This window comes from uncultured Mailhella sp. (assembly GCF_905187505.1).
In the GTDB taxonomy this organism is placed as follows: Bacteria; Desulfobacterota; Desulfovibrionia; order Desulfovibrionales; family Desulfovibrionaceae; genus Mailhella.
Genome location: NZ_CAJJIC010000005.1, coordinates 1 through 51,711, shown reverse-complemented (window position 1 = coordinate 51,711; position 51,711 = coordinate 1). Strand labels below are relative to the sequence as shown.

The 51,711-nt window shown below is 60.8% G+C and carries 40 protein-coding genes and 1 tRNA gene; 18 read left to right on the top strand and 23 right to left on the bottom strand.

What is annotated here, in order from left to right:
- Nucleotides 1-269: 269 nt before the first annotated feature.
- The 5 genes from QZZ60_RS01450 to QZZ60_RS01430 are packed head-to-tail and all read right to left on the bottom strand — an operon-like array spanning nt 270 to nt 7,929.
- A complete protein-coding gene (locus QZZ60_RS01450) occupies nt 270-1,460 on the bottom strand; it encodes a VWA domain-containing protein (protein WP_295636806.1) in 1,191 nt (396 codons plus the stop codon).
- Nucleotides 1,453-3,861, bottom strand: a complete 2,409-nt coding sequence (locus tag QZZ60_RS01445) for a DUF5682 family protein (RefSeq protein ID WP_295636803.1) — start codon at nt 3,859-3,861, stop codon at nt 1,453-1,455. Before QZZ60_RS01445 ends, QZZ60_RS01450 begins: the two co-directional genes overlap by 8 nt.
- Nucleotides 3,862-3,864: 3 nt before the next feature.
- A complete protein-coding gene (locus QZZ60_RS01440; RefSeq protein ID WP_295636800.1) occupies nt 3,865-4,968 on the bottom strand; it encodes an AAA family ATPase in 1,104 nt (367 codons plus the stop codon).
- A gap of 24 nt (nt 4,969-4,992) precedes the next feature.
- The gene (locus tag QZZ60_RS01435) at nt 4,993-6,621 is read right to left on the bottom strand and encodes a DUF5691 domain-containing protein (RefSeq protein WP_295636797.1); all 1,629 of its coding nucleotides are present in this window, start codon (nt 6,619-6,621) and stop codon (nt 4,993-4,995) included.
- Between the two features lie 15 nt (nt 6,622-6,636).
- Nucleotides 6,637-7,929: an SWIM zinc finger family protein gene (locus QZZ60_RS01430; protein ID WP_295636795.1), complete on the bottom strand. Its 1,293-nt coding sequence runs from the start codon at nt 7,927-7,929 to the stop codon at nt 6,637-6,639.
- A gap of 370 nt (nt 7,930-8,299) precedes the next feature.
- Here QZZ60_RS01430 and QZZ60_RS01425 point away from each other — a divergent pair, with 370 nt between their 5' ends.
- Together QZZ60_RS01425 and QZZ60_RS01420 are read left to right on the top strand one after the other, a co-directional pair.
- Nucleotides 8,300-8,791 (top strand): NADH-ubiquinone oxidoreductase-F iron-sulfur binding region domain-containing protein, encoded by a 492-nt coding sequence (locus QZZ60_RS01425; protein WP_295636792.1) that lies wholly within the window; start codon nt 8,300-8,302, stop codon nt 8,789-8,791.
- Nucleotides 8,792-8,796: 5 nt separating this feature from the next.
- Nucleotides 8,797-10,491 carry a [FeFe] hydrogenase, group A gene (locus tag QZZ60_RS01420; RefSeq protein ID WP_295636789.1) on the top strand — a complete coding sequence of 565 codons (1,695 nt, stop codon included), beginning with the start codon at nt 8,797-8,799 and terminating at the stop codon, nt 10,489-10,491.
- A gap of 237 nt (nt 10,492-10,728) precedes the next feature.
- Here QZZ60_RS01420 and QZZ60_RS01415 read toward each other — a convergent pair whose 3' ends face one another.
- The 5 genes from QZZ60_RS01415 to QZZ60_RS01395 all read right to left on the bottom strand — a co-directional run bounded on the left by QZZ60_RS01415 (nt 10,729) and on the right by QZZ60_RS01395 (nt 17,532).
- Nucleotides 10,729-12,294, bottom strand: a complete 1,566-nt coding sequence (locus tag QZZ60_RS01415) for a Ppx/GppA phosphatase family protein (RefSeq protein WP_295636786.1) — start codon at nt 12,292-12,294, stop codon at nt 10,729-10,731.
- Nucleotides 12,284-13,318, bottom strand: a complete 1,035-nt coding sequence (locus QZZ60_RS01410) for an HD domain-containing protein (RefSeq protein WP_295636783.1) — start codon at nt 13,316-13,318, stop codon at nt 12,284-12,286. Before QZZ60_RS01410 ends, QZZ60_RS01415 begins: the two co-directional genes overlap by 11 nt.
- Nucleotides 13,319-13,340: 22 nt before the next feature.
- The gene (gene ppk1, locus QZZ60_RS01405; protein ID WP_295636779.1) at nt 13,341-15,470 is read right to left on the bottom strand and encodes a polyphosphate kinase 1; all 2,130 of its coding nucleotides are present in this window, start codon (nt 15,468-15,470) and stop codon (nt 13,341-13,343) included.
- Between the two features lie 3 nt (nt 15,471-15,473).
- Entirely contained in the window at nt 15,474-17,090 is a 1,617-nt protein-coding gene (locus tag QZZ60_RS01400) for a Na/Pi cotransporter family protein (RefSeq protein ID WP_295636775.1), read from the bottom strand.
- A 97-nt stretch (nt 17,091-17,187) separates the two neighbouring features.
- Nucleotides 17,188-17,532 carry a TraR/DksA C4-type zinc finger protein gene (locus QZZ60_RS01395; protein WP_294445946.1) on the bottom strand — a complete coding sequence of 115 codons (345 nt, stop codon included), beginning with the start codon at nt 17,530-17,532 and terminating at the stop codon, nt 17,188-17,190.
- Between the two features lie 383 nt (nt 17,533-17,915).
- Between QZZ60_RS01395 and QZZ60_RS01390 the strand changes: the two genes are divergently transcribed.
- Nucleotides 17,916-19,316 (top strand): sodium-dependent transporter, encoded by a 1,401-nt coding sequence (locus QZZ60_RS01390; RefSeq protein ID WP_295636771.1) that lies wholly within the window; start codon nt 17,916-17,918, stop codon nt 19,314-19,316.
- 125 nt (nt 19,317-19,441) lie between these two features.
- Here QZZ60_RS01390 and QZZ60_RS01385 read toward each other — a convergent pair whose 3' ends face one another.
- Together QZZ60_RS01385 and QZZ60_RS01380 are read right to left on the bottom strand one after the other, a co-directional pair.
- Complete coding sequence (locus QZZ60_RS01385) at nt 19,442-20,227, bottom strand: carbon-nitrogen family hydrolase (protein ID WP_295636768.1); 786 nt, start codon at nt 20,225-20,227, stop codon at nt 19,442-19,444.
- Nucleotides 20,228-20,287: 60 nt separating this feature from the next.
- Complete coding sequence (locus tag QZZ60_RS01380) at nt 20,288-21,265, bottom strand: symporter (RefSeq protein ID WP_295636764.1); 978 nt, start codon at nt 21,263-21,265, stop codon at nt 20,288-20,290.
- Between the two features lie 447 nt (nt 21,266-21,712).
- Here QZZ60_RS01380 and QZZ60_RS01375 point away from each other — a divergent pair, with 447 nt between their 5' ends.
- Both QZZ60_RS01375 and QZZ60_RS01370 read left to right on the top strand, forming a co-directional pair.
- The gene (locus tag QZZ60_RS01375; protein WP_295636761.1) at nt 21,713-23,038 is read left to right on the top strand and encodes a hemolysin family protein; all 1,326 of its coding nucleotides are present in this window, start codon (nt 21,713-21,715) and stop codon (nt 23,036-23,038) included.
- A 418-nt stretch (nt 23,039-23,456) separates the two neighbouring features.
- The gene (locus tag QZZ60_RS01370) at nt 23,457-23,792 is read left to right on the top strand and encodes a CGGC domain-containing protein (protein ID WP_295636758.1); all 336 of its coding nucleotides are present in this window, start codon (nt 23,457-23,459) and stop codon (nt 23,790-23,792) included.
- A gap of 134 nt (nt 23,793-23,926) precedes the next feature.
- Here QZZ60_RS01370 and QZZ60_RS01365 read toward each other — a convergent pair whose 3' ends face one another.
- The 8 genes from QZZ60_RS01365 to QZZ60_RS01330 all read right to left on the bottom strand — a co-directional run bounded on the left by QZZ60_RS01365 (nt 23,927) and on the right by QZZ60_RS01330 (nt 34,235).
- Entirely contained in the window at nt 23,927-26,575 is a 2,649-nt protein-coding gene (locus QZZ60_RS01365; RefSeq protein WP_295636755.1) for a pitrilysin family protein, read from the bottom strand.
- A gap of 346 nt (nt 26,576-26,921) precedes the next feature.
- A complete protein-coding gene (gene pheT, locus QZZ60_RS01360; RefSeq protein WP_295636752.1) occupies nt 26,922-29,336 on the bottom strand; it encodes a phenylalanine--tRNA ligase subunit beta in 2,415 nt (804 codons plus the stop codon).
- A 158-nt stretch (nt 29,337-29,494) separates the two neighbouring features.
- The gene (gene pheS, locus QZZ60_RS01355) at nt 29,495-30,535 is read right to left on the bottom strand and encodes a phenylalanine--tRNA ligase subunit alpha (protein ID WP_295636749.1); all 1,041 of its coding nucleotides are present in this window, start codon (nt 30,533-30,535) and stop codon (nt 29,495-29,497) included.
- Nucleotides 30,536-30,696: 161 nt separating this feature from the next.
- Nucleotides 30,697-31,050, bottom strand: coding sequence for a 50S ribosomal protein L20 (rplT, locus tag QZZ60_RS01350; RefSeq protein ID WP_294445933.1), 354 nt, complete (start codon nt 31,048-31,050; stop codon nt 30,697-30,699).
- Between the two features lie 106 nt (nt 31,051-31,156).
- Nucleotides 31,157-31,354: a 50S ribosomal protein L35 gene (gene rpmI, locus QZZ60_RS01345; protein WP_077071977.1), complete on the bottom strand. Its 198-nt coding sequence runs from the start codon at nt 31,352-31,354 to the stop codon at nt 31,157-31,159.
- 242 nt (nt 31,355-31,596) lie between these two features.
- Nucleotides 31,597-32,133, bottom strand: a complete 537-nt coding sequence (gene infC, locus QZZ60_RS01340; RefSeq protein WP_294445932.1) for a translation initiation factor IF-3 — start codon at nt 32,131-32,133, stop codon at nt 31,597-31,599.
- A gap of 1 nt (nt 32,134) precedes the next feature.
- Entirely contained in the window at nt 32,135-34,081 is a 1,947-nt protein-coding gene (gene thrS / locus QZZ60_RS01335) for a threonine--tRNA ligase (protein ID WP_295636742.1), read from the bottom strand.
- A 78-nt stretch (nt 34,082-34,159) separates the two neighbouring features.
- A tRNA-Val gene (locus tag QZZ60_RS01330) sits at nt 34,160-34,235 on the bottom strand.
- Nucleotides 34,236-34,547: 312 nt separating this feature from the next.
- Between QZZ60_RS01330 and QZZ60_RS01325 the strand changes: the two genes are divergently transcribed.
- From QZZ60_RS01325 to leuB, 5 genes are all read left to right on the top strand, one after another.
- Nucleotides 34,548-35,768 (top strand): dicarboxylate/amino acid:cation symporter, encoded by a 1,221-nt coding sequence (locus QZZ60_RS01325; protein ID WP_295636739.1) that lies wholly within the window; start codon nt 34,548-34,550, stop codon nt 35,766-35,768.
- 5 nt (nt 35,769-35,773) lie between these two features.
- Complete coding sequence (locus QZZ60_RS01320) at nt 35,774-37,063, top strand: serine dehydratase subunit alpha family protein (RefSeq protein ID WP_295636736.1); 1,290 nt, start codon at nt 35,774-35,776, stop codon at nt 37,061-37,063.
- A gap of 379 nt (nt 37,064-37,442) precedes the next feature.
- Nucleotides 37,443-38,723: a 3-isopropylmalate dehydratase large subunit gene (gene leuC / locus QZZ60_RS01315; protein WP_295636733.1), complete on the top strand. Its 1,281-nt coding sequence runs from the start codon at nt 37,443-37,445 to the stop codon at nt 38,721-38,723.
- The gene (locus QZZ60_RS01310; protein WP_295636731.1) at nt 38,723-39,235 is read left to right on the top strand and encodes a 3-isopropylmalate dehydratase small subunit; all 513 of its coding nucleotides are present in this window, start codon (nt 38,723-38,725) and stop codon (nt 39,233-39,235) included. Before leuC ends, QZZ60_RS01310 begins: the two co-directional genes overlap by 1 nt.
- Before the next feature lie 118 nt (nt 39,236-39,353).
- Nucleotides 39,354-40,427 carry a 3-isopropylmalate dehydrogenase gene (leuB, locus tag QZZ60_RS01305; RefSeq protein ID WP_295636728.1) on the top strand — a complete coding sequence of 358 codons (1,074 nt, stop codon included), beginning with the start codon at nt 39,354-39,356 and terminating at the stop codon, nt 40,425-40,427.
- 95 nt (nt 40,428-40,522) lie between these two features.
- Here the strand turns inward: leuB and QZZ60_RS01300 are convergent, their stop codons facing one another.
- Together QZZ60_RS01300 and QZZ60_RS01295 are read right to left on the bottom strand one after the other, a co-directional pair.
- Entirely contained in the window at nt 40,523-41,506 is a 984-nt protein-coding gene (locus tag QZZ60_RS01300; RefSeq protein WP_295636725.1) for a glycosyltransferase family 9 protein, read from the bottom strand.
- Nucleotides 41,507-41,549: 43 nt separating this feature from the next.
- Entirely contained in the window at nt 41,550-41,897 is a 348-nt protein-coding gene (locus tag QZZ60_RS01295; RefSeq protein WP_295636722.1) for a helix-turn-helix transcriptional regulator, read from the bottom strand.
- Nucleotides 41,898-42,053: 156 nt separating this feature from the next.
- On the opposite strand from QZZ60_RS01295, the gene QZZ60_RS01290 reads away from it, so the two are divergent.
- The 5 genes from QZZ60_RS01290 (at nt 42,054) to QZZ60_RS01270 (ending at nt 47,495) form a co-directional block, all read left to right on the top strand.
- Complete coding sequence (locus QZZ60_RS01290; protein WP_295636717.1) at nt 42,054-43,724, top strand: phosphoethanolamine transferase; 1,671 nt, start codon at nt 42,054-42,056, stop codon at nt 43,722-43,724.
- Nucleotides 43,725-44,028: 304 nt separating this feature from the next.
- Entirely contained in the window at nt 44,029-44,325 is a 297-nt protein-coding gene (locus QZZ60_RS01285) for a hypothetical protein (RefSeq protein WP_295636714.1), read from the top strand.
- Nucleotides 44,326-44,333: 8 nt separating this feature from the next.
- Nucleotides 44,334-45,254, top strand: a complete 921-nt coding sequence (locus QZZ60_RS01280; protein ID WP_295636711.1) for a PLP-dependent cysteine synthase family protein — start codon at nt 44,334-44,336, stop codon at nt 45,252-45,254.
- Between the two features lie 5 nt (nt 45,255-45,259).
- Entirely contained in the window at nt 45,260-46,243 is a 984-nt protein-coding gene (epsC, locus tag QZZ60_RS01275) for a serine O-acetyltransferase EpsC (protein ID WP_295636708.1), read from the top strand.
- Nucleotides 46,244-46,487: 244 nt separating this feature from the next.
- Nucleotides 46,488-47,495 (top strand): NAD(P)H-dependent glycerol-3-phosphate dehydrogenase, encoded by a 1,008-nt coding sequence (locus tag QZZ60_RS01270; protein ID WP_295636706.1) that lies wholly within the window; start codon nt 46,488-46,490, stop codon nt 47,493-47,495.
- A 164-nt stretch (nt 47,496-47,659) separates the two neighbouring features.
- On the opposite strand, the gene QZZ60_RS01265 is transcribed toward QZZ60_RS01270, so the two are convergent.
- On the bottom strand, nt 47,660-48,568 hold the full coding sequence (locus QZZ60_RS01265) for an AraC family transcriptional regulator (RefSeq protein WP_295636703.1): 909 nt from the start codon (nt 48,566-48,568) through the stop codon (nt 47,660-47,662).
- A 218-nt stretch (nt 48,569-48,786) separates the two neighbouring features.
- Here QZZ60_RS01265 and QZZ60_RS01260 point away from each other — a divergent pair, with 218 nt between their 5' ends.
- From QZZ60_RS01260 to QZZ60_RS01250, 3 genes are all read left to right on the top strand, one after another.
- Nucleotides 48,787-49,551 carry a TSUP family transporter gene (locus QZZ60_RS01260; RefSeq protein WP_295636700.1) on the top strand — a complete coding sequence of 255 codons (765 nt, stop codon included), beginning with the start codon at nt 48,787-48,789 and terminating at the stop codon, nt 49,549-49,551.
- Nucleotides 49,552-49,651: 100 nt separating this feature from the next.
- A complete protein-coding gene (locus tag QZZ60_RS01255) occupies nt 49,652-51,106 on the top strand; it encodes a DUF1538 domain-containing protein (RefSeq protein WP_295636697.1) in 1,455 nt (484 codons plus the stop codon).
- On the top strand, nt 51,103-51,711 hold a 609-nt coding region (locus tag QZZ60_RS01250; protein ID WP_295636694.1), incomplete at its 3' end, for a P-II family nitrogen regulator. The genes QZZ60_RS01255 and QZZ60_RS01250, both read left to right, overlap by 4 nt.

Below are 51,711 nucleotides of genomic sequence, written 5' to 3'. Positions count from 1 at the left end.
CCCCGTCTTGTCAAACACTTTTTTCCACTTTTTTCGATCTTTTTTGATTTTTATAGATAACTCTTTGATAATTCTTCATAAAAAAATCGACCGGGGATGACTCCCCGGTCGATTTTTCGGCCGTTTCCGCTCCTTTTCCCGTTTTTTGCCCCTTTTCCAGCCCTCCGGCCCGTCAAAAGACCTCGGGAAAAGCCCCTGACGATGCAAACGTGCTGCGGAAAGACGTTTTCCTCCGCAGCCGCTGTCCCGCCTTTCCTTGCTCCCGCGCCTCAGACGCTCCCTCCCCGTGCAGGCGGAGTGGTGACGACCCCCTGCCCCGCGGCCCAGAGAGCCACATCTTCCTTCCTTATGGCGGCGGCCATCATGCCCGGAAAGATATCCGGCGTACAGGCGAAGCAGGGAACGCCCAGAGCCGCAAGTTTCCCGGCAAGCTCTCTGTCGTAGAAGGGGCTGCCCTCATTGCTGAGCGCCAGCAGCGTTATGAACTGGACGCCGGACTGCACGAGCTCGCCGGCTCTCTGAAGAAGATTGCGCTCCACGCCCCCCTCATACAGATCGGAAATCAGCACCATGATGGTGTTGCGAGGATCGGTGATGAGAGACTGGCAGTAGCCCACGGCCCGGTTGATGTCGGTACCGCCGCCGAGCTGCACCCCGAAAAGCACGTCCACCGGATCGTGCATCTCCTCGGTAAGGTCGACCACCGACGTGTCGAAAACCACAAGACGGGTCTTCACCGCGGGCAGCGAGGCCATGACCGCACCGAATATGCTGGAATAGACGATGGAACTTGCCATGGAGCCGCTCTGGTCGATGCAGAGAACGACTTCCCGCTGCGGCCGGTGTGCCTTGCGGCCGTAGCCGATGAGCGTTTCCGGCACCAGGGTCCGGTATTCCTTCTGCCAGTGGCGCAGGTTTGCCCGAATGGTACGGTTCCAGTCTATTTCGGAAGCCCGAGGACGGCGATTCCGCACCGCCCGGTTGAGCGCGCCGCTCACGGCCGTGCGCATGGGCTCCTCAAGCTGCTTCAAAAGTCCGTCCACCACCTTGCGGACCACGATTCGCGCAGTCTCCCTCGTCTCCGGAGGAATGACGCCGTTCAGACTCATGAGCGTGGACACCAGATTCACGTCCGGCTGCACCGAGTCCAGCATTTCCGGCTGAAGCAGCATATCTTTAAGAGAAAGGCGGTCGAAGGCGTCCTTCTGCATGGCCCTCACCACGGTGGATGGAAAATATTTGCGGATGTCTCCGAGCCAGCGCGCCACGCGGGGAGAAGACGCCCCGCTGCCGCCGCGCAGCCCCTTGCCTCCGCTGCCGTTGTCGTAGAGCATGGAAAGCGCGTCGCTCATGCCCATATCTTCCGCGCTCAGCGAGACATCGGGACAGCAGCTTCTTGCCTCGTCTCCGAGCGCGAGCACCCAGCGCCGCATCCGTTCCTTGTCCAGTCCGTTATCCATGGGCATCCCGCTCCCGTGCGTCCGTGCCGTCGACGGCAAGACCGAGTATCGTTCTCAAAAAAGGCACAACAAGCGACGCGCGCTCTTCATCCCGCGCGCTCCTGCTTCCCGTCCCAGCCTGCCGGACGACGGGCGCACGGCGGGCCCTTTCCGCAAGCTGCCGACGCTCCGGTGCGGAAAAAGCCGTAAACGTCCGACGCAGCATGGGAAGCACGTTGACGAAGCGCTCGGCTGGAAGCGAAAGCAGCCACTCGTCCACCAGGCGCCACAAGACATCGTCGTGCAGCAGCACCATGGCGCTCTCCCCCAGAAAAGACGAAAGCCATGCCGCAGCGTTTTCCGGTTCGGATGCCGGAGACAGGGCAAGGCCCATAAGCGTCTCGACCTCCCCTGCGGAAAGAGACTCGTCGTCAAACAGAAGTCGAGCGCAAAGTCCGCGGATGACGGCGTGCACGCCGCTCTCTTCCGCCAGGAGTCTGGAGAGCGCCTGACGCCACATGAACGCAAGAGCCTCCCGGCCGATGAGACGCATGGCATCGTTTGCCGCACGCAGAGGAGCAAGAAGCTCCGCCGAACTTTCTTCGTTGAGACCGGAAAGCGCCGCGTGCAGCCCCACGGCCACGCGCGGGACCATGCCCTCCACCAGCGCGAGGACCATGCCCGCATCCGTGCCGCGCACGTCGCCGTATCTGGCCACGCGCACGAGCTCGGGAAGCGTGCGGACGAGCTGCAGCGTGTCCGTGGTAAGCGCCGCCTTTTCCGAAAGCGTGCGCACAAGACCTTCCACCGCCGGACCGAGATCGGCAAGAAGCGCCGCGTCCATGAGCCTTGCCAGCTCAGGGAGTCCGGCACGGGAAGCCAGATCCAGCACGCGGCGCACGGCGGCATCCTGTAGCGTGCTGCCCCACGAGCCTGCGTTGATGATGTCGACGATGAGCTTCGGCTCCCACTGCAGAAGCCACAATTCATGAAAGGTGCCCTTGCCTGCGCCTTCGCGCCTGTCCGTTCCCCAGGGAATGTCCAGAATGTTCATGCGGTGCAGCATGCGGCTGCGCTCAAGGTCCACGTCCCTGCGAAGATCGAGATCCAGCGTCTTCTGAGAAGCTTCCGGCTTAAGCCTGAGCTTTTTCTGAAGCCGCTCGATGTCCCTCTGAAGAGGCACGGCAGGCGCGCCTTCCGGTACCTGCCCCAGCCTTTCACCGGTAATGAGACGGCGCTCGACAAGACGCATGGGAGCTTCCTCGCCCATGCACACCACGGTCCGAAGGGCTTCGCGAAGCTCCGGCAGACCGGCCCCCGGGCGTTGTCTGAGCGCTGCAAGCGTTTCGGCGAGTCTTGCCGATTCAATGACGTGCGCAGGGGAGCAGTCCAACCCCTCTTCCCGGAACAGGCGCGCGGCCCGGGTAAGCCAGCTCACCACGCGGGACTCTTCGCCGCCCGCACGCCACAGGTGCTCATACCAGGCCGGAGACTCCACGCCCGCGCCGTAGCCGCTCCGCACACTGAGCCCCGCGTAGGTCCACGGCGCCCAGGTGGCGGCAACCTTCATTTTGGGCAGCCCCTTCAAAAGTGCGTTGTCGTCCCTGGCGGCGACCTTCGCTTCCAGGGCCGGCACATGCCAGGCGCCGCATACCACGGCGATGCGGGCAAATCCTTCCTTCTTCGTCCTGCGCAGACACGAACGCATATGAGCCTCGCGCAGCGCCTCCAGGCCTTCCGGACCGCCATGCTTTGCTTCACGTTCCTGCCGCACGGCAACCATGGCTTCGCGTATGGCTTCAAAAAGTTCCAGCCCGTCCAGCCTCTCCTCGACCATGTGATTCCACCAGTCCTCACCGCTCTCGTATCCTGCGGCGCGCCCCAGCCAGTCCAGAGGATCAGAGGCGTCGAACGGCTGCTCTTTCTCCGTTTCTTCCGCCTCTAAATCGCTTTCCTCCACGTCTCCGGACAAGGCTGACGCTTCTTCCGAAACCGCCGCGTCTGCAGGCGTCCCGCCTTCTCCGGCGCTCCGCTTCTCCTCGGCTTCGACCTTCTCTTCCGTCTGCGTCCCGGACTCGTCTTCCACCTTTTCCAGCGCGAAGCGCACGGCCATGGGAAGATCCATGAAGATCGCCGGAACGTTCCGTCCGAGCGCATGGCGCAGCGCCTGCCATTCCGGCGAAAATTCCGCAAAGGGATAGAAGGCCGCCCGTCTCGCGTCGTCTTCCGCATAGACGAGCAGCGCCACGGGAGGAATCATGGCCGAGTCGGCGGCAAGGGACAGCACGCTCCCGCCTTCGGGCGGGCCCTCAATGAGCAGCGCGTCCGGCTGCCACTCTTCAAGCGCACGAACAAGACTGCGGGCGCAGCCCGGCCCGTGATGCCGTATGCCGAATATGCGTATCTGCTTTGTGTCGTCCATGGGTCATTCCACGTCGCGACAGGCGCGGTACAGATCCTTCCAGTCGCCCCGTTCCTTCATGACGGTTTCAAGATACTCATGCCATATGACGCGATCCTGCACGGGATCCTTGACGACGGCGCCCACAAGACTGGCAGCCACGTCGGCGGCACGCAGGCTTCCGTCGCCGAAATGCGCCGCAAGGGCCATGCCGCTGTTGATGACGGATATGGCTTCCGCCGTGCTCAGCGTACCGGACGGCGTCTTCACCTTGAGCTTGCCGTCCTCGGTCTTTCCGTTGCGAAGTTCCCGGAAAATGCGCACCACGCGGCGCACTTCGGCAAGGGCGGGCGGCTCGGCGGGCAGTTCCAGGCTGCGGCCCATTTCCCGAACTCGCTTCTCCACGATGGCCACTTCCTCGTCTTCGCTCGCGGGAACCGGCAGCACCACGGTGTTGAAACGGCGTTTGAGCGCGGAGGAAAGTTCGTTCACGCCCTTGTCCCTGTTGTTGGCCGTAGCTATGACGTTGAAGCCGCGCACCGCCTGCACCTCTTCACCGAGCTCGGGAACGGGCAGAGACTTTTCCGAAAGAATGGTGATGAGCGTATCCTGCACGTCCGCGGGAATGCGGGTAAGCTCCTCCACGCGGGCGATGCGGCCTTCGGCCATGGCGCGCATGAGCGGGCTTTCCACGAGAGCCTGCCGGGAAGGGCCCTTGGCAAGAAGCTCGGCATAGTTCCAGCCGTAGCGCATCTGTTCCTCGCTCGTGCCGGCGGTGCCCTGAATGATGCGCGTGGAATCGCCGCTTATGGCTGCGGCCAGATGTTCCGAAACCCACGACTTGGCCGTGCCGGGCACGCCGTACAGAAGCAGCGCGCGATCGGTGGCCAGCGTGGCCACGGCGATTTCCATGAGTCGGCGGCTGCCTATGTATTTGGCCGACACCTCAAAGCCGTTGTCGAGCCTGCCGCCCATAAGATAGGTGCACACGGCAAAAGGGGACATCTGCCAGTTGGCGGGACGCGGATGCGTGTCGGCCTTCTTGAGTTCGTCCAGTTCCTCGGCAAACTGCTGCTCGGCGTGCTGCCGCAGAACGCGCGCGGCGTTTTTGCTCTCTTCGGTATTCATGGAATGTCCTCTGATGGTTGACGGTCAGGAAAAATACGCGCCGAGCGCCAGGCGCTGACGGGCAACGGCGGAAAAACGGTCGTAAACGTCCCGGTTCTGGTTGATGTCGGGCAGCGATTCCAGCATCTGCCGCGCCTTCTCAAGTTCCTCCACAGGCAGCACCATGGCCAGCTCGTCCACCACGTAGGCAAGAGCATAATCACGGCTTTTGGCCGACAGCATCCGGCTTTTCAGCACGGCGACGGCCTTTGCCCCCAGCGGGGAAGACATGCGGTACCCGAGTTCCCGCCTCGCGCGGATGTCCTGAAGAAGCTCCGTGAGCGATCCGGAGGAAAGCAGTCTTTCCCATTCCTCCTCGCGCTCCTCCCCTCCCAGCATGGAAGCAAGCGCGAAGACGTCGAGACTTCCGCCGGAAGAAGACGGCCACACGCCTCCGTTCTTCATGCCTTTCAGCATGACTCGCGCAAACGAGGCGTCGGCCGTGCGCAGCACGGCATCCCCCAGCGCCGTCTGAAGAGGTTCCCTCCATTCCGAACGATCAAAGAGCTCAAGCACCTTCTCCGCGCTTCTTCCCGTGCTCTGCGTCCACCACGAAGGCGGTACGGCCGCAGCCATCTGGTACAGCCATCCGGCACGCGGACCGAACCGAGAAAACGGCGACTTCTCGCTGATGAGGTCCGCCGCCCAGCTCTTGTCGTAGGTTTCGGGAGGCGTGATGAAGTCCGTCTTGTGCCCCATGCCCACGGCGGCGGCCGCCGCGCGGAACATTCCGGAAAGCGCCGACGGCGCAGGCTCGGACAAAAACGCCGCCATGCAGGCGCAAAGCCTTTCGCCCATGCGTTTCACGTAACGGCTTTCGGGCAGACGGGAAAGCAGGGATGCGGCCGTTCTTCTCACTTCACGGCTGCGATCTTTAAAAAGCAGTTTCTCCAGCAGGTCCTCGTCGTCCCCGCAGAGTCCGTGAACAAAAAGACCGAGCAGCGCATTGCGTTCGGATGCGTCCATGGACGAAAGGTCCTGCTCGAAGAGTTCTCTGGCCCATGCGGGCCTTGCCTTCCGCGCGGCAAGAAAAAAGGACTGACGCTGCATGGGACGACCGTGCTCCCAGGCCTCCATGTCCGGCCCCGCGTCGGAAGAGGAGGAGGCGAACATGCACCAGTCGGGATTCAGAGAGGCAAGCCACAGTCCGCGCGCACCCGCCGTACGGGCAAGAAGAGGACGGAGGACAGGATTGCTCCTGCCCATGACGAGCGCCGGAACAAGAAGCGAATGCGGCAGCACCATGTTCTTCCGCTCAAGGAGCGAGAGCGCCTCCCACTGAAGACGAAGCCGACTGCCGCGGAAAATCTCTCCGCACAGCTCCGTGACCGGCGCATCTTCCGGCAGCATTTCACGCGTTTCTTCGGGAGAGATCCCGGGAACCGTCAGATTATCTCCGGCCTTCTCGGGCAGATATCCCGCGCTCCCTCCGAGAAGAAGCACGCCCGCCCCGCGCAGAAGCGTGCGCGCGCAGGAGTCCGGCGAGGAGTCCGAGGCGTCGGCAAGTTCCCGAATGATCGACCCCGGGGGAAAATCCGCTTCGGAAAACGACGGCGGACGCCGGGCCGTGCCGAGCAGAGCGCAGGAACCGAACACACGAAGTCTGGAATCCATGACTTTCCTCCTCCGTCAGGATGGCGTCTGCGGGAAGAAGCCCACAGGAAAAAGCTCGCTGCCGTCCCATTCTCCGCAGATGATGAACGGATGCCCTCCGCCTGCGGCAAGCATTTTCCACCCCGCGTCATCGTCCACGGCAAGGGGAACAATACCGCCCCCTTCCGAAAGAAGCTGCCAGCGCTCACCCCCGCGAACAAGACGCGCGCCGCCGAAAAACAGCGGAAGCGGCGTCTGCCACGGACTGCCCGCCAGCCGCCGCGCCAGATCATGAAGCGCCTCTTCCAGAGAGAATGAGGGCAGCGGGCCGAACGGCTCGGGAACGGGAACATCGGCAACGACGGCCCGAAGCGGAGAGTCTCCGGGATAAAAGGAGAGCGTCATGCGAGCGCTGCCGCCGGGCAGGAACACAGGCTCAAAAGAACGGGTGCCGTGAGAAAAATCGAGAAGAAGCGCCATGCGTCCGCTTTCCCTTCCGAAGAGCCACACGCGACGCCGCCAGAGCCTGTCCTCTTCGGCCACGCTCACGCCGACGACGGCCCATACGTCAGAAACGCGGTCTTCCCCGGCCAGAACGGCATCCTTGTCGGGAAGATACCCCAGCGCGGAGCGCACATCCGCCTGCTGCCCGGGAGAAAGACTTGCCATGCGGGAAAACGCATCCGCAAGAAGCTGGATCATGCCCATTCTGCCGAGCAGCACGGCCGGCCAGTCCTCGCCGCCGTCCACGAGAGAGCCCATGCTCCGCAATCTTGCGGCCAGAGCGGGCATCTGCGCATCCACCATGCGGGCGGCAACTCTGTCCCAATCCTCATAATGTCCGGAAAGGGACGAAAATCCCTGCACGACCTGATCGTTCATCCAGCGGCAAAGCTCGTCGATGCCCGTGCTCATGCGCCCGAGCCTGGCGGCCTCCTTTTGAGGCGAGGCGGACGCGGAACCCTTTTTTCGCGTCCTGTTCTCTTCCTTTTTGGCGGCGCGCTGCCGCCTGCCTTCCAGCCATTCGCTCACCCATTCGGGGCGGTCGCCCCCGGCAAACGCCCCTTTCTGTCCGGCCAGGAGCAGAAGAAGCGCCAGCGCGTGCTTGCAGGGAATTTTTCGGCTGGGACAGGAGCAGGAACAGACCGGTCCCGAGAGGTCGACCTTCGTCTGATAGGGTTTCGATCCGCTGCCCTGACAAAGTCCCCAGACCGCCGCATCGTCAAAACCGAGCGTCTGCCATTTGCCCGGAGAGGCCAGAGAGCGCGCGGCTCTGACGGACGCCTCATCCGGCGCCATGGCAAGAACTGCGTCCACCGTGATGTCCATACGTTATCTCCCGAAGGAATCCGCGCATGCCGGGTGCGCGGCAGACGGTACACATGATATCCATCTGTAACGGCAGGAAATCATGGCGTCAAGGGCTGGAGGAAAACACGGAAGGCATGCGGTCCTGAGCAGAAGTCATCCGGCCCGGCCCCACGCTTGTTCCTTTTAGGAACAATGAGCGCAGGCTTTACAAGGACCACGCTCCCCGGCTACATCCTGATGTTGTTGCCGGGGAGCGCCTGCCGCAATCCGGTCCGGTCATCGGACAGAATGACACGTTTGCGCGAACACGTCCCTCCCCGCGAGGACCTGCGCTTTTCGACGTCATGTCTCAGACCGCCATCATCTTCACCTCTTTCGGACGCCCATCATGGAAAAGTCACCGGAAACACAGAAGGCTCTGGCCGTTCTTGAAAAATTCACCAGCGACCAGTGCTGCGGCAAGTGCATTTCCTGCCGGGAAGGCACAAGGCAGATGCAGCAGATTCTCGAGGACTCTCCGCTCCCCTCTCCTTCCGAGGAGGAGCTTGCCCTTCTCTCCGAGCTCGGCGCGCTCATAGACCACACCGCCCGCTGCGGACTCGGCAAAAGCATCGCGAGGCAGGTTCTTTCCGTTCTCGAACATCAGGGCGGAGAGGAGCGCGTCATCGAGGAATACCTGCCCGGTCCCTATCAGGAACTCATTTTCTTCGACATCGACCCCAAGCGCTGCAAGGGCTGCTCGAAATGCTCCCGCATCTGCCCGGTGCACGCCATAACGGGTGTCGTCAAGCAGCCTTTCGTCATCAATCATGAACTGTGCATCAAATGCGGCACCTGCATGATGAACTGCAAGTTCGGCGCCATTTCCATCAAGGACTGACAATCATGGGCAGCATGATCATCGACGGCATCCGCGTCGAATTCACCGATGAAACCAATGTGCTGACGGTCATACGCAAGGCGGGCATCGATCTGCCCACGCTCTGCTACGTTTCGGAACTTTCCGTGTACGGCGCCTGCCGTCTCTGCACGGTCAAGGACGACGAAGGCCGCTATTTTGCTTCCTGCACGGTACGCCCGCGCGACGGCATGAACATTCAGACCAACACGCCGGAGCTGCGCAGGTACCGCCGCACGCTTCTCGAGCTTCTTCTCGCCTCCCACGACCGCGACTGCACGGTATGCAACAAAAACGGAGACTGCCATCTGCAGAACCTGGCCGAGCGCATGGGCGTGCGGAAGATACGCTTCAAGAGCGCGCAGGAACGCCACGACGTGGACAACAGCTCCAACTGCATCGTGCGCACGCCGAGCAAGTGCATACTCTGCGGCGACTGCGTGCGCATGTGCGACAACATTCAGGCCGTGGACGCCCTGGACTTCGCCGGCAAGGGCGTGGCCACGCTGGTCACTCCCGCCTACAACCGCCGTCTGGCGGAAACCGACTGCGTGGGCTGCGGCCAGTGCCGCGTGGTCTGTCCCACGGGAGCCATCTCCATCAAGAGCACCGTGGACGAAGTGTGGGCCGCGCTCGCGGACCCGAAAAACAAGGTGGTGGCGCAGGTGGCTCCGGCCGTGCGCACGGCCATAGGCGACAGGTTCGGCTTCCCCGCCGGAAAGAACGTGATGAACCGCCTCGTCACGGTGATGCACCGTCTGGGATTCGAGGAAGTGTACGACACGGCCTTTGGGGCGGACCTCACCGTGACCGAAGAAAGCCGCGAGCTTGAGGCGCGTCTTGCCTCCGGCGAAAAGCTGCCTCTCTTCACGAGCTGCTGCCCGGCGTGGGTGCGCTTCTGCGAGAGGAAGCATCCGGAATTCATTCCCAATCTTTCCACCTGCCGCTCGCCCATGCAGATGTTCGGCGCGGTGCTGCGCGCCTGGGACGAGCAGTCGCCCGACGAAAAGGGACGCCGTCTCGTTTCCGTGGCCATCATGCCCTGCACGGCCAAGAAGGATGAGATACTCCGTCCCGAATCCCGCACGAACGGCAGGCAGGACGTGGACTATGTGCTCACCACTGAAGAGCTCATCGGCATGATACAGAGCTACGGCCTCACGCTGAACGGCGCGGACAAGGACGCGGCTGACATGCCCTTCGGCATCACCTCCGGCGCGGGCCTCATCTTCGGAACGAGCGGCGGCGTGACCGAGGCCGTGCTGCGCAACTTCATCGCCGGGCACAGCCGGCAGGAAATCGACGAGCTCAAGAAGGTGGGCGTGCGCGAAGAGCACGGCATACGGGAATTCAGCTTTCTCCACGGCGGCAGGACGATCCGCGCGGCCGTGGTCAGCGGTCTGCGCAACGCCGACATGGTGCTGAACGCCATTCGCGAAGGCGGCAAGAACTATGACTTCGTAGAGTTCATGGCCTGCCCCGGCGGCTGCATCATGGGCGGCGGCCAGCCGGTCTCCTCCCATGACAATCCGTTCCGGGCCCGCCGAGACTCCCTCTACGAGGCGGACATCAACATGCAGATAAAAAAGACCAGCGAAAACCCGCTGCTCGACACGCTCTATGCCACGCTGCTCAAGGGCAGGGAACACGAGCTTCTGCACAGGAACATGAGCGGCAACTAGGCCGAAGGCGCTTCTTTGGCCGACGTGCCGCCGGGCACGCGCCCCGGACAAGGTTCAACAAAGCCCTCTTTCCGCAACATGACGGGAAGAGGGCTTTCTGCGTGTCCGGGTCGGAAAAGCCGTGCCGAAAAGAGACGCGCGGAAAAAAGCCTCTGCCTTTTCGAGACCTCCTTCAAAACGACAGACGCCCGGTTCCCCTGCGGGATCCGGACGCCTGCAGCACTCGCCGAAAAAGTCTCACGACGCGGATTCCCACACCACGTCCGTTCTGCCGAAGCACTTTTCCAGAGACTTGTAACAGCGTTTCAGCCTCTCCTGCTCCACGGGGCAGGGCACGGAGGCTCGGACGAGCAGCGCAAGATTCTGATCCTTTCGGACGAACTTCGCGGAAACCACGGCCTGACGATGACTCTTGTCCATGCCCTCGGCCAGAGAAAGAAAGAGAGAAAGACAGCGCGCATGGACCAGCCAGTCCTCGGCCAGCGTGACGACGCAGCCCTTGTCCTTCTTGGAATAGCCGTACCGGTGATAGAGGGCGAGCGCCGCCATGAGCGACACCTCCTTCTGCGTAAAGCCGAGCATCTCGCTGTTCTGAATGAGATAATGACTGTGCACGTTGTGCTTCGTGAAGGAAATGAAGATGCCTATGTCGTGCAGCATCGCGGCATAATGAAGAAGCTCGCGCATTCTGGCCGGACCGCGATACAGACCGAGCTCCCGGGCGGAATCAAAAAGCATGAGCGCAAGCTTTGCCACGTGGCGGGAATGCACCTCCTCGAACCGGCACAGTCTCGCCAGGCGGAGCACGCTTTCGTCGCGCACGGAAAGCCTTCCCTTTTCCGGGAAAAGCCGGTCGAGATAATCGGCCAGTGCGCCGTCCCGAAGGCCGCGGCCGGAAACCCGCACGGAGTCGAAGTCCAGTTCCTCCATGATGGTCTGGAGTATGGCCGCGCCGGGAATAAGAATGCCTGTGCGGCGAGGATTCATGCCGGGCAGGGACATTCTGTCCTCTTCGTTGCGCTCGCAAAGCGCTCTGACCACGCGCCGAAGGGAACTGTAGCTCAGCAGCTCCGTCGTGTCGCCCGTCCTTCTTCCGCTTTCCCGTTCCATGGCCACGGCCATTTCCGCAAGGCTCTGTATGGTGCCGGAACTGCCCACAAGCTCGCCCGGACCCTGAGCCTCCATGCGCTGCAGGGGAAGCACGGCGTGATCGCGCACGTACTTCTGCATTTCCGCATACCGCTGGGGGCTCACCGTGCCCGCGCAGGGAAAAAGTCCGGCAAGGCGCACGGCGCCGAGCTTGAGGGACTCAAGTTCCAGAATGTTGCCGCCGCTCGCCACGGAAAGTTCGGTGCTTCCGCCGCCTATGTCGATGAACATCCGCTTTCCGGCAAAGGGTTCGAGCGCCACGGACACGCCGCGGCAGATGAGACGCGCCTCTTCCCTGCCGGAAATCACCGTGAAGTCGATTCCCGTTTCGCGGCGTATCTCGTCCATGAATTCCTGACCGTTCTCCGCGTCGCGCACGGCCGCCGTGGCCAGAGCCACCACCTCGTCCACGCCGTAGGAACGGCACATTCCGGCAAAGCCGCGCAGCGCGGCGATGGTACGCCGCATGGGCTCGGGCTGAAGCCTGTGTTCCTCAAAGGCACCCTCGCCGAGACGCACCATCTGCTTCACCTGATTGAGCACGCTGGTCACGCGGTTCTCGCCGATGCGCACGATCATCATGCGCAGGGAGTTCGAGCCAAGATCCATGATGGCGACGGTACGCACACCCGAAAAAGGCGCTTCAGAGGACATCCCTCTCTCCTTCCTTTCCCTGCTCGATGTCCAGTCTTCCTCCATACAGGCGCTCCAAAAGATCTCCCTTCTTCAACGCGCGACGACATTCCTTGCGGCAGGACTCCGCGCCGAAACAGAGCAGATGCACGCTTCTGCGGCGAAGCGTGACGCGCAGCTCCTCCACCGCGCCCCGGTGCCGATAATCAAGCCCGTCCGCAACCCGCAGCAGGGCGGCGCAGGCGCAAAGGCTCCGGCGCTCTTCCCGCGAAAGCGCGGCAAAGCGGCGATGCTTCATGCCCGGCCAGGCACGACGATGATAGCGCGCCAGAAGCGCCACGAGAGAACGATCGGAATCCGCCAGACCGAAGGAAAGGGAGAGCCGGTCGTTGCCTTCGATGATCTCCATGCTGCGCTTGTGATGACGGCGACGTCCCCCTGCGGCAAAACCGAGGTCGTGCCACAGAGCGGCCTGCGCCAGCAGTCTTGCCCAGCGGATGTCGAGCTCGAACCTGCGCGAAAGAGCCTCGAAGAGAAAAAGGGAAAGCGCCGCCACGTGACGACCATGATGCACCGCTTCAAGAAGCGCCGTGCCGGAAACCTCGCCGAGCCCTGCGCTCAGGCTCTCCTCCTCGGCGGAGTGCTCCTTCATCCACTGAAACATCTGCTCCACGGCGTTCTGCTCCAGCTCTTCGCAGAGAAGTTCGCCCCGGAGCAAGTCAAGCTCGCCGGGCACCCGCTCGGCGGAAGCGGAGGAAACTTTTCCGACCGCCTCGACCGCTCCGGGCTCTTCAGACAAAAAGGCCTCCGATGCGCCCCCGGACGTTCCGAAATCCGTGCTCACGCCGGTCTCTGCGCCTGAAATCGTCTCCTGACCTGCCCCGCACGCCGCCTCGGCAGAAATCTTTTCGGGAGCTTCCGCGTCTTCGGCAGAAACGTTTTCCTTCATGTCCGCAGCCGTGCGTTCCGCCATGTCTGCACGCCCCGTGCGGCTTCTTGTGCCGGACCTGCGGGTTCTGCCGCTCTTTCCTGCTGCCTTGACCATACGTTCCTCCATAAAAAATGACTCAGCGCTTCAGAAGAAGTTCCTGAGAGTTCACCGGCTCGCCGCCTTCCGCAGGATGCAGACGCACATAAGCGCCGCTGCTGCGCAGTTCCCAGGCCTGCATGTTGTCGGCAAGCTGGAGCCTGAGCACTCCGAGCAGGGTGCGGCGTATGTTCTCGTCGAGCACGGGCGCAAGCACTTCTATGCGACGGTCCAGGTTGCGGGACATCATGTCCGCGCTGCCCATGAACATGCAGGAGTCTCCGCCGTTGTGGAACCAGTACACGCGGGCATGCTCAAGAAAGCGCCCCACGATGGACCGTACCGTGATGTTCTCACTCACGCCCGGAAGTCCCGGAATGAGACAGCATATGCCGCGCACGATGAGGTTCACCTTCACGCCTGCCATGGATGCAGCATACAGCGCGCGGATGATCTTGCGGTCCACGAGCTGGTTGCATTTCATGATGATCTCGCCCTCGCCTCCGCGGGCGCAGACGGCGATTTCGTTCTGTATCTGTTCTATGAGCCTGCGACGCATGGCGCTCGGCGACACGAGAAGCTCGCGGTAATTGTCCTTTTCCGCATAACCCGTCATGACGTTGAAAAGATCGGCCATGTCGGCGCAGATATCGGGCTGACAGGTCAGAATGCCCATGTCGGTATACATTCTGGCCGTGGAGGCGTTGTAGTTGCCCGTGCCTATGTGGGCATAGCTCACCACGCCTTCTGCCTCGCGGCGCACCACAAGGCAGAGCTTGGCGTGAATCTTCATGCCCACGAAGCCGTACACCACGTTCACCCCCTCGCGCTCCAGCTCCTCCGCCCAGTTGATGTTGCGCTCTTCGTCGAAACGGGCCTTGAGTTCCACCACGGCCGTCACCTGCTTGCCGTGCCTGCGCGCTTCGATGAGCGAACGCACGATGGGCGAATCGTTGCCCACGCGGTAAAGCGTCTGCTTGATGGAAATGACGTCCGGGTCCTCGGCGGCCTTCTGCACGAAGTCCAGAACAGGAGTGAAGCTGTCGTAGGGGTGATGCAGAAACACATCCTGCTTATGAATGACGCGGAAAAGGCTGTCCGTCTGCAGGATGGCGGGCACCGCGGGACTGTGGCTCGGAATCTTGAGGCCGGGTCTGTCGAGTCCGTACAGGGACATGAACTGCGCAAAGGCCAGCGGCCCCTTCACCCGGTACACCTGGAAGGGCTTGAGCCCCAGATGCTTGATGAGAAATTCCGAAAGATCCGTGGACATGCCGCGCGCCGTCTCAAGGCGCACCACTCCGCCGAAGCGGCGCTGCTCCACCATGTCCTGCACGGCTTCAAGCAGATCGTCGCTGTCGTCCTCATCGATGTTGACGTCGGTATTTCTCGTAATGCGGAACAGCCCTGAATCCATCACCGTATAGCCGGGGAAGAGAAGGCCGAGATGTTCCTCGATGAGCTCCTCGAGAAGGAGAATGTCCGCGTCGCGGACGTTGGCCTTGAGCCCCAGCGACGCGTAGGTCTTGGCTTCCTTGTTGCGGGGAATGAAGATGAAGCGCGGCACGTTGCTCGGACAGCGCAGTCTTGCGAAGCGGGCGATGCCGTCCCTGCCCTGAAGACGGATGATGAAGTTCAGACTGAGGTTGGAAATGGTGGGGAAGGGATGCCCGGGATCAATGGCCTGCGGCGTGAGCACGGGATAGATCTCGTCGCGGAAATAGGCCAGCAGAAAACGCCGCTGCTTTTCCGTAAGCTCGTCATAGTGCACAAGGTGAACGTCTCTTTCCCGAAGCAGCGGAACAAGCTTCTTCTGCCAGTGCTCGCTGGCCATGGAAAGCAGGGCCGAAGCCTTGCGGCGTATTTCGGCAAGCTGACGCGCGGGCGTCATGCGGTCCGCCTCGGAGCTGGCGGCGCCCTCGCGGTACTGACGCAGCACCTTGGCCACGCGCACCATGAAGAACTCGTCAAGATTGTTGTAGAATATGGCAAGGAACTTGGTCTGTTCCAGAAGGGGGAGCCTCTCGTCCAGCGCCGTTTCAAGAACACGGGCGTTGAAATCGAGCCAGCTCAGTTCTCTGTTCAGGTAATAATCCTGCGCCGAGAGATCGATCTTCTTCTGACCTGTCGTCTGCTGCGTTTCCGAAGTCTTGTCTTTCTTTTCAGCCACGACTCATGCCTCCGCGTGCTGCTGTCCGGCCATGTGGTCGGCAATCTTTCTTGAACGATACGCCATTTGTTCTATGGCTCCAAGCACGTCGATGAACACGAGCCCGGATTCGGGAGAACAGTGACCGGAGCTGAGCCGGGAAGCATGGCTTGCCCGAAGCTGGGATTCCTGTTCGCGCACCCGGTCGGCCAGGCCGTCCAGCGCGGCCTTGTCCTTTTCGGTGAACGGTTCGGCGTCAAACACGGCCAGCGCAAGCCGGACGGACCTGCGCGTCTCATGGAAGAGGGAGCGCACTTCCTTCATGGCTTCGACAGAGAAATCATCGCCTCTCTTCTTGCGGTATTCATAAAAATCGATGAGCCGCTTTCCCTTGTCGCCTATGCGCTCAAGATCGCCCGCGCTCACCACGCAGGCCTCAAGCATTTCGGCGTCCTTTCCGTCAAGGCCGGTCTGCATGATGTCGGAGGCATAGCTGCGTATGGACTCTTCCAGTCCGTCCAGCTTCTCTTCCAGACGAAGCACTTCATCCTTTTCCTCTTCCTTATGTTCGAAGAACACCTTTTCCGTGCGGTCCAGAAGGTCGAGCACAATCTCTCCCATGTGCCTGCACTCATGCTTCACGGCGCTCACCGCCACCACGGGCGTGCGCTGGATGAGCAGCGGATCAAGGTACACGGCGTCCCGACGGTCGACGCGTTCGACATCGGGAATGATCTTGCGGATGAGCGCCGCGAAAGGCCGAACGAAGGGAAGGAACAGAAGCGTATTGCAAATGTTGAACATGGTATGAGCGTTGGCGATCTGATGCCCGATGGACGAGGAGGAAGCCTCGATGAAGCCTATCCACAGGGGCATGAGCGGCAGCCAGATGCACACGCCTATGACGTTGAACAGCACGTGCGCCGCACAGGCCTGACGGGCGGCCCGTCCCGTGCCGAGAGCGGCAAGCACGGCGGTGATCGTGGTGCCTATGTTGTCGCCGAAAATAATGGGTATGGCGGCTTCGAGGGGAAGCAGGCCCTGCACGCCGAGCGCGATGGTCAGGCCCACCGTGGCGGAGCTGGACTGCACGAGCAGCGTAAGGAACATGCCCGCGGCAAGACCGAGCAGCGGATTGTCGCTGAAGGCAAGGAAGATGTCCTGCCTGTCACGCAGAAAGGCCATGGAGCTTTCCATGGTCTGCATGCCTATGAAGAGCAGACCGAAGCCGAGCAGGCCTTCGCCCACGTGCTTGAGCTTTTTGGAGGAACACACGAAAATGAGCAGCACGCCGACGATCACGAACAGGTACGCCAGATCCTTGACCCGGAACGCCAGAATCTGCCCCGTGACGGTGGTGCCGATGTTGGCGCCCATGATGACGCCTATGGCCTGCATGAGATTCATGAGTCCGGCATCCACGAAGCTCACCGTCATGACGGTGGTGGCACTGCTGCTCTGGATGACCATGGTGACCGCCGTGCCCAAAAAAACGCCCATGACGGGCGTTTTCGTAAACATTCCTATGATGTTGCGCAGCCTCTCGCCGGCTACCATCTGCAGGGATTCACTGATGAGCTTGATGGCGTACAGAAAAATACCCACACCGCCGAGAAGCTGCATGGCTGTAAAAAACGACATACCCTTACTCCGTTGTCAGCTGTCTTATTGATTTCGGAGAAGAATGCCAGAGCCATGTGACATCAATATTACAGTCCTATGACATCCGAAGACACAATCAGTCCTCCGTGTCGGGCGCCGTCTCCCCGTCGCGCAGGGCCTGACAGTCTCGGCAGCACACGCATTCCGGTGCGGCGAGTATGCGGGAAAGCGGAATGAGCTCGCCGCAGTCCTCGCAGTATCTCTCGCCCCACGAGCCGCCGAGCGAAAGTCTGCGCAGCAGACTGAGTCTTCTTGCGCTGCGGTCCGCAAGAGCTCCGGCAAAGCGCACGGACTCCATATGCATGGCGTCGTCCAGCATGTCCGGCATGGCTTCGCCCTGAAAAAGTCCCTGCAGATACTGCAGTCTTTCCTGTTCCTCGGCAAGTTCCGCGTTCAGACGTTCAAGCGCTCTTGCTTCCATGATGCCCTCCGGGTGAAAGGTTCGGTCATGCGCCCGCTTCCATGAAACGGACCGGCCGTTTTTCCGTTCTCAAAAAGCCTAGCAGACCGCTTTTGAAAAAACGATGATACGCAGACGGAACCCGGCAACTTTATCACGCGTCCCCGTTCCGGCGCGAATCACGAAGCAGGATACCATGCCGGAAAAAAAGATACGTCACGCTCCGATGAACATTTCATGAAGATATGATGGCACAGTGCCGTCATGCTCCTGCGACAACGCCTCGCCGCAACGTCCATGCGATTCATTCCGGCTCCGGTCTGAACAAAAAGACATTTCCGGCTTGTCATTTTCTCATCCTTCTTATACTCTGTTGCGAACACTTTTTCTTTCAGGAGTCACGCATGTCCCAGCAGGCATCTTCCGATTCAGGCAAAGGCAGTGCCCGCGGCCTCTTTTCCGGCAACATAGGTTTCATTCTCGCCGTGGCCGGTTCTGCCGTAGGTCTTGGCAACATCTGGCGTTTTCCCTACCTCGCCGCCAAATACGGAGGAGGCATCTTCCTGCTGGTCTATCTCATTCTCATGCTCACTTTCGGCTATGCGCTCATCGTGGCCGAAACCAGCCTCGGCAGAAAGACCAGACTCAGTCCCGTGGGCGCCTACCGCGCCTTCGGTCAGATGAAGCGCAATCCCTTCCTCGTGTTCGGCGGCTGGATAAACGCCGTCGTCCCCATGCTCATTCTGCCCTACTACTGCCTCATCGGCGGCTGGATCATCAAATATCTGTTTGAATACGTGGTGGGCGACGTGACCCTCGTGGCCGGAGACGGATATTTCGGCAGCTTCATCTCCTCACCTTTTGAGCCCATCATCTGGAATCTCATCTTCCTCGGCTGCACCCTCGGCATCATCCTCAAGGGCGTGGAAGGCGGCATTGAACGCGCCTCGCGCGTCATGATGCCTCTGCTGCTCATTCTCGCCGTCATCGTGGCCGTGTACTCCATGACCCGTCCCGGAGCGGGCGCGGGCATCTACTACTATCTCGTGCCGGACTTCTCCAAATTCTCTATCATGACCGTGGTGGCCGCCTGCGGACAGCTCTTCTTCTCGCTGTCCATAGGCATGGGCATTCTCATCACCTACGGCTCCTACATGAAGAAGGACGTCAACGTCGAACAGGCCACCTACAGCATCGGCTTCATGGACACACTCGTGGCCACGCTGGCCGGCTTCATGATCATTCCCGCCGTGTTCGCCTTCTCCGGCGGCACCGCCGAGGCGCTGAACGCCGGCCCCTCGCTCATGTTCATCACCATACCCAAGATCTTTGAAAGCATGGACTTCGGCGGCATCATCGGCGCCGTGTTCTTCCTCATGGTGTTCTTTGCGGCGCTCACCTCGAGCATTTCCATCATGGAAACCTGCGTTTCCACCCTCACCGACGAACTCCACTGGTCGCGCAGAAAAAGCGCCCTGTTCATGACCTTTGAAGCCATCGCCCTCGGCGTGCCCTGCTCCCTCGGCTTCGGCGTGTGGGACTTCATCTCCATTGCCGGTCTCAGCATTCTCGACATGATGGACTTCCTTGCCAGCCTCATCCTCTGTCCTCTGGCCGCCATGCTCACCTGCCTGCTCATCGGCCGCATCGTGGGCATAGAAAACCTCATTTCCGAAGTGAAGATCTCCTCCGCCTTCCACGGCGAAAAAATCTTCCGCATCTGCATTTCCTGGCTGGCTCCCCTGCTGCTGCTCGTGGTGCTCGTCTCCTCCGTGGCTGCGACTCTCGGCATCATAAAGATATGACGACGCCTTTGCCGGAACCTTCCGGCAAACGCCGTCCGCATGAAAAAAGGGCCTTCGACACCGAAGGCCCTTTTTTCATGCCCCGCAGACCGCAAGGCCGCCCGTTCAAGAAGAAGTCCCGCCCCTCATCGGTAAAGCTCGGGAACCCGGTCGAAAAACACGGGTATGGTCTCCCTCATGCGCCGGACGGAGGAAAGCTCAAGTTCCGCTCCCGCAATTTCCTCCCTCTCTCCGGCATGGGCGAGCACCGTTCCGTCCGGGGCAATGATCATGGAACTTCCGGCAAAGGTCTCCGCACCCGAAGTTCCGCAGCGGTTGCAGGCCACCACGTACATCTCATTTTCCACGGCCCGGGCGCGCAGCAGGGTTTCCCAGTGATCCCGACGCACCGCCGGCCACTCGGCGCTGACAAAAAGAGCCTCCGCTCCGTTCACGGCAAGCGCCCGTATGAACTCGCAAAAGCGTATGTCGTAGCATATGGCCAGCGCGCAGCGCATCCCGCCCATGTCGAACAGACGCCGTTCACGCCCCGGAGCCAGGTACCTGTGTTCCTCCATGAGACAAAACAGATGCACCTTGTCATAGCCGGTCACATACCTGCCGTCCCGTTCGATGACCTGCGCCCTGTTGTACACGGCTCCATCCCTTTCAGAGAGCACGGAACCGCCCGCAAAGGCCACATGATATTCCCTCGCCAGAGCGCCGAGAAACGCCGCATCATCCCCGCCCATGGGAGAGGAAAGCCCGAGGGCCCGTTCAAGCTCGTATCCCGTGGACCAGAGCTCGGGCAGAATCAGGACGTCCGGCGGACATTCCGACGCCATGGCCTGCGCCGTCAGACGGCGCACCGCATTCCGGTTGGCTTCCCTGTTTCCCTTCACAACATCCATCTGCAGCAGGCATACCTTCATGAGCCCTCCTCCCGTCACGGTTCCCGACGCCCGTCCCGAAGACGGAACCGCCCCGTCGCATCACGCCTTGTCCTCCGCATGACCGGAAGCGGCGTGCTTTTTTTCGTGATAGACGTGCAGCCTCCGTCTCACTCTTTCATCCATGCGCCCCTTAAGCCAAAGCTGCGTGGCATTGAACACGTTCTGCGCGATGGAATAGGCGGCAAGCCCGACCACCACCAGCGGATCGAAATACTGAAAGGCCAGCCACATGGCCAGCATGAGATTCTTCTGGGCCAGCGCCTGACCGGCGGAAATGCGGTGATGATACAATCCGCCCACGAACTTGCCCACCAGAAACTGCAGCATGCACACAAGAACCCCGGAACCGGCAATCAGCGCCTCCATGCCGACGTCTTTTCTGCCGGGAGCAAGAAGCATGTCGAACGTGCTGCCCATGAGAATGAGTATCATGAGCACCCACAGATAGTAGGACACGCTCCCGTGACGGACAATGACGTTGCAGACGTTCGGGGCAAAGGCCTGAAGCAGAAGCGCGCAGACCAGAGGCAGAACGAGAATGGGCCCCACCTGAAACAGCACGGACATCATGGAAGCAAAAAAAGGCATGTCCACATGGCCGGGAGCCATCATCGGGACAAGAAGCGGCGCGGCCACAATGGACGAAAAGGTGCCGAGGAACACGTACGTCGCAAGGAACCCCACGCTGCCGCCCAGCATGCCGGTGATGGTGGCGGCCGCCGTCGCCGTGGGCACGAGCATGATGAGTCCCACGGTCTGCGCCGCAAGGTCGTTCCACTGCTCGAGAATCATGTAGAAAATCAGACTGCCGGCCATCTGCAGGCCAAGAAGAATGACGTGCAGTCTGTGAATGCGCACCGTTTTCAGGGACATTCCGCAGAACGTGAACAACAGCATCGCCATGAGCAGAAACGGCGAAAGCGGGGAAAAACGGGAAAAGAAGGCGTGGCCCAGGGCTCCGGTCACTATGGCTACAAGCAGTGCCCACTGCGTGAACAGGGCAAGAAGGCGATTCATGATGCATCTCCGAAAAAACGCTTTCCGAAGAACGCATCACAACCGTCCGTCGGAAACCTGTCTTTGAGCATAGGCGCAAAGCCCTTGCACGGCAACCATGCAGCAGTGAAACATTATTGTTCTTCATTCCGCAACGCATCGTCTGAGAAATGCCGCAGAAAGAGCATGGCTCTCCGGTGCTCCGCATCGGCATGACAAAAAAGTTTTTTCGTCCGTTGCCGTTCGCAATGTTCAGCCTCACGACGCACTCAATTACGGAAGAAAAATTCTCTGCTTTCAAACATTCAGAGCATCAATACGATCAATATCATTTATATTCATAAAAACATGGCAAAATACATATCTTGTATTCATCGACATTAAAAGCAAATTCATGTAAAAAACTATGATGCATACAAAATATTAAAAATATGTTGACACAGGCAAGATTATCATGACAATTGTTTCATGGAAATATTCATTCTTATAGTCCTCATCGTTCTGAACGGCATTTTTGCCATGTCCGAAATCGCGCTCGTCACGGCACGCAAGGCAAGGCTTTCGGTAAAAGCCTCCGCCGGAGACAAGTCGGCACAGGCGGCCATCCGCCTCGGCGAAAATCCCACCCGCTTTCTGTCCGCCATACAGATAGGCATCACCTCCATAGGTCTCCTGAGCGGCATCTTCGGCGAATCCGCACTCGCCGGTCCTCTTTCCGCCTGGATGCAGGAAAGCCTCGGCATTCCCTCTTCCACTTCAGGAATGCTGGCCACGGTGATCGTGGTCATTGCCGTCACCTATCTGTCCATTGTCGTCGGCGAGCTGGTGCCCAAACGGCTCGGACAGATCGCACCGGAAAGAATGGCCTGCCTCGTGGCCCGGCCCATGACGGCGCTGGCCACCATAAGCGCCCCCTTCGTGCTGCTTCTCTCCTGCTCCACCAGCCTCATTCTCCGTCTTCTCGGTGCCCGCCAGAATGACAGTCAGGCCGTCACGGAAGAGGAAATACAGGCCATGATCGATGAAGGCTCGGAAGCCGGAGCCATTGAAAGCCGTCAGCGCGACATGCTCCGCAACGTGTTCCGGCTCGACGACCGGCCGGTAAGTTCCATCATGGTTCCCCGGGCCGACATACGCTTTCTGGACACCACGCTGTCCCCGGAAGAAAATCTGAAAACGCTGGGCCGGTTCGAACACTCCTGGCTTCCCGTCTGCCGCGGGGGACTCGGCAATCTCACGGGCGTCATCCGCACCAATCAGGCTCTTCTGCTGTGCGCCGGAACGATGCCGGATGCGGAAACCTTCTCCCGTGAACTTGAGGAACAAAGCGTTCCTCCCGTTTTCGTGCCGGAAGCCCTCACCAGTCTGGAACTTCTGAAGCGCTTTCAGGAACAGCGGCTGCACATGGCCTTCATTGTGGACGAATACGGAACCCTGCAGGGCATCGTCACGCCGCGTGACCTTCTCAAGGTCATGGCCGGACAGATAGGCGACCCCCACGAAGACGCCTGGGCCGTGCAGCGGGAAAACGGCAGCTGGCTCATGGACGGAAGCATTCCCGTTCCCGAGCTGAAGGACAGACTCGGCATCCAGACCCTTCCCGACGAGGACAAGGGCTACTACACCATCCTGAGCGGAATGTTCATGTATCTCACCGGCCGCATTCCCCGGGAGGGCGATCATGTCACGTGGCAGGGCTGGCGCTTCGAGGTCGTGGACATGGACGGCAACATGGTGGACAAGATACTGGCGGAAAAACTGCCGGAAGAGAAAAAAGAACCGTCCGGGAGCTGACTATCCGCCTTTTCATGAACCGCATGCACAGGGCCGGGCCACGCGTCCGGCCTTTTTTCATGCCCCTCCGGCAAGAGGCTCCGCACTTCTTCCGGCAAGTCGCGGCCATGCCGCCCGCCTCTTTTGAGCAGCAAAAAACCGGCCGGTTCGTGGAGCGACGAGCCGGCCGGACTGAAAAGGGGAGTATGGAGGAGAAGAGTATGAGAATCTCTGGTTATCCAGGGGAGTCGACAACCTTCGACATCTCCCTTCTACATGAGCTGCAAAGAAAGTCACGTTTCAAACTGTTTCCCTTCATGAAATATTTTGCAAGAAAGACGCTGTGCCCATCTTTTCGAACCGCTCTCACTTGCGCACGGCGAGGCTTCTGTCATACACTTCAACGGAGCCGCGCCACGCGCCAAGCCAGGAGGACATCATGAAAAAAATAGGCATCATACGCTGTCAGCAGACGGAAGACATGTGCCCCGGCACCACGGACTTCAAATGCGCCGGAGCAGGCACCTTCGCCTTCGAACCCTTCGCTCCCTGCGAAGTGGTGGGCTTTGTGAGCTGCGGAGGCTGTCCGGGAAAAAGAGCCGTGGCCCGGGCGAAAATGCTGGTCGACCGCGGAGCCGAAGTCGTGTTTCTGGCGTCGTGCATCGGCAAGGGCAGACCCATCGACATGCCCTGCCCTCATGCCGCAGCCATGAAGGCCGCCATAGAAAAAAAGCTGGGCGACGCCGTGCCCGTCATAGACGGAACGCACGGCTAACTTTTCCCTTCCGACGAAAAAGACGCCTTCTTCCGCAAGAAAGGGCGACGGAATCCTCCGTCGCCCTTTCTTCATTCATGGTGGCACAGGCTGTCGTTTTCCCTTCCCTGAGCGGGAGGGCCCGACGCGCCTTTCTACGGCGTCACGCGAAGGTCATAGGCCCTGTTCAGGTCCAGATATCTGCGGGCCGTATCGCGCAGCGTTTTTGCGTCCACGGCCTTCATGGCCTCAAGGTTCTTCCGGCTGTAGTCAAGGTCATGACCGCTCAGGATGTTGGCCGCCCCCTCGCCAGCGCGCATGGCGCGGCTCTGCCTCGCGCGGTAGAAATCGGCCTCGGCCACGGCCTTGGCGCGATCCAGCGTTTCCTCGGGCAGCAGATTCTCATGCAGGTCGCGGACGATGGCTTCAAAGGTGGCCTTTGCCTTGTCCAGATTCTCAGGAGAGGCAATGATGCCGAACGCAAGGAAACCCGTATCCTTCCCGGACCAGTCCACGGGGAACACGGAATAACCGAGACTCTGCTTCTCACGAAGTTCCTGATAGAGCTTTCCGGTGAATCCGCCGAGGCACTCCGAAAGCAGACGCAGCGCCGGTCTGTCGGCCGTCTCCGACCCCGCGGTGGGGAAGAGCATGAGGTATACGGCCTGATTGCGGCCGGGCAGGGTCATGCTCCAGCTCTTCCGTTCGTTCCACGAAGGCGCTGAGCTTTCAAGCGCCTTTGCCGACGGCGCGGGAAGAGACTTTGCAAAGGCTTCCACCTCGGCACGATTGAAGTCTCCGGCCACGGAAAGCACCCACGGACGCATCTTCTGCCTGTTCCAGAATCCCTCCACGTCCTTTGCCGTGTACTTCGCCACCTCGGCAGGATCGCCTTCGGTTCTGTGGGCGTAGGCCCCCTTGCCGAACAGGAAATGACGCAGGTTGCGACCGAGCAGCCCCATGGCGCTCTGCTCGCTGCTCACGATGGAGGCTATCTGCTCGCGCTTCGCGCGCTCCACGTCCTCATCGCGGAAAGCAGGCTGTTCCAGCACTTCCTTCATGAGGGAGAACACCTCGGGCGCAAAGCGCGAGGGCGCATCCATCTGCACGCTGAACGAACGCAGGCCGCTTCCCGCCGAAAGCCCGGAGGCCCGGCCGGAAAGATAGACATTGATGTCGTTCAGACTGCGGTTCTTCGTACCCGTGGTGAGCACGGCCGCCGCAAGCGTGGCCAGACCTTCCTCGTCGTCGGCGGCCAGAAGCTCGCCGCCGGAGAAGCTGAGCGTGGCGGAAACATAGGGCAGAGAGCGATCGGGCAGAAGCACGAGCGTGCGGCCGTCCCCGAGCTTCATCACCTCAGGGCGCAGCGCCGCCGCCTTGTCCGCAGACGTAGAGGAGGAGACCGCCGTCCGTCCCGTCTCCGGCCAGCCCTGCACCACGGCGGCTCTGGCGCCGTCGTTGTCCACGACGGCGGCCTTGCCTTTTTCTCCCTGCGGCACGAGGGCGGACACGGTGAGCGCGTCGGGACGCAGCCAGGTGTCGATGACGGCCTGAATCTGCTCGCGTCCCACGCCGCGCACGGCCGCAAGATAGCGTTCTCCGCCCACGCTCGACGGATCGTAGAAATATTCCGAGCCCATGGTCTCGGCAATGTCGGCGATGTTCTCAAGGCCGCGCAGATAGCTGTCTTCCAGGTTCAGCCGCGCGCGGGCGATTTCCTCGTCGGTGAAGTCGGACGCCTTCAGGTCCGCCAGCGTCTTTCCCATGTCGCGCAGATAGTCCGCGACCTTGTCGGCATCAAGCTGAGCCAGAACGGCAAAGACTCCGGCTCTCTCAAAGCTCATGGCCGAGGCGCTCACGCTGTCCACCACGGACGTGTCGATGCGGTAGCGCTTCGGCAGAAGGGCCGTGTCGTCGCCGGACAGAAGATGCGCCAGCACGTCGGCCGCAGGCATGAGTTCATTCTTCATGCCCGGCAGAGGGAAGGTCAGAGACACGAAGGCCTTGTCCCAAGGGCCGGCCTGCACGTCGACCACCAGTCCCTGCGCAAGCGTGGCGGGATCAATGGAAGGCTCCACCTTGAGCACGTTGTGATTCTCGTACCCGCCGAACAGCGCCTTCGCCTCGGCGACGATCTCGGAAGCCTTCACGTCGCCGGCCACGGAAAGCACCATGTCGCGAGGGTCGTAGCGACGCTTTATGTAGTCGCGCATCATGTCGGGCGTCACGCCGCGAAGGGCCTCTTCCGTGCCGATGACGGGCGTTTCATAGGGCGTGCCCTTCAGAGTATGGGCAAGCGCCGTCTGAAAAAGCTTCGTCATGGGATTGTCGCCGCGCTGCTTCTTTTCGGCAATGACGACTTCCCGTTCCGCATCGAGATCGGCCTGCCTGAGCAGCGGGTCAAAGGCCAGATCGCGCACTGCGGTCATGGCGTCCTTCCACTTCGCGGCCGGAAGATCGGTCAGATACGTGGTCATGTCATAGGACGTATAGGCATTCATGGAGCCGCCGGCGTTCTCCACGCGCTTGTCCACGCCGGGGCCGCTGGTCTTGGATCCCTTGAACACCATATGCTCCAGAAGATGGCTCATGCCCGCTTCTTCGGGCTTTTCCCAGGCGGAACCGGCCTTCACGAAAAGACGCACCGACACCAGAGGAAACCGACTGTCTTCCCGGACAAGCACGGTCAGCCCGTTTTCCAGACGGAAGGTCTGCACGTCGGAAACTGCCTGCGCCGCTCCCGTTCCTCCGAGAGCAAGACAAAAGGCAAGCGCCACTCCGGCACAAAACTTAAAAAAACGCATAGTCACCTCGTATGCACATCCGGCATCTGCCGGAAGGTCATGTCGTGAAAAATGATGCGGCACGTCTGCCCCGGCGCACCGTCATCCGTTTTTTCTACCTGTGGCACACTCCTCTTTTTTGCGCCATAATTTTCCGGTCGTTTTTTCGTGACAAAGTATTGCAATGTCCACAGAAAATCCGTGCGACACTCCTTACTTCCGACCGGAAGGCGCCGCATTGGGCGTGCCCGTCATGGAAAGTAAAGCCGCAGGGCCTGCCCGGCAAGAGCATCGGTACGCTTTTCCCGGAAAAAGAAAGGGCCGCCCCCGAAGAAGGAAGCGGCCCGAGGCGTCTGAAGAAAAGGCGTCAGATGCGTACGCCGAGGCTCTTCACCACGAAGGAGGCGATCTTTTCGCGTTCCTTGTCCACCTCGCCGTCCTGCAGGGTGCGGTCGGCCTTGCGGAAGGTGATGCGGCAGGTGATGTTGCGCTCTTCGCCGCCCTTGGGCTCATACACGTCCAGAAGCTCCACGCTTTCCATGAGGTTCGTCTTCGCGCCGCGGACGGCGGCAAGCACGGCATCCACGTGCATGGAGCGGGGAGCGATGAAGGTGATGTCGCGACGCACGGCCGGGAACACAGGAAGGGCCTGGAACTGCGTCTTTCTGCCCTGAGAGGCGGCACGCAGAAGATCGAGGTCGAGATCGGCATACCACACGGCCTTGCGGGCCAGATAGGCGTCGGCCAGAGAAGGCTTGAGCCGACCCATGACACCGGCGACGGCACCGTCTTCCATCGTCATGCGAACGGCAGGAGCAAGATAGGGATGCTCCACCATGGCAAAAGACGGCACGGGAAGATGCAGGAAGGCAAAGAGCTTTTCCACGATGCCCTTCAAATCCACATAATCGAGATCCTCGTCCCTGTGGGCCCAGGCCTCGTCGTAGCGGGAGCCGTAGAGCACCACGGCAAGATGACGCACTTCCTTCACCGTGGTGTCGCTGGACGCATCCTGACAGAAGGCTTCGGCCACTTCAAAAAGGCGTATGCCCGTGGCGCCCTGCGCAATGTTGTGACGCACGTTCTGGAACAGACCGGGGGCAAGCTCGGTACGCAGCACGTCCTGCTCGGCGGTGAGCGGATTCATGATGTTCACGCGGCCTTCGGCAGGCAGTCCGAGGAAGTCGAGATCCTTGTTGCCTACGAAGCTGTAGTTCACGGCTTCGTTGAGGCCGAGGCCCGCGGCCCAGTTCTTCACGCGCATCATGAAGGCATGACGGCTTTCCGGAGCGCCGAAGGAAGAGAGTGTCTGCGGAATGGAAGGCAGCGTTTCGCCGAGATTGTCCACGCCCTTGAAGATGGCCACTTCCTCAATGAGATCGGCTTCGCGGGTGAGATCATAGCGCCAGCCGGGAGTCTTCACGCTCCACTCGTCTCCCGCGCTGCGGTCCACGGTGCAGCCGAGGCTCTCCAGCGTCTTCGCGCAGAACTCGTCGGTGAGCTCCACGCCGAGCAGATCTTCGGCGCGGCTGCGGCGGAAGCGGACCACGGGAGCCTGCCAGGGGCTCGGCGTGCACTCGCACACGCCGCGGCACACCTCGGCGCCGGACAGCTCGGCCATGAGCGCGGCCGCGCGATCCAGGGCAAAGGACATGTTGGTGGGATCCACGCCGCGCTCGTAGCGATAGGAAGCCTCGCTGGTCAGTCCGAGACGACGGGCCGTCATGCGGATGGAGCGGGGACGGAACACGGCGCATTCCAGGAACACGCTCTCGCTCTCGTCGGTGATCTCGGTTTCAAGACCGCCCATGACGCCGGCAAGGGCCACCGGCTTTTCCGCGTCGCAGATAAGGCCGTCGCCTTCCTTGAGAAGACGTTCCTGACCGTCGAGGGTGGTGAGCTTCTCACCATCCACGGCAGGACGCACGATGATGCGGCCACCCGCCAGCTTGTTGTGGTCAAAGGCGTGCAGGGGCTGACCGAGCTCCATGAGAATGTAGTTGGTCACGTCCACGAGGTTGGAGATGGCGCGCACGCCCACGCCGTGCAGACGGTAGCGCATCCAGGCGGGAGAGGGCTTGACCTTCGCGCCCTTCAGAATGCGGCCCATGTAGGAGGGGCAGAGACCGCCGTCCTTCACGTCCACGGGCACGGCACGGCTCATGTCCTCGCCCTTCTCTTCCAGATGGAAGGAAGGCATGGTCACGGGCAGGTTGAGATAGGCGCCCACAAGGCGGGCGAAGCCGTACACGGAAAGGCAGTCCGCACGGTTGGGCGTGATGCTGATGTCCAGCACTTCCTTGTCCAGCTCATAGGCGTCGACGAACTTTTCGCCGGGCATGACCTGACGGCCGGATCTGTTCTGTTCGGGCAGCACGAGGATGCCGGAATGATCGTCGGCAAGGCCGAGCTCGCGCTCGGAACAGATCATGCCGAAGGAAGGCACGCCGCGCAGCTTGGCCTTCTTCATGACGAGCCCGCCGGGAAGCGTCGAACCCACGGGAGCCACCACGACGAGCTGTCCGGCGGCCACGTTGGGCGCACCGCACACGATGTTGAGGGGTTCGCCCGCGCCCACGTCCACGGTGCATACATGAAGATGATCGGAATCGGGATGCGCCTCGCAGGTAAGCACGCGGCCGGTGACCACGCCTTCGATTTCCGCGTAGGGATGCACCACTTCTTCCAGTTCAAGGCCGAGCATGGTGAGCATGTCGCCCAGCTCTTCCGCCGTTCCCGTGTACGGGACAAATTCCTTCAGCCAATTGAAACTCAGCAGCATATGTTTTTTCTCCTCAGAGGATGAAACGTCATGGTCTTTCGGAAGTCCGCCCCGAAAGGGGCCTTCCCTCCCCGCTGCTCGCCGTCGGAGCGACGGGGCGCGGGAATCGGGGGAACAGGAGCGGAGACCGCCCTTTTCCCGACCACACCATTCTCCCTCTACGCAGGGAACTGATGGAGGAAGCGCACGTCGTTTTCAAAGTTCATGCGCAGATCGGTAAGTCCGTACTTCAGCATGGCAACGCGTTCCACGCCGAGGCCGAAGGCAAAGCCCGAAACCTCGTCGGGATTGTAGCCGACGGAAGCAAACACCGCCGGATCGACCATGCCGCTGCCGAGAATTTCAAGCCAGCCGGACCCCTTGCACACGCGGCAGGGCTGACCGTTCACATGGCCGTGACCGCCGCACTGCGTGCAGGACATGTCCACTTCCACGCTGGGCTCGGTAAAGGGGAAGAAGCTGGGACGGAAGCGCACGCGCGTCTTCTCGCCGAACACGGCGCGAACAAAGGCGGTCAGCGTGCCGCGCAGATCGGCCATGGTCACGTGCCTGTCCACGAGCAGGCCCTCGATCTGATGGAACATGGGCGTGTGGGTCACGTCGGAGTCGCGGCGGTACACCTTGCCTGGTCCGATGACGGCAAGCGGAGGCTTGCGGTTCATCATGGTGCGCACCTGCACGCAGGAGGTATGCGTGCGCAGCAGCACCTTGTCGGTAATGTACAGGGTGTCCTGCATGTCGCGGGCGGGATGCTCGGGGGGCATGTTGAGCGCTTCAAAGCAGTTGAAGTCGGTTTCCACCTCGGGGCCGCCGGCGATCTCGTAGCCCATGTGCTGAAACACGGAGCACACTTCCTGCATGGCCAGGGTAATGGGATGCAGAGATCCGTTCCAGAGGCTGCGGCCGGGCAGGCTGGGATCGAATCCGGCAAGGAAGGCTGCCTCCCTCTCCTCTTCCTGACGGGCGAGACGCTGTTCAAACAGCTCCACGAGACGCTGCTTCACCGCGTTGGCGGCCTGTCCGAAGGCGGGGCGCTGTTCGGGAGAAAGATCGCGCATGTGCGACATGAGTTCGGCAAGCTGCCCCTTGCGGCCGAGAAATTCCACGCGGGCCGCTTCCAGTTCCGCTTCGGACGAAATATGGTTCAAGCGTTCATCGAGCTTGCCGACCAGTCCATTCAATTGTTCAAGGAAATCCATGGCAAGGCCTTGTGGCAGGCAGCGCCTCAGGCGCGCCTGAATGAAAGATATGAAAAAGGGGGTGCAGAGCCAGGCCCTGCACCCCCACGGGGAAAAACTCCCCAAAAAGCTTCATCTGGTGCCTCGGGCCGCAAGGGCCGCGGGCTGTTCCGAAAAGGAAACTACGCCAGCTTGGACTTGGCCAGTTCGACGATGGCGGCGAAGTCGGCCTTTTCGCGCACGGCGAGGTCAGCGAGCATCTTGCGGTTGATTTCCACACCGGCAAGCTTCAGGCCGTTGACCAGACGGGAATAGGACAGGCCGTTGATGCGGGCGCCGGCGTTGATGCGCTGGATCCACAGGCGGCGGAAGGCGCGCTTGCGGAGCTTGCGGCCTTCAAAGGCATAATTCAGAGAACGTTCGACGGCTTCGCGGGCAATGCGGTACAGACGGCTGCGGCCGCCGCGGAAGCCCTTGGCCATATCCAGATATTTCTTGTGCCGACGATGGGCAGCAAGACCTCTCTTCACACGCATGGAAAATCCTCCACATTCAGTCCCGCGAGGCGGAGATCAGGCCAGCGGGAGTTGAGCCGCATACGCGGCGAAATTCGAAAAACTGCGCAACCTGCAGGGGCAGGACTTACGCGTAGGGCATGAGGCGCTTGACGGCCTTCAGGTTCGCGCTGTCGACGAGGGCGCCCTTGCCCAGACGGGCACGACGCTTGGCATCCTTCTTGGTGAGGATGTGGCGCAGGTTCTGACGACGACGACGGAACTTGCCGCTGCCGGTGGTGCTGAAACGCTTGGCGGCGGAACGGCTGGTCTTGATCTTGGGCATAACCAACTCCTTAGATATTCGTGACGCGCCGCAGGCGGCACGCACGATTTGGGCATCAGAAAGAACCGACTATGCAGCATTTTCGCATAATCTGCAAGCAAAAAATACAAGCCGGAGCGCGCACGACAACGCCCTGCGCCCTCTCGTCCGTTCCTTCCGGGGACGGAATGTTCCGTCCATCGCGGTGTCCCGCGAAAATTTCACCGGCACGGCGGGAAATTCCCGCCGTGCCGGAGGATGAACTACTTCTTGGGAAGAGGAATGAGCAGCATCTGAAGGGTACGGCCTTCGGCGCTGGGAGCCTGTTCGACCTTGCCCACATCGGCGGTGTCGGCGATGATCTTGGTCAGAATGGATTCGCCGCGGTCCTTGTGCACGATCTCGCGTCCGCGGAAGAACACCGTCACCTTGCAGCGGTCTCCGTCCGTGAGAAAACGACGAATGTGACGCAGCTTGGTCTCGTAGTCATGGTCGTCGGTCTTGGGACGAACCTTGATTTCCTTGATCTGCACCACGGTCTGGTTACGCTTGGCTTCCTTCTTCTTCTGCTGCTGTTCGTACTTGAACTTGCCGAAGTCCATGATGCGGCAGACGGGCGGTTCCGCATTGGCGGCCACTTCCACCAGGTCGTAGCCGGCCTCATGGGCCATGGCAATGGCATCGGAACAGGGAAGAATGCCAACCTGTTCACCTTCCGGACCAATCACCCGTACTTCACGGGCACGAATCTGCTCGTTGCGGCGCACGCCGTCCTGAGGCACGTCGCGGCGAGGTCTCATGTTAGGCGAAGCTATAGCTCATACCTCCACGTTTGAACGGTTCCTCACTGTCCGCCTTGATCATGGCGATCACATCTTCCACGGAACGGAAACCGATGTTCTCGCCGGAACGCAGACGGACGCTGAAGCCTCTGTCGGCCACTTCCTTGTCGCCCACCACGAGGACGTAGGGAATCTTGGCCATCTGGGCCTCGCGAATCTTGAAGCCCAGCTTTTCGTTGCGCAGATCGGTTTCCACACGGATACCGGCGGCGGCGAGGCTGGCCTTCATTTCCTTGACATAGTCCATCTGGGCGTCGGTCACGTTGACGATGCGGGCCTGCACGGGCGCGAGCCAGGCAGGGAAGGCACCGGCATAGTGCTCGGTAAGAACGCCGATGAAGCGTTCGAGGGATCCCAGAATGGCGCGGTGCAGCATGACGGGACGATGACGTTCGCCATCCTGACCGACATAGACGAGATCGAAGCGCTCAGGCAGGGTGAAGTCCACCTGAATGGTGGAAAGCTGCCATTCGCGGCCGATGGCGTCGGTGACCTTGATATCGATCTTCGGACCGTAGAAGGCGCCGTCGCCCTCGTTGATCTGATAGGGCTTGCCTTCCTTCTCCACGGCCTTGATGAGCGCGTTCGTGGCGTTTTCCCAGGCCTCGTCGGAGCCGATGCTGTCCTCGGGGCGGGTGGAAATGAAGATGCGGTACTTGAAGCCGAACAGATCCATGAGGTCAGCGGAAAGGTGCATGACGTTGATGATTTCGTCTTCAAGCTGTTCGGTGGTGCAGATGATGTGGGCATCGTCCTGCGTGAACTGACGCACGCGCAGAAGACCGTGCAGCGTGCCGGACTTTTCATGACGGTGCACCACGCCGAGCTCGAACATTCTCACGGGAAGGTCGCGGTAGCTGTGCAGGGTTTCGCCGTACATGAGCATATGGCCCACGCAGTTCATGGGCTTCACGCCGTGCACGTCGCCCTCGATTTCCGTGAAGTACATGTTTTCACGGTAGTGATCGTAGTGGCCGGAACGTTCCCACAGCTCGCGGCGCAGAATCTGCGGGCCGCGCACGAGCTCATAGCCGCGCTTGAGATGTTCGCGAACGAGGAAGTCTTCAAGAATGGTGCGGAGCATCATGCCCTTGGGCAGCCAGAAGGACATGCCGGGAGCCACGTCTTCATGGAAGGAGAACAGCCCGAGTTCCTTGCCGAGACGACGATGATCGCGTCTCTTGGCCTCCTCAAGGGCGTTCAGATATTCCTTGAGGGCCTTTTCGTCCGCAAAGGCCGTGCCGTAAATACGGGACAGCATGGGGTTCTTTTCGTCGCCGCGCCAGTAGGCGCCGGCCACGGAAAGCAGCTTGAAGGCCTTGATGGCGCCCGTGCCGGGAATGTGCGGTCCGCGGCAGAGATCAAGAAAATCGCCGCAGCGGTACAGAGACACGGAATCGGCGTCGATGCCCTCGATGATCTCCACCTTGTAGGTCTCGCCCTTGTCGCGGAACAGGGCGACGGCGTCGTCCTTCTTCACGACGGAACGCTCGAAGGGAACGTTCGCGGAGACGATGGCGTGCATTTCCTTTTCGATGGCTTCAAGGTCATCGTGGGAGAAGGGACGCGGCGTGTCGAAGTCGTAATAGAAGCCGGAGTCGATGGACGGGCCGATGGTGACCTTCACGCCGGGGAAAAGCTTCTGCACGGCGGCGGCCATGACATGGGAAGTGGAATGACGCAGCAGCTGAAGCCCTTCGGGGTCCTCAGCCGTCACGGGGGCGGCTTCCAGCGCATCGGCGGGCATTTCAGCAGAAAGATCGAGCAGCGTTTCCTTGTCTGCGGTCTTGACGCGGCAGGCAAGAGCGGCCTTGAACCGTTTGCCGGAAAGAGCCTGCTTCAGCACCTCGGCGCACGAAGCGCCGGCGGCGGCCTCAACCAACTTTCCTTCTACGGATATCTGCATGGGAAAACTCCAAAAAAATCACAGTTGACAAAACAAAAAAGAAAAGGGAGGCGCTGCCTCCCTTTCCGATGTTTTTTGTGGTAGGCACGAGCAGACTTGAACTGCTGACCCCTTCCGTGTCAAGGAAGTGCTCTGCCACCTGAGCTACGCGCCTTTATTGTTCGGTGAGGACGATTTTTATAGAGCTTTTCGCCCTTCGTCAAGCATTTTCTCCGAGATTTTTTCATTTTTCCCTCTTTCCCTCTCTTTTTCCGTCCCCGTCCTCTCCGCAGAACCGAGCGCCGCGCAAGTCAGAACAAAGCGCAATTCTTCCGTTTTTCCTCTCTTTTCCCGGAGGACGCGAGGAGCTCTCGAACGCTTGCGCCGCAGGCCTTTTCTGTCGTTCCGCTTCGGCGTCGGTGTTGCGAAGAGGTCATTCCTGTGCTAACAGCGCAAAAACGTACTTTATTAATGATGGAGGCATGACATGTCCGCAAAGGCCGCTGACTTTTCTCTCATTCTCAAACTTCTGGCCGGCATCGTGATAGGTTCCCTCATAGGAACGTATCTCGGCAACAACACGCAAAGTCCGCTGCATCACCTCATGGATGCCGTGGTTTCCCTGCGCTACATCTTCGGCCAGATCATCTTCTTCCTGGTGCCGCTCGTCATCGTGGGCTTCATCACCCCGGCCATCGTCCGTCTCGGTCAGAACGCCAGCAAAATTCTGTTCACGGCCGTGGCCATCGCCTACCTCTCCTCCATAGGCGCGGCCTTCTTCTCCACCATTTCCGGCTACATCATCATTCCCCATCTTTCCATCGCCACCTCCACGGAAACGCTGCGCAAGCTTCCCGAAATCGTGTTCCGACTCGACATTCCCCCGCTTTTCAGCGTGATGAGCGCCCTTGTTCTTGCGCTCTTCTTCGGCGTGGCCATCACCTGGACGAAGTCGGAAAACATGGCAAGGCTCTTTTCCGAGCTTGAGCGCGTCATGAGCTCCCTCGTCGTTCGCATCATGATTCCCATCCTGCCCTTCTTCGTGGGCATGTCCTTCCTCGGCCTCGCCTATGAGGGCTCTCTCAGTCTGCATCTGCCGGTGTTCATCTCCATGGTGCTCATCGTCATCGTGGGACACTTCATCTGGCTTGCCGTGCTCTACGGCATAGGCGGCGCGCTTTCCGGCCGCAATCCCTGGGAAGTGTTCCGCTACTACGCTCCCGCCTACCTCACCGCCGTAGGCACCATGTCCAGCGCAGCCACGCTTCCCGTGGCCCTCGAGTGCGCCCGCAAGTCACGCGTGCTCAGCAAGAACCTCGTGGAATTCATGATTCCCCTGGGCTCCACCGTGCATCTGTGCGGCTCCGTGCTCACGGAAACCTTCTTCTGCATGACCCTGCACCTCATGCTCTACGGCACGCTGCCGAGCGTCGGCGTCATGATTCTCTTCTGCCTGCTTCTCGGCATCTTTGCCGTGGGCGCTCCGGGCGTTCCCGGAGGCACCGTGGTGGCCTCCCTCGGCATCGTGACCGGCGTGCTCGGCTTCGACCAGAACGGCGTGGCCCTGCTCATCGCCATCTTCGCCCTTCAGGACAGCTTCGGCACGGCCTGCAACATCACGGGCGACGGTGCGCTCACGCTCATGCTCGAGGGCATATTCAACCGCAACGAGCAGCTCGGCGAACTCCAGCACAAGAACGAGGCATGACGCACATGAGCATGAACGAACAGGAACGCTCCGTTTTCATTTCCCTGCTTCACAAGGAAGTGGTCCCCGCGCTCGGCTGCACCGAGCCCATCGCCGTGGCGCTGTGCGCCGCGCGCGCAGCCGAAGAGCTCGGAAGAACGCCCGAACGCATGGACGTGGCCGTCAGCGCCAACCTTCTCAAGAACGGCATGGGCGTCATGGTTCCCGGCACGGGTGAAATGGGCCTCGGCGTGGCCGCCGCCGCAGGCGCGCTCGGCGGAAAAAGCGCGCTCGGACTGGAATGTCTCAGGGACATTTCCGAAGAAACGGCGGGCAAGGCCCGCGCCATGACGGCAGGAAACGCCGTGAACCTGCATCTGGCCGACAACGACCAGCTTCTCTATTGTCTCGTCACCGTCCATGCCGGGAGCGAAAACGCCGCCGCGGAGCTTGCGGGCAGTCACGACAACATCACCCGCGTATGGAAAAACGGAGCGCTCAGCTTTGCCAAGGAAGACGCCGACAGCGCCCCGGAAGGCTCCGACGCTCCCTGGCCCCTCACGCTGGCCAAAATCTATGAATTTGCCGTAACGGCTCCCCTTGAGGAAATCAGCTTCATTCTGGAAGCCGCGCGCATGAACCGCCGCGTGGCCGAAGAAGGACTCCGGCAGCAGTACGGCCTCGGCGTGGGCAAGATGATGGACACGCAGATACGCAATCACGTGCTGGCCGACGACCTGCCCACCTTCGCCACCAAGCTCACGGCCGCCGCGGCCGATGCGCGCATGGCGGGGGTCATGATGCCCGTCATGAGCAATTCCGGCAGCGGCAACCAGGGCATCACCTGCACCATGCCCGTGGTGGCCTGCGCCATACGCACCCAGGCCGACGACGAAAAGCTCGCTCGGGCTCTCATGGTGAGCCATCTCACCTCCATACACATCAAACATCACCTCGGCCGTCTCTCCGCCCACTGCGGAGCCATGGTGGCGGGCACGGCCTCGGCCTGCGGCATCGCCCTGCTGCTCGGCGGCGGTCTCAAGGACATGGAACGCACCGTGCGCAACATGGTAGGCAACGTGTCCGGCATGATATGCGACGGCGCCAAAAGCAGCTGCGCCCTCAAGGTGGCCACGGCCGTGGGCGCCGGCATTCAGGCCGTGCTTCTCGCTCTCGGCGGCACCGTGGTGCCCGGCAACGAGGGCATCGTGGACGACGACATAGAAGCCTGCATCGCAAACCTCGGCCGGCTCGGCTCCACGGGCATGAAGGAAGCCGACAAGGTCATTCTCGACATCATGCTTCACAAGTCCTGATGTCGCCGAATACGCGATTAATGCCATAAGAACAGATCATTGAATGAAAAAGGACGGAGCATCGAACTCCGTCCTTTTTCATGACATGAAACCGTCCTCTCCCTCGGGCAAAGCCGCGCGCTCCGCCTCCCTTCTCATCGTGCCGAATCCACCGATTCTCCTCACTCCTGCCGGCATATCGACCGGACACGCATTTTATAAAAAAATCAACCATAGAAAATAACTGAATATCCATAGAGAAATCTTATGTCCTGCCAGGAGGTCTGCCTTCTTTCTTCTGGACAAGGACAAACCGCTATTTTATCGTGAAAGGACTTTTTGCTGCTGCCCCGAAAGGCAGAAAAAACGCATCTTCTCATTTCTACAAGGACATATCCCTATGGGCATGACCGTAACTCAGAAAATACTGGCCGCGCACGCCGGACTGGAAAGCGTGACCGCAGGCCAGCTCATCGAAGCGAAGCTCGACGTGGTCATGGGCAACGACATCACCATAGCGCTGGCCGTTCCCGAATTCCGCAAGGCCGGAGCCGACAGGGTCTTCGACAAGGACAAGGTCGTGGTGGTGCTCGACCACTTCGCGCCGAACAAGGACATCAAGGCCGCCATGCAGTGCAAGGTGTGCCGCGAATTCGCCCGTGAAAACGAGCTCACCCACTTCTTCGACGTGGGACGCATGGGCATAGAGCACGCTCTTCTGCCCGAACAGGGCATCGTGGCTCCCGGCGAAGTCATCATCGGCGGCGATTCCCACACCTGCACCTACGGCGCGCTCGGCGCGTTCTCCACGGGCGTGGGCAGCACGGATCTCGCCATGGGCATGGCCACGGGCGAAAACTGGTTCAAGGTGCCGGCGGCCATACGCTTCAACCTTACCGGCAAGCCCGGCAAATGGGTCTGCGGCAAGGACGTCATGCTGCACATCATAGGACTCATAGGCGTGGACGGCGCGCTCTACCGCTCCATGGAATTTTCCGGCGACGGCGTGGCGAACCTCTCCATGGACGACCGCTTCTCCATGACCAACATGGCCATCGAGGCCGGCGCCAAGAACGCCACCTTCCCTGTGGACGACATCTGCCGCGCCTACCTTGAAAAGCACTGCAAGAAAAACTGGACGGCCTACGAGGCCGACCCCGACGCCGAGTACGAAAAGACCATCGACATCGATCTGTCCGCCATCCGTCCCACCGTCGCCTTCCCGCACCTGCCCTCCAACACCCGCACCATCGACGAGGTGGGCGAGGTAAAGCTCGATCAGGTGTTCATCGGCTCCTGCACCAACGGCAGAATGGAAGACATGGCCATGGCCGCAAGCATTCTCAAGGGACACAAAATAAGCGACAGCCTGCGCGTCATCGTCATTCCCGCCACGCCCTCCATTTACATGGAATGCATGGAAAAGGGATACATACGCACCTTCATGGAAGCCGGATGCGCGGTAAGCACGCCCACCTGCGGCGCGTGCCTCGGCGGTCACATGGGCATTCTCGCCGCGGGCGAAAAATGCCTCTCCACCACCAACCGCAACTTCGTGGGCCGCATGGGACACGTGGACTCGGAAGTCTATCTGTGCAGCCCGGCCGTGGCGGCCGCATCGGCCATAGCGGGCCGCATCGTCAGCCCTGAAACCATCATGGACAAGGAAGGAGAGGACTGATGCAGAACGCACGCGGCAAAGCCTTCGTTTTCGGCGACGACGTCAACACCGACGTCATTCTTCCCGGCAAGTACCTCAACGTGACCGACCCGAAGGAACTGGCCTCCCACTGCATGGAGTCGGAAGATCCCGACTTCGTGAAGAAGGTGTGCCCCGGCGACATCATGGTGGCGCACAAGAACTTCGGCTGCGGCTCCTCCCGCGAGCACGCACCGCTGTCCATCAAATATCTGGGCATTTCCTGCGTCATCGCTTCCACCTTCGCCCGCATCTTCTTCCGCAACGCGCTCAACATCGGTCTCCCCATTCTGGAATGCGATGAAGCCGTCCGGAACATCCATGAAGGCGACACGGTGAGCGTGGACTTTGAAAAGGGCGTCATCACCAACGAAAGCACGGGCAAAACCTTTCAGGCCGAACCCTTCCCGCCCTTCATGCAGAACCTCATCGCCTGCGGCGGTCTGGTGAACTACTCAAAGGCGAAAATAGAAAAGCTGCGCGCCTCGCGCTGAGCCTTCCGCCCGAACGCGGAACGCGCGAACGACTCGGAATACATTCAGGCATGAAACTCGAAGGCGCCGGAAACGGCGATTCGTCAACCTTTCTTCTTCATCCATAAAGGACATTGCCATGGCAACGTATCGCATCGCGGTCATTCCCGGCGACGGCATCGGCCCGGAAATCGTGACCGAAGCCCTCAAGGTTCTCGAAAAGGTCGGACAGAAGTTCGGCCATGAATTCATCTTCACCCATCTTCTCATGGGCGGCGCGGCCTACGACGCCGTGGGCACCTGCTTTCCCGAAGACACCGTGGAGGTCTGCAGGAAGAACGACGCCGTGCTGCTCGGCGCGGTGGGCGGTCCCAAGTGGGACAACCTGCCCGGCCCCGAGCGCCCCGAAAAGGCGCTCCTCAAGATCCGCGAAGGCCTCGGCCTGTACGCCAACCTGCGTCCCGCCATCATGCACAAGGCTCTGAGCGGCGCCTGCCCCATCAAGCATGAGAACATCGGCGACAGCATGGATCTCGTCATCGTGCGCGAGCTCACCGGCGGCATCTACTTCGGCGAGCACGGCTGGCGCGAAGGCAAGTACGGTCAGGAAGCCTACGACGTGGAACGCTACAGCGAAATGGAAATCCGCCGCATCGCCAAGGTAGCCTTCAACGCGGCCATGGCCCGCAAGAAGAACCTCGTGAGCGTGGACAAGTCCAACGTGCTCGAAACCTCGCGCCTGTGGAGACGCGTGGTCAACGAAATGAGCGCCGACTATCCCGAAGTGACCGTTTCCCACATGTACGTGGACAACGCGGCCATGCAGCTCGTGTACCGTCCCGGCCAGTTCGACGTGATTCTCACCTCGAACATGTTCGGCGACATCCTTTCCGATGAAGCCAGCATGATCACGGGCTCCCTCGGCATGCTGCCTTCCGCGAGCCTTGCCGACGGCTCCTTCGGTCTGTACGAACCGAGCCACGGCTCCGCTCCCGACATTGCGGGCAAAAACATCGCCAACCCGCTTGCCACCATTCTGTCCGTGTCCATGATGCTGCGCTACAGCTTCGGCCTGGAAAAGGAAGCCGCCGCCATCGACAACGCGGTCACCGCCGTGCTTGAAGCGGGCATCCGCACCTGCGACATCGCCGAAGCCGGCATCACCCCCGTGTCCACCACGGAAATGGGCAAGGCCGTCTGCGACAGAATCTGAGCGTAACTCCTTCTGACGACGAGGGCGCCGGAAACCAAGGTTTCCGGCGCCCTTTCTCTTCCTCTGCGGGGCATCAGCTCCCCGCTCCACAAGTCTCAATCCGACCACGGGGCCAGCGTGCCCTGCATGGTCTTGTTGAGCGTCTCATAAACGTCCTTCACGGGAATGTCCCGCACATCGTCGTTCACCTTCGACACCGCGGAAAAATTGAGGGGTCCGCGCGGCGTCCAGAGCTCTTCCGACCACGGATAGGTGATGGACACCGTGGGCACCCTGACGGCTCCGGCAAGATGCTGCGGCGACGAGGTGCACGTGACGAAGGCGTCGCACGTCTTCAGAAAGGCCGCCGTGTGCTGAAGTGATTTCTGCCCTATGAACTGATGCAGCCTCGGACTCTTCATGTCCCTGTAGGCCTCCAGCAGCGGCACGTCGCTCTCGCCCGCCACGATCCACACGTCGAGGTCGGCATTCTTTTCCAGAAGGACTCCGGTCAGCTCCACGAACTTTTCAATGGGCCAGCGCAGGCCGATCTTCTTGATGTTGCCTATGAATATGCCCACGCGGCGAAGGCCCGGGACTTTGGGATATCTGGCCTGAACGTCTCTTTCCACGGCTTCGGGCACGGTAAAGCGTATGCTTATGTCGGGGTGCTCGTCATGGGGAAGGTCGAATTCCGCCTCCAGCTCCCTCAGCATGACGCCTGAATAATGGCAGCCGTCCTCGGGGCGACCGCTCCACGGGGCGAGTCTTCCCGTATTGAGGGACCCCTTCCTCTTTCCCCTTGCCAGAGCGCAGAGCAGACGGAGCGTCTTCGACCTGCCGTTGAAGCTCACCACAAGGTCATGCGGCATAAGCAGCTTCGGCAGAAGCCGAAACCAGGAACGGACGGACTTCTTGTCATACAGAAACACATGATCCACGTCGGGATTGTCTTCCAGAGCCACGGCCCCCAGCGGACTTGCCACCACGTCCAGCACGGCGTCGGGATAAAGCCCGCGCAGACGATGAATCACGGGCGTGCTGACCAGCATGTCGCCTATGCGGTCGCTTCTCAGACAGAGTACATGAAACTTCTTCAAGCAGTCTGCTCCTTGTCGTAAGGCGCCGGCATGCCGGAGAAAGTCACTCTCCCTTCTTCATTTTCAAAAGACGCACCGTCTCCCCTACGAAGCGGACAACCGCTTCCCTCTCATCTGGACTCAGGGAACTGAGCATCTCGGTAAGACTTTGCGCCTGTGCCTGAACATCGGCGGAGCCGTCCTTGATAAGCTCGGACACCGTACAGCCGTAGATGTCGGCAAACTGCTGAAGTCTTTCAAGATTGAGCGCTATTCTCCCGCTTTCCATGCGGGATATGCTTTCCTTCTCGACGGAGAGGCGTTCCGCGACCTGAGACTGCGTAAGACCTGCGGCCTTTCTTCGACGCGCAATATTTTCCGCTGCTACCTTGGCTATGCTCCGCCTCGTCATGCTATCTCGCCTTACTGATGAAAATAGAAAAAATAAAGGATAACAGACTTTTCCGTATTAAAAATTAACATTGTATGTCATTTTTTAATGATATATAACGAAACTTCCTTTGATTTTTTCTTTGGTCAGTCTTTCATTCTCTTCAAGGAAAGAAGTATGTTTTTAAATAAAATCAGTAAGTTAAACTGGATTTTTCCCCGACGCTTCCTGCTTCTTGCCGCGTCGTCCTTTTTTCTCGTTCACCTGCTCTGGTTCATTCAGACGCCCGTGTGGTATCCGTTCCGCTGTTTTCTGAACGGGCTGCCCGTCACCATTTTTCTTTTTCTTCCGGCGCTGTTCTGGAGGCCTCTGGCGCGGATATGGCTTCCTGCCATGACCCTGCTTCTTCTTGTTCCTGCCGTACTTGCCGGCATGCATCTTTTCTATTATGAGGCCACCATCTCCCAGCAGTCCCTGTATGCCATCTTCGAAAGCAACGTCAGCGAATCCGTGGAGTTTCTGGCTTCACAGTTTTCCCTCTCAGCTCTTGTCTATCTGCTCGCGCTGCTTGCCCTGCCGCTGACGCTTCTCTGGAAAACCCTGAAGGCCGTCCGCAACGACGACTTCCGGGCGGCAAGAATACTCGGCGTTCTGCTTCTCGCTGCCGCCTGCGTGCTTCAGCTCACGGGCAAGCTCGACAGACTTGCCAAAGACAATCTTGCCGTCCAGCTCATCAGAAGCTGGGAGGCCTACAAGGCGAGTGCGGAGGATCTGGAACACTACATGCAAAAGGCCGCAACGCTTCGGGCTCCGAACGTCGTGGCCGAAGACGGCCCCGTCACGCTCGTCGTTCTCATAGGCGAATCCTCGAGCCGGCATCACTGGGGGCTCTACAACTATTTCCGGGACACCACTCCCGAACTCTCCTCCATGCAGAATGAGCTCTTCGTCTTCAGCGATGTCATAAGTCCCTTCGGAAGAACGACGCCCAGCGTCGTGGCCGCCCTTTCGTGCAGCGACGTGCCCGGAGTCGGCGAAATTCCCCTCGTCAACATCTTCCGGCAGGCAGGCTTCGAGACCATCTGGATGTCCAATCAGAGCACCATCGACGGAACGAACATGATAGTCCGGCTCATTTCCGGCGCCGACAGGGAAATCTATCTGAACAAGGGCGGAGATCAGGCCTATGCACGATCCTACGACTCCAAGATTCTCCCGGCTCTGGACGACGTTCTCTCAAAGGAAAGTCCTTCGGGCAAACGGGTCATTTTCGTGCATACCATGGGCTCCCACGTCAACTACGCCTCCCGATATCCCGACGCCTTCGACAAATTCACCTCCGGCGACGACATTCAGGAAAAGCCCTGGTTCACGGGAAAGGCGAAAAAGTACATCAACAATTACGACAACAGCATACTCTACACCGACCACATCATCGCTTCCGTCATCGAAAGGCTGCGTTCCGTGCCCGGCAGCGCGCTTCTCTTCTTTTCCGACCACGGCGAAGAAGTCTTCGACACAAGAAAGCATCACGGTCATCATGACTCCGTGGATTCCCGGTACTATGTGGACATTCCCTTCCTTATATGGCTGTCCCCGTCCTACAAAGAACGGATGACGGAACCGGAACGTGCACGCCTGAAACAGGCCCGGAACACGCCCTTCGTCAACGATGCCGCTCCCTACGTCATGCTCGACCTGTGCAGGATTTCCTTCACAAGCCCGCACCTGAAGGATTCTCCTCTCTCTGCAGACTTCGTGCGCCGTCCGCGTATCATCCACGGGGTGGACTACGACCGGCGCTATCCGGGCGACGCAGGCCTGAAGGAGCCGGTCACCGCTCCCTGAGGCTCCTCGTCAAAAGCGCCGGCCGTCTCTCTCCCGCAGACCGGCGCCGGATCAGGCCCGCGTAAAGGCTCCACGCCCGACGCGGGCTTTTTTCAAGGTCGTCCTTCAACGGCCGGAAATCCCTCCGCAGCGCACGACTTCCTGTACGTGGAATGTGCACGACATCTTCCCTCTTTTTCATAAAACATAGCGGAAAGGTAGGAATTTTTACCGACTCCGGCCTGCTGCGGCCTTGCCAAGACAGGACAAAAGGTTATCGTATATGACAGGCCCGCGCGGCCACATCATCCAAAGCGAGGACACCATGCCAGCATCCAGTGAAGACGCGCCCAGACCGAATCTCCAGGTTGCCGCCCGTGTGGAAGAACTTTTGCGGGAACAGCTTGAGGAGATGGGGGTGAACCCCCGCCGTCTCCAGCCCGAGGAAATCGCGGCAAACATGACCTGCCGCATCGCGCCGGACAACAGCATGACGTATTTGTGGAAGAATGAGCCCATCTTGTACGTCACGCCGGAAAAACGCGAACAGGACGGCGAGACTTCCGTTCTCTGGCGCATGTTCACCAAGGACGACATGCCCTCTTCCCCCGACCATTCGTGAGGTATCCCATGAACATTCTCGATACCATAGGACATACGCCGCTCATTTTTCTCGACAGCGTTTCCGCTCATCTTCCTGCGAAGATCCATGTGAAGTACGAAGCCCGCAACCCCGGCGGCTCCATAAAGGACAGAGCCGCGCTGGGATACATACGCGCCGCCCTCAAGGAAGGAAAGCTCGCCCCGGGCGGCACCGTGGTGGAAGCCACCAGCGGCAATCTCGGCATCGGACTTGCCGTGGTATGCGGCAAGATGGGGCTCAGGCTCATGCTCACCATGCCCGCTTCCGCCAGCAGGGAACGCATCGCCCTGCTTCGCGCCATGGGCGCCGAAGTGGTGCTCACCCCTGCGGAAGAAGGCATGCAGGGAGCCCAGGACAAGGTGGAGGAACTGCTCTCCACGCTGCCCGGAGCCTTCCGTCCCGATCAGTTCAGCAATCCCGTAGGCCCCCTCGTCCACTACGCGACCACGGGCGTGGAAATTCTGGAAGACTGCCGGAAGGAAGGCTTCATGCCTGCGGCCTTCGTGGCCGGCACCGGTTCCGGCGCCACGCTCATGGGCGTGAGCCGCAGACTGAAGGACAGCGTCGCCTCCATACAAAGCTTTGCCGTGGAACCTGCGGAATCGCCCGTGCTCTCCGAAGGCCGCAGCGGCGCTCACGGCATACAGGGCATAGGCGCGAACTTCGTGCCCGCCGTGTTCGACCGCTCCCTTGTCGACGGCATTCTCACCGTGAGCACCGAGGAAGCCATGGAAACGGCCCGCATGCTCATGCGTGACGAATCCATGAGCTGCGGCATCACCACCGGCGCCAACGTGCGCGCCGCCATGACTCTTGCCATGCGTCCCGAATTTGCGGGAAAGCATATCGTCACCGTTGCCCCCGACACGGGCGAACGTTACCTTTCCACTCCTCTTTTCAAGGACTGAGCTTCATGACCCCCTGCTTCCCCGCCCCAGACCAGGAACTGGCCCTCTCCCGCATGCGCGAGCTTGATGAAGTGACCGAGGCGCTGTGCCGTCCGGAATCGCTTTCCGCCGTGTTCAACGCCAAGGACTGCTCCACGCCCCTGCCTTCTCAGGAAGTGCTCAAAGAAGTGATGGAACGCCTCAAGGCCGTGCTTTTCCCCGGGTATTTCGGCCCCTCGCACGTGCACAGGGAATCGCTGCGCTACCATGTCGCCGCCAATCTCGATTCCATTTTCCGCCTGCTCAGCGAGCAGATCCGCCGCGGCGGCTGCTTCGCCTGCGCCGACTATGTGAACGACTGCCGCGGCTGTGACGTGGCCTCCAAGGAAATGGCCATGAAGTTCATGCAGCGCATCCCCGCCATACGCGACATGCTCGCCGAGGATGCCCGCGCCGCCTACGAGGGCGACCCTGCGGCCACGAGTCCCGGCGAAACGGTGTTCTGCTACCCCTCCATGCTCACCATGATCCATCACCGCATCGCCCATGAACTCTATGCCCTGCACGTGCCCATCATTCCCCGCATCATCGGCGAAATGGCCCATTCCCGCACGGGCATCGACATTCATCCCGGCGCGCAGATAGGCGAAAACTTCTTCATCGATCACGGCACCGGCGTGGTCATCGGCGAGACCTGCATTATCGGCAAGGGCTGCCGTCTGTATCAGGGCGTGACGCTCGGCGCGCTCTCCTTCTCCAAGAACGACGACGGATCGCTCGTCAAGGGCATACCGCGCCACCCCATTCTTGAAGATAATGTCACGGTGTACGCCGGAGCCTCCATTCTCGGCCGCATCACCATAGGCAAGGGATCGGTCATCGGCGGCAACGTGTGGCTCACGCACAGCGTGCCCGCAGGCAGCCGCATCGTGCAGAGCGGTCCCAAGGCCAAGCCCGGCGAATCCCTTACGGGCAAATGCGAAAAGAACACCGAAAAGAAAAAGGACTGATTTTCCGTCCTAACGACAGGGGCCCGGCCGAACGCCGGGCCTCTGTCGTTTTTCAGCGGAGCCGGATTCACGTTCCGAATCTCCCTGACCGGATCGATGCGAAGGACGATTCTCTCCGCAGCCCTCATTCCTGCGTTCCTCCGGCAGAGGTGCCTTCCGCATTACCGCCGCGTTGCCGCACCCGGGGCGCTGTCATGCTCCCGTCACACTTTCAGGCCATACTGCCCGCCAAAAGGAGCATCTCATGACAGCAGAAACCACTCTTCGCGTCGCCGTGGCCGGCGGCGGAAGCTGGGGAACGGCGCTTGCCCATGTTCTGGCCTCGGCCGGACACGACACGACCCTCGTCCTGCGGGACGAATCCGTGGCGCAGGCCGTCAATGCGCGGCACGAAAACCCGCGCTATCTTCCGGGGAAACCCGTGCACCCCGGCGTGAAGGCGTCGACCTCGCCGGAAGCGCTGCGCAGCATCGACCTTCTGGTGCTCGCCGTGCCCTGTCAGCATCAGCGAAGCTGGCTTGCCGCCATGAAAAGCGTCATTCCCTCTGGATGCATCGTCGTCAACGCCTCCAAAGGACTGGAAAACGGCACGAGCCTCACCATGAGTCATGTGGTTCTGGAAGAGCTCTCTGAACTTCATCCCCGCTATGCCGTGCTTTCCGGCCCCTCGTTTGCGGCGGAGGTCATGGACGGACAGCCTACGGCCGTAGTGCTCGGCTGCGAGGACGAAACGCTCGGAGCACGGCTTCGGGAAATCTTTTCCACGTCCTTCTTCCGCTGTTATTCCAGCACGGACGTCACGGGGGTGGAAACAGGCGGAGCGCTCAAGAACGTCATGGCCATCGCGGCGGGCATAGGAGACGGACTCGGCTTCGGCTCCAACGCCCGCGCGGCGCTCATCACCCGGGGACTGGCCGAGCTGTCCCGTCTCGGCACGGCCATGGGCGCAAGGCCTCTCACCTTCATGGGACTTTCCGGTCTCGGCGATCTCGTGCTCACCTGTACGGGCGGCCTTTCCCGAAACCGCCAGGTAGGCATACGGCTCGGCAGAGGGGAAAAACTGGGCGACATCGTCGCCTCCCTCGGCATGGTGGCCGAAGGCGTGAAAACGGCCGTGGCCGCGCGCGATCTGGCGCAGAGGCTCCACGTTTCCGTGCCCGTCACCGAAGCCATGTGCCGGGTGCTGCACGAAAATGCCGATCCGGCCGAGGCCGTGCGCAGCCTCATGGAGCGCCCGCTGAAGGAGGAATGAGTCCCGGGAAGCGCCCCCCATTTCCCGCCCCGCCGTGCACGCCGCGCGGATGCAAAAACGCTCCGGCGCAGCCGAGCCGACGTCCCCCTTCCGGTGCCGCGGCAAGGCCGGCATGTCTCAGGCATCCAGGAGACGCAGCAAAAAACGACGTGCGGAGCCTCGCCCTACCGTCCGGAGCTGGCGTTTTTCAGACGGGTGATGTTCCTGTGCGGAGGCTCGCCGAACAGCCGCTTGTATTCCCGGTTGAACTGCGTGGGGCTCTCATAGCCCACGGCAAGACCGGCGCTCGCCGCATCCACGCGCTCGGCAAGCATGAGTCTCTGCGCCTCAAAAAGGCGCAGCCTCTTGTGGAACTGCAGCGGACTCAGACTGGTCACCTCCTTGAAATGACGGTGGAAGGTGGACGTGGCCATGTTCACGCGGCGGGCCAGTTCCTCCACCTGAAGGGGCGAGCGGTAATTGTCACGCAGCCAGGTGACGGCCTGAGCTATCTGCATGCTCTGGGAGCCCAGCGTATGGAAGCGCCGCAGGAACTCTCCCTGCGGTCCGATGAGCATCCGGTAGTAGATTTCCCGGGTGATCATGGGCGCGAGCACGGGAATCTGCTCCGGCCTGTCCAGCAGTTCCGCCAGGCGCATGAAGGCGTCGAGCACCGACACGTCCACGTCGGCCACGGACACGCCGCGGAGCGTGCCTTCGGAGGCACTTCCGGCAGAAGGAGGCACTTCCGCAGCCAGTCTGGCCAGCATGAACTTGTCCACCTCCAGCGAAACACAAAGAAAGGGCGCCTCCTCCGTGCCGTCCATGACATAGAAGGAACTCGGCACGTCCACGCCCACGACAAGGCACTGTCCCTCGCCGTATATGTATTCCTCCGTGCCTATGACGGACTTCTTGCGCCCCTGAAGCATGACCCCTATGCAGGGATGGTACAGACTGTTTTCCAGCACCTCGTGTGCCAGACGCCGGGACATGGACAGCCCCGGAACCTCCGTCTGCATCCATCCGGTTTCCGGCATATGCCGCAGCACAAGATCCTTGAGACGGTCGTTGATTCGTTTCCATTCCCCCATGCGCACCTCCATGCGAGCTCCCGCGCCTTTCCTGCGCCGGGCCCGGATTCTTTCTCGAGCATGTGCCATGATACCGCCGACGCACTCGGCGAAACAGATACGATTTCTTCTTTTTCTTGCCTGATCCTCTCACTTCCCGTTCGCCATGTCCATTTTCGACAATGTCCGCGATTTCGGATACAAGGACCTGTCCCTGCAACTTCAATAAGGCCTTTGTCATGGAACTTTCCCTTGTCGTCATCGTCGTCTTGTGCCTGTTTTTCTTTCTTGCCGGGTTCGTGGATTCCGTGGCCGGAGGCGGCGGACTCATTTCCACGCCCGCCATGCTTCTGTGCGGCCTGCCGCCCCATGTCGCTCTCGGCACCGGAAAGTTCGCCAGCACTCTGGGTTCCCTCACCTCGCTGTGGACCTTTGCCCGCAACCACCTTGTCGTGCTGCGCATCGCTCCCGCAGGCTTCATTTCGGCCTTCATCGGAGGCATGGCCGGTTCCGCCCTCGCCATGCATGTGGACAGCGCCCTTCTCGGCAAGCTCCTCATCTTTCTTCTGCCCGTGGGCATGATCATTTCTCTGTTCTCCGGCAGACTCGTGAGCGAAGAAGGTGAACTGCCGGAAAAGCATCTCTTCACGCGCGTCGTCGTCATGGGATTCTTCATCGGCTCCTACGACGGATTCTTCGGGCCCGGCACGGGCAGCTTCTTCATCATCGCCCAGCATCTCGTGCTGCGCATGGGCCTCGTGCGCGCCTCGGCCACGGCCAAGGTGTTCAACCTCGCCTCCAACGCCGGAGCCTTCGCCATGTTCGCCTCCGGAGGCGTGGTGCTCTATGCCCTCGGCATTCCCTGCGCCGTGGCCAACATTCTCGGCAATCAGCTCGGCACGCATCTGGCCATACGCATCGGCACGCGCATGGTCAGAAACTTCCTCTACGTCACGCTCAGCCTGCTGCTCGTCTCCCTCATCTACCGCTTCTTTCTTGCCTGACGAATCTTCTCACCCCGTGAGGTCATTCCTCTCTGGACACGATTCCCGATTGCTGGCATTATCTTAACGATAACGTTTCCTATCAACACAAAGGAGCCCCATGCTCTTCATCGAGAAATGCAAGGAGTCCGTGATATCGGTGGTACCGATCGTCGTTCTCGTGCTCCTGCTTCATCTGACAGTCGCGCCCCTCGGCGACGCCCTGCCGAGATTTCTCGCGGGCGCCGTGCTCTTCATCATAGGTCTCGGCCTTTTTCTGGTCGGCGCCGACATCGGCGTTCTTCCCGTGGGCCAGAAGGTAGGCTCAACGCTTACCGGAAAACGCAATCTCAGTCTCATGCTGGCCGTGGGCTTCGTGGTGGGCTTCATCATCACCGTGGCCGAACCCGACGTGCAGGTGCTGGCCGCCCAGGTCACCGGCGTGGCCCCGGTCATCGCACCCATGGCGCTCGTGTGCATCATTGCCGCAGGCGTGGGCTTCTTCGTGGCCGTGGCCATGGGACGCATCATCTTTCAGCTTCCGCTCAAGCTGCTGCTGTTTCTCTGCTATGCCGCGGTGTTTCTCTGCGCGTCCTTCACGCCCGATCTCTTTCTTGGCATAGGCTTCGATGCCGGCGGCGCCACCACCGGCCCCATGACCGTGCCCTTCATCATGGCGCTCGGTGTGGGCGTGGCGGCGGTACGCGGCGGCAGCCGCGCCGGAGACGACAGCTTCGGCTTCGTGGGACTGGCTTCCGTGGGACCCATTCTCGCCGTGCTCATGCTCGGGCTCTTCGCCTCTCCCGCCGCGCCGGCCGTTTCCGCCGCCGCTGAGGAGGGAGCCTCCGGCCTTGCTGCGCACTTTCTGCGCCTGCTGCCCGAAGTCACGCACGAAGTGGCCATGGCCCTCGGTCCCCTTGCCGTGCTTTTTCTGCTCTTCCGACTCTTTCTCATCAAGCTTTCCCGCAGACAGACCCTGCGCATGATCATGGGCCTTGTCTACACCTTCTTCGGGGTCATTCTCTTCTTCCTCGGCGTGAAGGGCGGATTCATGCCCGCCGGAGACGCGCTCGGCGCGCTGCTCTCCAGCCCGGAAAACCGCTTTCTGCTCATTCCCGTGGCTCTCGTTCTCGGAGCCGTGGTGGTCTGCGCCGAGCCTGCCGTATGGATCCTCACCGAACAGGTGGAACAGGTTTCCGGCGGCGCCATCCGCCGTTCCCTCATGCTGGCGGCCCTTTCCGCCGGCGTTTCTCTGGCCGTGGGCATTGCCATGTACCGGGTCATTTCGGGCACAAGCCTGTGGTTCTTCCTCATTCCCGGCTACGCGGCGGCCATGCTGCTCATGCGCTTCTGCCCCAGAATGTTCACGGCCATCGCCTTCGACTCCGGCGGCGTGGCCTCCGGCCCCATGGCCTCAACCTTCATTCTCGCCTTCATGCTGGGCGTGTCCAAGGGCGTGGGCGGCAATCCCGCCGTGGACGCCTTCGGCGGCATCGCCATGATCGCCATGACTCCGCTCATCGCCATACAGCTTCTCGGCATCGTTTTCAGCCGCAGGACGGGAGATCGCTCATGAACAACCATTGCAACGAAAGCGCGGGCAAACTGCTCGTTGTCGTCATGGAAAGGCACAAATGCGACGCCGCCGTGGCGGCAGCCAGAAAGGCGGGAGCCCCAGGCGGCACCGTACTTATGGGACGCGGCACGGCACAGAACAAATGGCTGCGCATCCTCGGTCTTGACGACGTGGAAAAGGAACTTCTCTACGCGCTTTTGCCCTCAGCCCTCGTCCGCCCCGTCATGGAGGCCGTACGCAACGATCCGGCCCTGTCCAGAACCCGGGGCATCATGTTCACCATTGACGTCATCGAAGCATTCCGGCATCACGTCTCCGCGCCCGCCGTTCTTTCCCAGACTCAGGAGGACCTCATGTCTGACAACAGCCCGGAACAGTCCGGCTACGAACTTCTTTCCATCATCGTCAACAACGGCAATGCCGATCAGGTCATGGACGCCGCCAGAAGCGCCGGGGCCACGGGAGGCACGGTCATTCATGCGCGCGGCACGGCCCGCCCCGACGACGCCACGTTCTTCGGCATCACCATCGTCCCGGAAAAGGAGCTCGTCATGATCCTCAGCCCGAAGGACAAGAGCGACCGCATCATGGAAAGCATCAAGGCC

What these genes read in the sequence shown, in the direction of transcription:
- leuB (WP_295636728.1), top strand. Translation starts at nt 39,354, where the DNA reads ATGGCAACGTATCGCATCGCGGTCATTCCCGGCGACGGCATCGGCCCG.
- QZZ60_RS01375 (WP_295636761.1), top strand. Translation starts at nt 21,713, where the DNA reads ATGGAAATATTCATTCTTATAGTCCTCATCGTTCTGAACGGCATTTTT.
- infC (WP_294445932.1), bottom strand. Translation starts at nt 32,133, where the DNA reads ATGAGACCTCGCCGCGACGTGCCTCAGGACGGCGTGCGCCGCAACGAG.
- QZZ60_RS01380 (WP_295636764.1), bottom strand. Translation starts at nt 21,265, where the DNA reads ATGAATCGCCTTCTTGCCCTGTTCACGCAGTGGGCACTGCTTGTAGCC.
- epsC (WP_295636708.1), top strand. Translation starts at nt 45,260, where the DNA reads ATGACCCCCTGCTTCCCCGCCCCAGACCAGGAACTGGCCCTCTCCCGC.
- QZZ60_RS01370 (WP_295636758.1), top strand. Translation starts at nt 23,457, where the DNA reads ATGAAAAAAATAGGCATCATACGCTGTCAGCAGACGGAAGACATGTGC.
- QZZ60_RS01410 (WP_295636783.1), bottom strand. Translation starts at nt 13,318, where the DNA reads ATGGTCAAGGCAGCAGGAAAGAGCGGCAGAACCCGCAGGTCCGGCACA.
- QZZ60_RS01435 (WP_295636797.1), bottom strand. Translation starts at nt 6,621, where the DNA reads ATGGATTCCAGACTTCGTGTGTTCGGTTCCTGCGCTCTGCTCGGCACG.
- QZZ60_RS01445 (WP_295636803.1), bottom strand. Translation starts at nt 3,861, where the DNA reads ATGGACGACACAAAGCAGATACGCATATTCGGCATACGGCATCACGGG.
- QZZ60_RS01440 (WP_295636800.1), bottom strand. Translation starts at nt 4,968, where the DNA reads ATGAATACCGAAGAGAGCAAAAACGCCGCGCGCGTTCTGCGGCAGCAC.
- QZZ60_RS01310 (WP_295636731.1), top strand. Translation starts at nt 38,723, where the DNA reads ATGCAGAACGCACGCGGCAAAGCCTTCGTTTTCGGCGACGACGTCAAC.
- QZZ60_RS01430 (WP_295636795.1), bottom strand. Translation starts at nt 7,929, where the DNA reads ATGGACATCACGGTGGACGCAGTTCTTGCCATGGCGCCGGATGAGGCG.
- QZZ60_RS01390 (WP_295636771.1), top strand. Translation starts at nt 17,916, where the DNA reads ATGTCCCAGCAGGCATCTTCCGATTCAGGCAAAGGCAGTGCCCGCGGC.
- QZZ60_RS01270 (WP_295636706.1), top strand. Translation starts at nt 46,488, where the DNA reads ATGACAGCAGAAACCACTCTTCGCGTCGCCGTGGCCGGCGGCGGAAGC.
- QZZ60_RS01325 (WP_295636739.1), top strand. Translation starts at nt 34,548, where the DNA reads ATGTCCGCAAAGGCCGCTGACTTTTCTCTCATTCTCAAACTTCTGGCC.
- QZZ60_RS01365 (WP_295636755.1), bottom strand. Translation starts at nt 26,575, where the DNA reads ATGCGTTTTTTTAAGTTTTGTGCCGGAGTGGCGCTTGCCTTTTGTCTT.
- QZZ60_RS01290 (WP_295636717.1), top strand. Translation starts at nt 42,054, where the DNA reads ATGTTTTTAAATAAAATCAGTAAGTTAAACTGGATTTTTCCCCGACGC.
- QZZ60_RS01285 (WP_295636714.1), top strand. Translation starts at nt 44,029, where the DNA reads ATGCCAGCATCCAGTGAAGACGCGCCCAGACCGAATCTCCAGGTTGCC.
- leuC (WP_295636733.1), top strand. Translation starts at nt 37,443, where the DNA reads ATGGGCATGACCGTAACTCAGAAAATACTGGCCGCGCACGCCGGACTG.
- thrS (WP_295636742.1), bottom strand. Translation starts at nt 34,081, where the DNA reads ATGCAGATATCCGTAGAAGGAAAGTTGGTTGAGGCCGCCGCCGGCGCT.
- QZZ60_RS01295 (WP_295636722.1), bottom strand. Translation starts at nt 41,897, where the DNA reads ATGACGAGGCGGAGCATAGCCAAGGTAGCAGCGGAAAATATTGCGCGT.
- QZZ60_RS01265 (WP_295636703.1), bottom strand. Translation starts at nt 48,568, where the DNA reads ATGGGGGAATGGAAACGAATCAACGACCGTCTCAAGGATCTTGTGCTG.
- rplT (WP_294445933.1), bottom strand. Translation starts at nt 31,050, where the DNA reads ATGCGTGTGAAGAGAGGTCTTGCTGCCCATCGTCGGCACAAGAAATAT.
- QZZ60_RS01385 (WP_295636768.1), bottom strand. Translation starts at nt 20,227, where the DNA reads ATGAAGGTATGCCTGCTGCAGATGGATGTTGTGAAGGGAAACAGGGAA.
- QZZ60_RS01320 (WP_295636736.1), top strand. Translation starts at nt 35,774, where the DNA reads ATGAGCATGAACGAACAGGAACGCTCCGTTTTCATTTCCCTGCTTCAC.
- QZZ60_RS01420 (WP_295636789.1), top strand. Translation starts at nt 8,797, where the DNA reads ATGGGCAGCATGATCATCGACGGCATCCGCGTCGAATTCACCGATGAA.
- QZZ60_RS01280 (WP_295636711.1), top strand. Translation starts at nt 44,334, where the DNA reads ATGAACATTCTCGATACCATAGGACATACGCCGCTCATTTTTCTCGAC.
- QZZ60_RS01400 (WP_295636775.1), bottom strand. Translation starts at nt 17,090, where the DNA reads ATGTCGTTTTTTACAGCCATGCAGCTTCTCGGCGGTGTGGGTATTTTT.
- QZZ60_RS01255 (WP_295636697.1), top strand. Translation starts at nt 49,652, where the DNA reads ATGCTCTTCATCGAGAAATGCAAGGAGTCCGTGATATCGGTGGTACCG.
- pheS (WP_295636749.1), bottom strand. Translation starts at nt 30,535, where the DNA reads ATGGATTTCCTTGAACAATTGAATGGACTGGTCGGCAAGCTCGATGAA.
- QZZ60_RS01415 (WP_295636786.1), bottom strand. Translation starts at nt 12,294, where the DNA reads ATGTCCTCTGAAGCGCCTTTTTCGGGTGTGCGTACCGTCGCCATCATG.
- QZZ60_RS01395 (WP_294445946.1), bottom strand. Translation starts at nt 17,532, where the DNA reads ATGGAAGCAAGAGCGCTTGAACGTCTGAACGCGGAACTTGCCGAGGAA.
- QZZ60_RS01450 (WP_295636806.1), bottom strand. Translation starts at nt 1,460, where the DNA reads ATGGATAACGGACTGGACAAGGAACGGATGCGGCGCTGGGTGCTCGCG.
- QZZ60_RS01260 (WP_295636700.1), top strand. Translation starts at nt 48,787, where the DNA reads ATGGAACTTTCCCTTGTCGTCATCGTCGTCTTGTGCCTGTTTTTCTTT.
- pheT (WP_295636752.1), bottom strand. Translation starts at nt 29,336, where the DNA reads ATGCTGCTGAGTTTCAATTGGCTGAAGGAATTTGTCCCGTACACGGGA.
- rpmI (WP_077071977.1), bottom strand. Translation starts at nt 31,354, where the DNA reads ATGCCCAAGATCAAGACCAGCCGTTCCGCCGCCAAGCGTTTCAGCACC.
- QZZ60_RS01425 (WP_295636792.1), top strand. Translation starts at nt 8,300, where the DNA reads ATGGAAAAGTCACCGGAAACACAGAAGGCTCTGGCCGTTCTTGAAAAA.